52 protein-coding genes and 4 pseudogenes (2 of these 56 cut by a window edge) are annotated in these 57,671 nt (G+C 57.6%); 16 read left to right on the top strand and 40 right to left on the bottom strand.

Annotated elements, in window-relative coordinates:
* The 10 genes from N5J69_RS01105 to N5J69_RS01060 form a co-directional block, all read right to left on the bottom strand.
* Positions 1-473, bottom strand: the 5' portion of a protein-coding gene (locus N5J69_RS01105; RefSeq protein ID WP_279767515.1) for a LysR family transcriptional regulator. 427 nt of this gene lie to the left of the window's left edge; the window shows 473 of its 900 coding nt (coding positions 1-473); it begins with the start codon at positions 471-473; its stop codon lies off the left edge, out of view.
* A gap of 150 nt (positions 474-623) precedes the next feature.
* Entirely contained in the window at positions 624-857 is a 234-nt protein-coding gene (locus N5J69_RS01100) for a hypothetical protein (RefSeq protein ID WP_279767514.1), read from the bottom strand.
* Positions 858-1,561: 704 nt separating this feature from the next.
* On the bottom strand, positions 1,562-2,014 hold the full coding sequence (locus N5J69_RS01095) for a thiol-disulfide oxidoreductase DCC family protein (RefSeq protein WP_279767512.1): 453 nt from the start codon (positions 2,012-2,014) through the stop codon (positions 1,562-1,564).
* Complete coding sequence (locus tag N5J69_RS01090; RefSeq protein WP_279767511.1) at positions 1,983-2,606, bottom strand: glucokinase; 624 nt, start codon at positions 2,604-2,606, stop codon at positions 1,983-1,985. Before N5J69_RS01090 ends, N5J69_RS01095 begins: the two co-directional genes overlap by 32 nt.
* A complete protein-coding gene (locus N5J69_RS01085) occupies positions 2,603-3,040 on the bottom strand; it encodes a PTS sugar transporter subunit IIA (protein ID WP_279767509.1) in 438 nt (145 codons plus the stop codon). The genes N5J69_RS01090 and N5J69_RS01085 overlap by 4 nt, the downstream gene beginning before the upstream one ends.
* A 9-nt stretch (positions 3,041-3,049) precedes the next feature.
* A complete protein-coding gene (locus N5J69_RS01080) occupies positions 3,050-3,319 on the bottom strand; it encodes a hypothetical protein (RefSeq protein ID WP_279767507.1) in 270 nt (89 codons plus the stop codon).
* A gap of 92 nt (positions 3,320-3,411) precedes the next feature.
* The gene (locus tag N5J69_RS01075) at positions 3,412-4,254 is read right to left on the bottom strand and encodes a class II fructose-bisphosphate aldolase (RefSeq protein WP_279767506.1); all 843 of its coding nucleotides are present in this window, start codon (positions 4,252-4,254) and stop codon (positions 3,412-3,414) included.
* Positions 4,241-5,608, bottom strand: a complete 1,368-nt coding sequence (locus tag N5J69_RS01070; protein WP_279767504.1) for a PTS sugar transporter subunit IIC — start codon at positions 5,606-5,608, stop codon at positions 4,241-4,243. Before N5J69_RS01070 ends, N5J69_RS01075 begins: the two co-directional genes overlap by 14 nt.
* Complete coding sequence (locus tag N5J69_RS01065; protein WP_010245062.1) at positions 5,601-5,915, bottom strand: PTS sugar transporter subunit IIB; 315 nt, start codon at positions 5,913-5,915, stop codon at positions 5,601-5,603. The genes N5J69_RS01070 and N5J69_RS01065 overlap by 8 nt, the downstream gene beginning before the upstream one ends.
* A gap of 9 nt (positions 5,916-5,924) precedes the next feature.
* Entirely contained in the window at positions 5,925-6,905 is a 981-nt protein-coding gene (locus N5J69_RS01060) for a 6-phosphofructokinase (RefSeq protein WP_279767502.1), read from the bottom strand.
* Positions 6,906-7,490: 585 nt separating this feature from the next.
* Between N5J69_RS01060 and N5J69_RS01055 the strand changes: the two genes are divergently transcribed.
* On the top strand, positions 7,491-8,399 hold the full coding sequence (locus tag N5J69_RS01055) for a pyridoxal-phosphate dependent enzyme (protein WP_279767501.1): 909 nt from the start codon (positions 7,491-7,493) through the stop codon (positions 8,397-8,399).
* Between the two features lie 47 nt (positions 8,400-8,446).
* Here the strand turns inward: N5J69_RS01055 and N5J69_RS01050 are convergent, their stop codons facing one another.
* From N5J69_RS01050 to N5J69_RS01015, 8 genes are all read right to left on the bottom strand, one after another.
* Positions 8,447-9,031, bottom strand: a complete 585-nt coding sequence (locus tag N5J69_RS01050; protein ID WP_279767500.1) for a YceI family protein — start codon at positions 9,029-9,031, stop codon at positions 8,447-8,449.
* Positions 9,032-9,146: 115 nt separating this feature from the next.
* Positions 9,147-11,417: a pyrroloquinoline quinone biosynthesis protein PqqF gene (pqqF, locus tag N5J69_RS01045; protein WP_279767498.1), complete on the bottom strand. Its 2,271-nt coding sequence runs from the start codon at positions 11,415-11,417 to the stop codon at positions 9,147-9,149.
* Positions 11,417-12,559 (bottom strand): pyrroloquinoline quinone biosynthesis protein PqqE, encoded by a 1,143-nt coding sequence (gene pqqE / locus N5J69_RS01040; protein ID WP_279767495.1) that lies wholly within the window; start codon positions 12,557-12,559, stop codon positions 11,417-11,419. Before pqqE ends, pqqF begins: the two co-directional genes overlap by 1 nt.
* Positions 12,546-12,824 carry a pyrroloquinoline quinone biosynthesis peptide chaperone PqqD gene (gene pqqD / locus N5J69_RS01035; protein ID WP_013357814.1) on the bottom strand — a complete coding sequence of 93 codons (279 nt, stop codon included), beginning with the start codon at positions 12,822-12,824 and terminating at the stop codon, positions 12,546-12,548. Before pqqD ends, pqqE begins: the two co-directional genes overlap by 14 nt.
* A 3-nt stretch (positions 12,825-12,827) precedes the next feature.
* Positions 12,828-13,583, bottom strand: a complete 756-nt coding sequence (pqqC, locus tag N5J69_RS01030) for a pyrroloquinoline-quinone synthase PqqC (RefSeq protein WP_279767492.1) — start codon at positions 13,581-13,583, stop codon at positions 12,828-12,830.
* Between the two features lie 3 nt (positions 13,584-13,586).
* Entirely contained in the window at positions 13,587-14,504 is a 918-nt protein-coding gene (gene pqqB, locus N5J69_RS01025; protein ID WP_279767491.1) for a pyrroloquinoline quinone biosynthesis protein PqqB, read from the bottom strand.
* Between the two features lie 54 nt (positions 14,505-14,558).
* Positions 14,559-14,630, bottom strand: a complete 72-nt coding sequence (pqqA, locus tag N5J69_RS01020) for a pyrroloquinoline quinone precursor peptide PqqA (RefSeq protein WP_010245082.1) — start codon at positions 14,628-14,630, stop codon at positions 14,559-14,561.
* A 142-nt stretch (positions 14,631-14,772) separates the two neighbouring features.
* A complete protein-coding gene (locus tag N5J69_RS01015; protein WP_279767489.1) occupies positions 14,773-15,789 on the bottom strand; it encodes a dipeptidase in 1,017 nt (338 codons plus the stop codon).
* Positions 15,790-15,956: 167 nt separating this feature from the next.
* Here N5J69_RS01015 and leuA point away from each other — a divergent pair, with 167 nt between their 5' ends.
* A complete protein-coding gene (leuA, locus tag N5J69_RS01010) occupies positions 15,957-17,672 on the top strand; it encodes a 2-isopropylmalate synthase (protein WP_279767488.1) in 1,716 nt (571 codons plus the stop codon).
* Here the strand turns inward: leuA and N5J69_RS01005 are convergent.
* From N5J69_RS01005 to N5J69_RS00985, 5 genes and pseudogenes are all read right to left on the bottom strand, one after another.
* Positions 17,593-18,372, bottom strand: coding sequence for a helix-turn-helix transcriptional regulator (locus N5J69_RS01005; protein ID WP_279767487.1), 780 nt, complete (start codon positions 18,370-18,372; stop codon positions 17,593-17,595). The two genes, leuA and N5J69_RS01005, sit on opposite strands and share 80 nt — an antisense overlap.
* Positions 18,369-19,229, bottom strand: a complete 861-nt coding sequence (locus N5J69_RS01000; RefSeq protein WP_279767486.1) for an NAD(P)-dependent oxidoreductase — start codon at positions 19,227-19,229, stop codon at positions 18,369-18,371. Before N5J69_RS01000 ends, N5J69_RS01005 begins: the two co-directional genes overlap by 4 nt.
* 128 nt (positions 19,230-19,357) lie before the next feature.
* Positions 19,358-19,639, bottom strand: a pseudogene (locus N5J69_RS00995) (phage minor tail protein L); the annotation flags it as partial.
* A gap of 52 nt (positions 19,640-19,691) precedes the next feature.
* Positions 19,692-20,369: a PDZ domain-containing protein gene (locus N5J69_RS00990; protein WP_279767483.1), complete on the bottom strand. Its 678-nt coding sequence runs from the start codon at positions 20,367-20,369 to the stop codon at positions 19,692-19,694.
* A gap of 142 nt (positions 20,370-20,511) precedes the next feature.
* Positions 20,512-20,848 (bottom strand): annotated as a pseudogene (locus tag N5J69_RS00985) (phage tail protein).
* Between the two features lie 92 nt (positions 20,849-20,940).
* Between N5J69_RS00985 and N5J69_RS00980 the strand changes: the two are divergent.
* A pseudogene (locus N5J69_RS00980) lies at positions 20,941-21,663 on the top strand (TonB-dependent receptor); the annotation flags it as partial.
* A gap of 116 nt (positions 21,664-21,779) precedes the next feature.
* Here N5J69_RS00980 and N5J69_RS00975 read toward each other — a convergent pair.
* The 3 genes from N5J69_RS00975 to N5J69_RS00965 all read right to left on the bottom strand — a co-directional run bounded on the left by N5J69_RS00975 (position 21,780) and on the right by N5J69_RS00965 (position 23,405).
* Positions 21,780-22,340 carry an isochorismatase family protein gene (locus tag N5J69_RS00975; protein ID WP_279767482.1) on the bottom strand — a complete coding sequence of 187 codons (561 nt, stop codon included), beginning with the start codon at positions 22,338-22,340 and terminating at the stop codon, positions 21,780-21,782.
* 15 nt (positions 22,341-22,355) lie between these two features.
* On the bottom strand, positions 22,356-22,781 hold the full coding sequence (locus N5J69_RS00970; RefSeq protein ID WP_279767479.1) for a MarR family transcriptional regulator: 426 nt from the start codon (positions 22,779-22,781) through the stop codon (positions 22,356-22,358).
* A 66-nt stretch (positions 22,782-22,847) separates the two neighbouring features.
* The gene (locus tag N5J69_RS00965) at positions 22,848-23,405 is read right to left on the bottom strand and encodes a helix-turn-helix domain-containing protein (protein WP_279767477.1); all 558 of its coding nucleotides are present in this window, start codon (positions 23,403-23,405) and stop codon (positions 22,848-22,850) included.
* Positions 23,406-23,526: 121 nt separating this feature from the next.
* On the opposite strand from N5J69_RS00965, the gene N5J69_RS00960 reads away from it, so the two are divergent.
* From N5J69_RS00960 to N5J69_RS00945, 4 genes are all read left to right on the top strand, one after another.
* Complete coding sequence (locus N5J69_RS00960) at positions 23,527-24,699, top strand: benzoate/H(+) symporter BenE family transporter (RefSeq protein WP_279767475.1); 1,173 nt, start codon at positions 23,527-23,529, stop codon at positions 24,697-24,699.
* A 171-nt stretch (positions 24,700-24,870) separates the two neighbouring features.
* On the top strand, positions 24,871-26,271 hold the full coding sequence (locus N5J69_RS00955; RefSeq protein WP_279767474.1) for an SrfA family protein: 1,401 nt from the start codon (positions 24,871-24,873) through the stop codon (positions 26,269-26,271).
* Between the two features lie 2 nt (positions 26,272-26,273).
* Positions 26,274-29,237: a virulence factor SrfB gene (locus tag N5J69_RS00950; protein WP_279767472.1), complete on the top strand. Its 2,964-nt coding sequence runs from the start codon at positions 26,274-26,276 to the stop codon at positions 29,235-29,237.
* Positions 29,234-31,600: a virulence factor SrfC family protein gene (locus N5J69_RS00945; RefSeq protein WP_279767470.1), complete on the top strand. Its 2,367-nt coding sequence runs from the start codon at positions 29,234-29,236 to the stop codon at positions 31,598-31,600. The genes N5J69_RS00950 and N5J69_RS00945 overlap by 4 nt, the downstream gene beginning before the upstream one ends.
* On the opposite strand, the gene N5J69_RS00940 is transcribed toward N5J69_RS00945, so the two are convergent.
* The 3 genes from N5J69_RS00940 to N5J69_RS00930 form a co-directional block, all read right to left on the bottom strand.
* Positions 31,597-31,860, bottom strand: coding sequence for a barstar family protein (locus N5J69_RS00940; RefSeq protein ID WP_279768087.1), 264 nt, complete (start codon positions 31,858-31,860; stop codon positions 31,597-31,599). The two genes, N5J69_RS00945 and N5J69_RS00940, sit on opposite strands and share 4 nt — an antisense overlap.
* Positions 31,861-31,862: 2 nt before the next feature.
* Positions 31,863-32,297: a ribonuclease domain-containing protein gene (locus N5J69_RS00935; protein ID WP_279767468.1), complete on the bottom strand. Its 435-nt coding sequence runs from the start codon at positions 32,295-32,297 to the stop codon at positions 31,863-31,865.
* Positions 32,298-32,383: 86 nt separating this feature from the next.
* Complete coding sequence (locus tag N5J69_RS00930) at positions 32,384-32,725, bottom strand: helix-turn-helix domain-containing protein (protein ID WP_009090299.1); 342 nt, start codon at positions 32,723-32,725, stop codon at positions 32,384-32,386.
* 303 nt (positions 32,726-33,028) lie between these two features.
* Between N5J69_RS00930 and N5J69_RS00925 the strand changes: the two genes are divergently transcribed.
* Complete coding sequence (locus N5J69_RS00925) at positions 33,029-34,183, top strand: efflux RND transporter periplasmic adaptor subunit (RefSeq protein ID WP_279767467.1); 1,155 nt, start codon at positions 33,029-33,031, stop codon at positions 34,181-34,183.
* 12 nt (positions 34,184-34,195) lie between these two features.
* Positions 34,196-37,348, top strand: a complete 3,153-nt coding sequence (gene oqxB / locus N5J69_RS00920; RefSeq protein ID WP_279767466.1) for a multidrug efflux RND transporter permease subunit OqxB — start codon at positions 34,196-34,198, stop codon at positions 37,346-37,348.
* 68 nt (positions 37,349-37,416) lie between these two features.
* Here the strand turns inward: oqxB and N5J69_RS00915 are convergent, their stop codons facing one another.
* From N5J69_RS00915 to N5J69_RS00895, 5 genes and pseudogenes are all read right to left on the bottom strand, one after another.
* Positions 37,417-37,773, bottom strand: a complete 357-nt coding sequence (locus N5J69_RS00915) for a type II toxin-antitoxin system HicB family antitoxin (protein ID WP_279767465.1) — start codon at positions 37,771-37,773, stop codon at positions 37,417-37,419.
* Entirely contained in the window at positions 37,766-38,047 is a 282-nt protein-coding gene (locus N5J69_RS00910; protein WP_279767464.1) for a type II toxin-antitoxin system HicA family toxin, read from the bottom strand. Before N5J69_RS00910 ends, N5J69_RS00915 begins: the two co-directional genes overlap by 8 nt.
* Before the next feature lie 55 nt (positions 38,048-38,102).
* A pseudogene (locus N5J69_RS00905) lies at positions 38,103-38,769 on the bottom strand (integrase core domain-containing protein).
* A gap of 75 nt (positions 38,770-38,844) precedes the next feature.
* Entirely contained in the window at positions 38,845-39,339 is a 495-nt protein-coding gene (locus N5J69_RS00900; RefSeq protein ID WP_279767463.1) for an Rrf2 family transcriptional regulator, read from the bottom strand.
* A gap of 198 nt (positions 39,340-39,537) precedes the next feature.
* On the bottom strand, positions 39,538-40,737 hold the full coding sequence (locus tag N5J69_RS00895) for an MFS transporter (protein ID WP_279767462.1): 1,200 nt from the start codon (positions 40,735-40,737) through the stop codon (positions 39,538-39,540).
* Between the two features lie 188 nt (positions 40,738-40,925).
* Here N5J69_RS00895 and tus point away from each other — a divergent pair, with 188 nt between their 5' ends.
* Positions 40,926-41,855: a DNA replication terminus site-binding protein gene (gene tus, locus N5J69_RS00890; RefSeq protein ID WP_279767460.1), complete on the top strand. Its 930-nt coding sequence runs from the start codon at positions 40,926-40,928 to the stop codon at positions 41,853-41,855.
* A 40-nt stretch (positions 41,856-41,895) separates the two neighbouring features.
* Here the strand turns inward: tus and fumC are convergent, their stop codons facing one another.
* The gene (gene fumC, locus N5J69_RS00885; RefSeq protein ID WP_279767458.1) at positions 41,896-43,293 is read right to left on the bottom strand and encodes a class II fumarate hydratase; all 1,398 of its coding nucleotides are present in this window, start codon (positions 43,291-43,293) and stop codon (positions 41,896-41,898) included.
* A 200-nt stretch (positions 43,294-43,493) separates the two neighbouring features.
* On the opposite strand from fumC, the gene manA reads away from it, so the two are divergent.
* From manA to add, 3 genes are all read left to right on the top strand, one after another.
* Positions 43,494-44,678 (top strand): mannose-6-phosphate isomerase, encoded by a 1,185-nt coding sequence (gene manA / locus N5J69_RS00880; RefSeq protein ID WP_279767456.1) that lies wholly within the window; start codon positions 43,494-43,496, stop codon positions 44,676-44,678.
* Between the two features lie 123 nt (positions 44,679-44,801).
* Positions 44,802-46,301 carry a YdgA family protein gene (locus N5J69_RS00875; RefSeq protein ID WP_279767454.1) on the top strand — a complete coding sequence of 500 codons (1,500 nt, stop codon included), beginning with the start codon at positions 44,802-44,804 and terminating at the stop codon, positions 46,299-46,301.
* Between the two features lie 191 nt (positions 46,302-46,492).
* Positions 46,493-47,488: an adenosine deaminase gene (add, locus tag N5J69_RS00870; RefSeq protein ID WP_279767452.1), complete on the top strand. Its 996-nt coding sequence runs from the start codon at positions 46,493-46,495 to the stop codon at positions 47,486-47,488.
* A gap of 79 nt (positions 47,489-47,567) precedes the next feature.
* Here add and N5J69_RS00865 read toward each other — a convergent pair whose 3' ends face one another.
* From N5J69_RS00865 to N5J69_RS00845, 5 genes are all read right to left on the bottom strand, one after another.
* Positions 47,568-48,614 carry an oxidoreductase gene (locus tag N5J69_RS00865; RefSeq protein WP_279767450.1) on the bottom strand — a complete coding sequence of 349 codons (1,047 nt, stop codon included), beginning with the start codon at positions 48,612-48,614 and terminating at the stop codon, positions 47,568-47,570.
* A 79-nt stretch (positions 48,615-48,693) separates the two neighbouring features.
* The gene (araC, locus tag N5J69_RS00860; RefSeq protein WP_279767448.1) at positions 48,694-49,611 is read right to left on the bottom strand and encodes an arabinose operon transcriptional regulator AraC; all 918 of its coding nucleotides are present in this window, start codon (positions 49,609-49,611) and stop codon (positions 48,694-48,696) included.
* Positions 49,612-49,687: 76 nt separating this feature from the next.
* Complete coding sequence (gene araH, locus N5J69_RS00855; protein WP_279767446.1) at positions 49,688-50,671, bottom strand: L-arabinose ABC transporter permease AraH; 984 nt, start codon at positions 50,669-50,671, stop codon at positions 49,688-49,690.
* Positions 50,672-50,683: 12 nt separating this feature from the next.
* Entirely contained in the window at positions 50,684-52,204 is a 1,521-nt protein-coding gene (gene araG, locus N5J69_RS00850) for an L-arabinose ABC transporter ATP-binding protein AraG (RefSeq protein ID WP_279767444.1), read from the bottom strand.
* A gap of 99 nt (positions 52,205-52,303) precedes the next feature.
* Positions 52,304-53,287: an arabinose ABC transporter substrate-binding protein gene (locus tag N5J69_RS00845; protein WP_279767442.1), complete on the bottom strand. Its 984-nt coding sequence runs from the start codon at positions 53,285-53,287 to the stop codon at positions 52,304-52,306.
* Between the two features lie 365 nt (positions 53,288-53,652).
* On the opposite strand from N5J69_RS00845, the gene N5J69_RS00840 reads away from it, so the two are divergent.
* From N5J69_RS00840 to N5J69_RS00830, 3 genes are all read left to right on the top strand, one after another.
* Positions 53,653-55,356 (top strand): ribulokinase, encoded by a 1,704-nt coding sequence (locus N5J69_RS00840; protein WP_279767440.1) that lies wholly within the window; start codon positions 53,653-53,655, stop codon positions 55,354-55,356.
* Positions 55,357-55,493: 137 nt separating this feature from the next.
* Complete coding sequence (gene araA, locus N5J69_RS00835; protein ID WP_279767439.1) at positions 55,494-56,993, top strand: L-arabinose isomerase; 1,500 nt, start codon at positions 55,494-55,496, stop codon at positions 56,991-56,993.
* A 572-nt stretch (positions 56,994-57,565) separates the two neighbouring features.
* A protein-coding gene (locus N5J69_RS00830; protein ID WP_279767438.1) for a GNAT family N-acetyltransferase crosses the window boundary here: on the top strand, positions 57,566-57,671 show its 5' end (the start). 362 nt of this gene lie beyond the right edge of the window; the window shows 106 of its 468 coding nt (coding positions 1-106); it begins with the start codon at positions 57,566-57,568; its stop codon lies off the right edge, out of view.

Here is a 57,671-nt window from a genome sequence, read left to right as displayed (position 1 = left end):
TCTGGCTGCGAACGGCTGGAAAAACTGATGCCAAAGTCAGCCTGCCCGCCAATCACCGCGTCATAGACGTTAGCCGCACTGCTATCGACCAGTTTGACCCGCACTTTTGGATAGCGCACCTGAAACAGCCGGATGATGTTGGGCATAAAATAGTAGGCGGCGGACGGCACGCAGGCGACGGTAATCAGGCCGGTGCGGGCTAAGCTCACTTCACTGAGATCGGCCATCACCTCTTCAAAATCGGCCAGCAGCTTATCCGAACGCTGAGCAAACGCATGCCCTTTCAGCGTCAGCGTAACGCGGCGTGTGGTCCGCTCAAACAGTTTGATCCCAAGCGTGGTTTCCAGCTTATCGATGCGGCGGCTCAGCGCCGACTGTGAAAGGCAGATCGATTCCGCCGCCAGGCGAAAATTACCGAACTCCACCAGCGCGCGAAACGCATAGAGATCGTTGAGATCGAAATTAACCGGCATAGCCCCTCTTGTGTCACGTTTGGTGATTCAGCCAGCCTTCAGGATACCCGAATTTTACAGCGAAGTTGTTAAAAGAGAGAAAGGGGAGTTAGTTTCATTTTTTAATTTTTTTGAAAAAGGCCCGCCGAAGCGAGCCTGTCCGTGTGAGATTTACTTCTGTGAACCTGTCATAAAATAGAGGGAAAGATCCTTCAAAAGTGAAACGCCACCGTAGCCGCAAAATATAATCACAAAAAATTTTGCAATGTCATAGGGCATAAAACCCAGCCATCCATCCTGAGGAAAAAGATTCACTGAAGTTAACATAGCATTCGCTAACAACACCCCAGGTATAGTACAGGCGTTTTTAGCTTTCTTTTCCCTGCCTCGTACACCGTCTGCCATAGTTATTCCCTGAAATTTCCATTACCGCTGGCAACGCACGTTAGCACGCCTGCGACAACACCGCTTGCTACATCCACAAAAAAGCCGGGTATAGCACCTGCAAAATACCTGATGCGCATGGGTTATTGCTGATAATAGCCCCTGAATCCAGACAGCTGGACGTGTACCCACAAAACCCTGGCTTGCCGCCATCGCCCTGCTGGCTTGCATGGATACTGACACCCGCATAAACGGGATCAAAAGTCCCCTTCGCACCTGTAATCATTTTCAACTGCGCTTTAAATAAATTTTTCCATTTTGTAAACCCTGATGTTAATTCATCCTGAAATAATCATGCGCAGCGCTGTTTTTTATACCACCCCTGAAAAAGAAGATCAAAATAAATCACCCGCCTGATTAATGGTTAAATAAAATGTTTTTTCAATGAAGCAGCAATTGAGCGTGCGCCTGTCAATAATAAGTCAGGGGCGCAAGGAATGTCGCATGCGCGTCATTACCCCTGCAGGTCTGATCAGTAATTTCTGATAACGTCTTTTAACCAAGCATTCATTGCAATTCGATTAAAAAAGACTCGCTATTTTTTATTTTGGTCTGTGCTCTCCCTGCAATAAAAAAATTCCTCCTTAGGTTTATTTACAGGATCAAATGCTGGAATGTGTTTATCGGGTCAGCACTGATTAAGACCAGCCGCCAGCGCACGGTATTTAGCCTTTAGCCGTCTCAGTCGGGTCAACCGGATGCAAAAATCGACCAGGATAATCGGGCTGGATCGCGTGCTGGCTGCTGTAGCGGCCAAACAGCTTATAGCGGTTTAAGGCGATGCGGTCATAGGCAAAATTACTGATTGCATCCGGGAAGTGGCGCAGCACTGCCAGCCCGCGCCAGGGTGCAGGCAGGTGCTGCATCACGCGAAAGACCGCCTGTGCCCGCAGCCAGTGCTGGTTATCGGCAATATAGACAATGGTACTGACATTCTCTTCCGGCAGTCCGGCCCAACGCAGCAGCGCTTTGCCCTGCTCGCTCTGCACCGAGGCAAAACGGACCTGCCGCGCCAGATGATGACGGAGCAGGAACTGAACCCAGCCGTTACACAGTTTACAGACGCCGTCATAGAGCACGGCGCTTTCACCGGTTTGCAGATAAGGGGGTGGTGACATCCTGTAACGCCTCACGCTTCTGATGATGAGCTGAAGTGTAGCGGGTTCTGGCCAGTTGTTGATGCAGCCAGGAGACAACGGCCGCGTGATCCTGACAGCAGGCGTCAACGTCAAACACCGCTCCCAGCGCCATTGGCCTTGCCTGATGCGCCAGCTGGCGCAGCTCCGGCAGATACTCAGCCCCCGGATGGCCCGGCAGCCGCTGCGACAGCCGCGCCTGATAGCGCGCCACCGCCATGTCCGGCGCGATTTTCAGCCACAGTTCCAGCACCTCCGCCACGCCTGCCTGTTTCAGTCCCTGCTCCAGCAGCGTGCGCGGCTGGAACCCGAACCAGGCGTCGATGAGCCAGATCTGACTGGCGGGTGCCTGCCCGACAATATTCCAGATTGCCTGATAAGCCGCACAGCCCAGTTGCCGGTTGCGCTGACGATCGACCGGCGCAAAACAGGACATGAACGGCTCTTTCAGGCTGTCGAGCGTCAGTACCGGCCAGCCAAAGTGCTGTGACAGCGCGTGCGTCAGCGTGCTCTTGCCCGACGCCGGGATGCCGTTAACCAGTACCACGCGTTTCAACGGTGTGTTTTGCGTCATAAAATGTCGATGACCTCCGCTACGCTTCTGGCCTGACGTAATCTGACCAGCGTCTCCTCATCCTCCAGCAGCGAGACAATCGCGCGGATCCCCTCTTCGATATGGGCATTGCTGTCGCGGGCACCAAACATAATCACAATGTCCGCTTTATCACTTCCCTCAAACGCGATCGGCTCAGTGAGCAGAATCAGACTGAAACAGTCACGAATCACCCCCGCTTCCGGTCGCGCATGGGGAATGGCGATCCCCTCCTCAAACACGTAGTAAGCGCCGTGAGCCAGCGTGTTGGCGATCACGGCATCAGGATAGGTGGCATCCAGGTAGCCGCCGCTGACCAGCGGTTGGGCGGCCAGCGCGATAACCTGACGCCAGTCCGTGGCGTTGATCCCAATCTGAATAGCGTTTGCCTCTTGCAATAACTGCTTAATCGTCATCAGCTCTCCTTAAATCGACTGGCGCACCACATTGCGTAGTTCATCGATTTTGACAAACAGCGCATCAATTTCATTGCGGTAACGACGGCTTTTCGCAAACAGGCTTAATGCCCGGTTATATTCCAGCATTAATTGTTTTTGCGTGTCGCCATCACGCGGATTTATCGCCAGCTGTTGCTCCAGTTGCGTTATTTTCTCGCGACTTAATTGCGCCAGATAATCCTGCTGCTGATCGCTGGGGTGCTCCACAGCCGCAGACTTTTTGAGGAATCCAAACATAGGCTCTCCTGCCCCGCATCATGGTGGGGTGGCTAAAACAAAGAGAAAATTAAAGAGACGTCGCACTAAACCGATGATGGCGGCGCTGATCATTACCGGAACAGCTGCATTTTTTCGACCAGTACATTGGTCACCGCATCATTGGCCGGTACCAGGAAATTACGCACGCTGTCATTAACCTTGCCTTTCTCAAAGGTGGATTTGCACTGTGCCACCCACTGCACATTCATTTCGGTGCCGACATTGACCTTCTCGATGCCGCTGCTGACTGCCAGCCGCATATCGTCATCGCTGACGCCGGTGCCGCCGTGCAGCACCAGCGGCGTATGCGTTGCCGCTGTAATATCCGCCAGCCGCTGATGCTGAATATGCGCTTTGCCGCTGTATAGCCCGTGTACGGTGCCGATGGAGATCGCCAGCATGTCCACCCCGGTCTCTTCAACGAAGCGGCGCGCATCCTCTACCGGCGTAAACGCTATGGCCTCCATCTCTACGCATTTACCCTCTTCCGACCCGCCAATCGCACCCAGCTCCGCCTCAACCGAGACATTGCGTGGCCGCGCCATATCAATGACCCGGCGGGTATGCGCAATATTCTCGTCAATGGGCAGGTGTGAGCCGTCATACATAACAGAACTGAATCCGGCATCAATGGCGGTCTGAATCGACGTTAAATCTGAACAATGATCGAGATGCAGACAGGCAGGCACATTCCTGCTTTCTGACAGTGATTTAATGGCATCAACCAGCAGCTTATGACCCAGATAGTTTGCCGTGCCGGTGGAGATCTGAATCATTAACGGGCTGTTGGTTTTCTCTGCCGCTTTAAAATAGGCGGGCAACATCTCCAGACAGTGAAGATTAAACGAACCGACCGCTTTAAAGTCTCGCTGTTTAGCCAGCTGTAACAGTTCGGCGAAATTATAAAGTTTCATGGATTTTTTCCTCCTGAGGTTTAGTTGATTTGCCGTTAACAAACCAGGCAAGCGCGGTAACAAAGACAATAAACAGGGCGACAAACAGCCAGTTATTCTGGAAGGCATGACCGAGCACCAGGCCGGTACTGATGACGTCTGAATCACTGAAGGTCACACCGGTGAAGCCGTAGCTCTCCAGCATCGGCACCAGGATGGCGGGCAGAAAGGTGATAAAGAGTCCGTGGACGAAGCCGCCGATCATTGCGCCGCGCCGTCCGCCCAGGGCATTCCCGAAGACTCCGGCGGTACCGCCCGCGAAGAAGTTGGTCAGCAGGCCAGGCAGGATCATCGCCAGACCAAACATCGGGAAAACCAGCATGCCGACGATGGAGCCAAGCGTGGTGGCGAGAAAGCCAACAATTACCGCGTTCGGGGCATACGGGAACATCACCGGGCAGTCCAGCGCCGGTTTCGCATCCGGCACCACGCGCATGGCGATCCCCCGGAAGGCTGGCACCAGTTCGTTCAGCAGCAGGCGGACACCGCTGTAAAGCACGAAGACCCCGGCGACAAACTGAATCGACTGCATAAAGGCGTACATCAGGTAGTTCATGCCGTTGCTGTATTGGGCAATGAACGCCGGGCCGGCTGCCACGGCGGGGATCAGATACATCGGCACCATCACCAGCGCCATCGACAGATAAGTGTCCTGCAGGAATTTGAAGTTATCGGGTAGCTTAAGGTCTTCGGTGGAGCGCGATCCTTTACCCGCCACTTTAGCGACCGCCGCCGTGACCAGATAACCGAGGGTGCAGAAATGCCCCAGAGCCACGTCGTCCGAGTCGGTGATGCGCCGCACTACCGGCTGCGCCAGTGCGGGCATCACAACCGCCATAATCCCGCCAAAGATACCGCCGGTGAGGATCAGCGGCAGGCCGGTCAGCCCCGCTTTGTAGCCAATCACCGCGCCAATCGTTGCCATCCACAGCAAGGCCTGGCCGGTCAGGAAGATGTACTTAAACGGCGTCAGTCGCGCGATGATGATGTTGACGATAAAAATCACCAGCAGCGTCAGCGCCACCTCAGACCCCAGTTCACGGTTAGCCAGCCCGGCAATGGCGGCCACGTCGGTGATATAACCGCGCATACCAAAGCCGTGGGTAAAAAGGGTATTGAGGAACGTCAGAGTGCCCACAATAATATTGATACCCGCCATCATAATTAAAAAGCCGAGCAGGGTTTTAAAGGTGCCTTCCATCACCTTGCCGGCCGATTTTTTTTGCAGTAGCAGACCAATCAGCGCAATAAAAGCGATCAGAATCGAAGCCTGCCCCAGCAGATCTTTTACCAGGAAATCGATCACACTATTCATGGGCGGCGACCTTTACGTTGCGTTCTTTTAAAAAAGCCAGGATCTTCTGCTCAATTTCCGCTTTATCGGTGAGCCGGTTAAGAATGATGACCCGTTTGATCTGTTCCGGGCTGGCGTCGGCGTTTAAAACATCGGCAAAGGCTTTTTGCGTCAGAATCATGTCTGATTTAAAGGCATTCGCTTCTGAAATGGTGGTGTGATCGATATCGGCCTCAATCTCCAGTTTTTTTAATACCGCTTTTGCGCTCATCTCAATCGCAAAACTGGAGCCTAATCCACAACCACAGACACATAATATTTTCAGCATGGTTTTTCCTCACACTATATTGAGTTGTTTAGCGAGTTTGTAATGATGCCCGTCAATATCGACCAGGCGTTTTTGCATGCTTATTAAATCAATCGGGATCGGTTTATTGCTGCCATTAATAATGACCGCTTTATTTCGCATGCCAGACTGAATACATCGCACCACTTCACTGGCCATAATAGTGCCCTGAAAAATTTCTTCGCAGGTGGGATCACCATTCCGCAGCCCGTAACCAAGAATGGTTTTACGGATGCGCACGCCAATCAGCGGCTCAAGCTGTTTGATTAAGGTGTCGATTGCCCCCTGAAAACCCGGCGAATATTCACGCGTGTAGCCTTCTGAACAGAGGATCACCACGCTGTTCTGCTGTGACAGTCGCTGGGTGATCCGCTGGGCCAGTTGGGGTAACGGGATCTGGCATTCCGGTATTAAAGCCAGATCAGCGTTAGATTTAATCGCCGACTGCAGGGTTAGTTCGCCGCAATATCCGCCGAGAAGTTCCAGCATAAAAACCCGGCCCGGTAAGGCGCGGCCAGTATTACGCAGTTTGGCAACCTCTTTTAATACCTGCTCGCAGGCGGTGGAAAATCCCAGGGTGTAATCGCTGCCAAAGACATCATTATCAATGGTCATGCCAACGCCGAAACAATTCACGCCCGACGCCGACAGGGTGTGGAGAAACTGTAACGACCCGTCGCCGCCCGCCATAATTAATACATCAATGCGGGCGCTTTTCAGCTGGCGTGCAATAGATTCATATTCGCCATGAACCAGTTTCTTTTCAGTGCGTCCCGATTGCATGACCGGAATTGAGGCGATGGAAAAGTCGAGCAGATCGCGCTGGCTGATCACGCGAGGGTTATTTTCCAGCAGGCCCGGAATGCCGCCGTCAAATATCACCATCTCCGCCTGCGCCAGACGCGCAATCTGGAAGACAAAATTATTAATGCCGGTTACATCACCGCCACTGATCACCATACCAATTCGCATTCCCCTCACCTCACTGGCTTATTCTGCTGAAGGTTATTCTTCCGGTAAGCGAGCTTGCTATTTGCAGAGGAGATCACAGTTACGTGCGGTATTTTTCAGGCGGGCGTATTGACAGTGGGAGTCTTCAACCTTTTTTTGTGAAAGGCATCACACTATTTTCAGGCATCACATTCGCAGCGAAATGAGATAAATCAGCGGGTTAGTTCAGAAGGCATCTGAATTTTATTTCAACACCCGTTTGCGCTTAAGTCGTTATTTCGCGCTGTTGCAAATTTGTGACTTTCGCCTCATTTATCTGTGTTTCCAGGCAAAATAGCGGCTATGAATGTGCAGGCATCACGCCCGCCTGCTGATGTTAAGCAGATTTATTTTCTCTGTTGCGAACGCGTAGCATTGTTAGGTATAACGGCGCATTGCAGATGAAAAATGCAGCTGAACGATGATGATTTCTAAGGAGAATGCCACACGCTATCCTGAACGGTGGCACGCTCCAGCGTCGGGCACGGCTTTCCCGCGCGACAACACAGCCGTTCTCACGGACGGTAACCCGGTTTGTCATGACCACTTTTGACCAGGATTAGACGCATGGAAATAGCTATCCGTACCCCTCTCATTCATTCCCTGCCACTGAGTCAGCACAGCGGGTGCAACGTCTGGCTGAAAATGGAATCGGCCCAGCCGACCGGGTCGTTCAAACTCAGAAGCGCAGGCAATATCTGTCGCCACTACGCCGCACAGGGCGCGAAGGGGTTTATCTGCTCCTCTGGCGGCAATGCGGGGATTGCCGTTGCGCACAGCGGGCGCAAACTGGGGCTGCCGGTCACGGTGGTGGTGCCTGAAACCACCTCAGCACGTGCCAGACAGCTTATTGAACAGGAAGGCGCCAGGCTTATCGTCCACGGCAAGGTCTGGCGTGAGGCGAACGACTACGCCCTGTCGCTGGCGTCGCAGGACCATATCTACATCCACCCCTTTGACAATCCGCTGTTGTGGGACGGGATCAGTACGCTGGTGGACGAAGTGATTAGCGAAGGGCTGCGGCCGGATGCGGTGATCCTCTCCGTGGGCGGGGGCAGTCTGCTTTCCGGTATTGCGCAGGGCCTGGAAAAGTATCAGCTCAGCCATATCCCGATTTATGCCGTCGAGACGGAGGGGACCGCTTCGCTTAACGCCGCGCTGAAAGCGGGCACACGGGTCTCTCTCGACCGGGTCAGCGGCATAGCCACCACGCTGGCGGCCAGTCAGGTGTGCGAAAATGCCTTTGACGTGGCGCGTCGCACTGACGTCAGGGGAATGATTGTGACCGACGAAGAAGCGGTGAATGCCTGCCGCCGCTTTCTGGATGATCATCGCGTCCTGACAGAACCCGCCTGTGGCGTTTCGTTATCCCTGCTCTATGACGGGAAAATCAGCGTTAAGCCGGAGGATAACGTGCTGGTTATCGTTTGTGGCGGGGCTTCCGTCACCCTGGGAAGTCTGCAGGGCTGGCTGTAAAAGCGCGGGAGACGTGGCGCAGCCGCAAGGGCTGCGCCTGTCGCCGGTTACTTCGCGTAAGCTTCGGTAGACAGGGTCAGGGTGACCTCGTCGCTGACCGCCGGGACATATTTGTCCAGTTTGAAGTCAGAACGCTTGATGGTGCCGGTGGCATCAAAACCAATCGCCTGCTTCTTCACCATCGGGTGCTCGCCCTGCTTGTTCAGCGTGGCGTGCAGGGTAACCGGTTTGGTGATCCCTTTCAGGGTCAGGTTACCTTCAACGTCAAATTTGTTGTCGCCCTTCGCAACCACTTTAGTGCTGTGGAAGGTTGCCGTCGGGTATTTCGCGGTGTCGAAGTACTCAGCACCTTTGAATTCTTTCGTCAGCGCCGCAACGTGGCTGTCGATTTTGCTGACTGGCAGGGTCACGTCAACGCGTGATGCCTCAGGGTGATCTTTATCAAACACCAGCGTACCGGTTGCATCCGGGATATCCGCAGTAGGATTTGAGAAGCCAAAATGGTTCCAGGCAACAATTACCGACGTATGCTCAGGGTTCAGCTGGTAGTGCATCGCCTCAGCCTGAGACAACGGAGCGTAAAGGGTGGCAGCAGCTAACAGGGGCAGTGCGATACGTTTGAAGTTCTTCACAGTCAATTCCTTAAGCGGACAAAAGTAAAATGAGTGTGGTTCACTTTGCCCGGAATAGACAGTGAAGAGATTTGTCGGTAATTTTCAAATAAATTCAGCAACCTTAAGCCGGTCGCTACGCGTTTCTGCCGGTGAAAAGCACACGCCAGCGGCGACGATCCTGAATCAGCGTGCGGTGCAGCTGATGAAGATCGGTAAGCGTCAGCGCCTCAATCTGCGCCGCATCCGTTTCTGCCAGACCATTTTCACGGCGTAACAGGGCCAGTGGCTGATCCGCTTGCTGGCTTAACAGACGCGCTTTCAGTGCCACCAGATCACACCCCGCCAGCGCCTCGTTCAGTGAACGCAGGAAGTTGCGGCAGTAGCGCAACAGTGACAGCGCACTGTAATCGGGCGACTGCAGCGCAAACAGGACGCCGTCTTCATCGGCACAGCGCATATAGCGGCTGCTCACCACGTAACCTATCGGCTGCTCAACGCGGTAGCGCTGGAAAAAGCGCGGCTCATAAATCTGTGCCAGTGCGCGCAGTGCGGCGAGCTGTTCAGGACGTTGCAGCGGGATAAACAGCAGCAGCGCGTTGTCGGCGCTGGCATGTGGCAGGCGCGTCATGCCGGTCTGCGTGGTCATCCGCGTTGGCGGCGTGGCGGGGTTAACCGGCAGCGACAATGCGCTGAGCCGCCGGGCGATAACGGCGTGAAGCGCCGTGTTGCCGCCTTTCAGCGCGGCCCGCCAGCAATGCGGCGCAAACGTCGCTGCCAGCTGATAAGGCAACTGTTGCAGCAGCGCACGAATCGCAATGCTTTCATCTGAAGAGGGCTGCTCCGCCGCAACGGGCAGCGTCAGCGCAGAGATTATCTGGCTTAGCGCCCGGTCAGTTACCGCCTCATCCGGTGTCAGCCGGAGCGTCAGTTGCCACACGCCCTCCACTTCCTGCCAGCTGCCGTTACCGCCCTGATGACGCAGCGCCGCAAACAATGGACGCAGCCGTCGGCCCAGCGTTTCGCCCGCCTCTGCCGTGAAGGTTGTCCAGAACTCCGGCCGCAGGATTAACGTCACCTGCGGGTCGTCAGGCTGATGATGCGGCAGCGCCACCGCCTGTGCGGGCAGCGGCGCAGACGCAGTGGCGGTATCCAGCGGATAGAAGCTGAACTTCGCCGGAGGCAGCGCGACACGCGGCGCTGGCCTCAACGCGGTCAGCGCCAGACTGAAGCCCTGGGTAAGCAGGTGTCCGGTTGCCGGTTCCGGGGTGCTGATCAGCACTGTGGCGGGGGCGTTAGTGAGTTTCTCCAGCAGCAGCGGCAGATCAGGCAACGTTTCATCCGGTGCAAAGCCGATGGCACGCTGACGCACCTGCTCCATCGGTGACAGCGTCACAAATCGCTGCTGCGCCAGCCGGAAATAGTGCTGATGGTGCTCTCTGTTCGTCTGACGCAGCGCCTCGAAATAGCGATTGATCAGGCCATTTATGGTGTCGGGCTGCCGGGTTTCAACGCCCAGCGCCAGCCAGTGCGCCTCGTCAGACTGATAAATCCACTTCAGCTCCAGCGACTCTGCCAGCCCCTGCTCACGCAGGGTGGCCAGCAGCGAACCGGGTGCCTCATCCAGCAGGAACTCCCGCCACAACGTGACGCCGTCACGACTGTTAAGCAGCCAGGTGCGCCACAGCGCCGGAGAGTCGGTCTCCGCGAGCTGCCAGCCGGTTTCGCTGTTGAGCTGCGGCGGTACGCAATCCTGCTGCCACTGCCCGGCGGGCAGTGCAGCGCTAAACTGGCGTGCCAGCTGTTCCAGCGCATCCAGCGATTGCGGACCCTGCAGCCAGAGCCGCATATTGCTGGCAACATAGTAGCGCTGGTGAAACTGACGCAGCGCCCGTTGCAGGCCGGGGAGATCATCGCCAAACCCTGCGCGGCTGCCAATCATGAAGCGATGAAATTCGGCGGGCGTTGCGGCGTGCAGCAGTGCTGCCTCAATAAGGGATGGCTGATGACGCTGCAGCAGCTGGTACTCCGCGTCAATCACCGTCACTTCCTGGGCAATAGCCCGATTATCAAGAAGCGGAGAGACCAGCATATCCTGCAATCGGGCCAGCCCGTCAGCCAGCTGCGAGGGTGTTACCTCGAAGAAGTACGCGCTGCGCCGGGCCAGCGTGGTGGCATTCACCTTGCCGCCCTGCGTCTGGATCCAGCTCATCAGCCGGCCTTCATCAGGCCAGCCGCTGCTGCCGGTGAACAGCAGATGCTCCAGCAAATGTGCCAGTCCGGGCCAGCGATCCGGCTCGTCGTGGCTCCCTGCCCCCACCTGAATTAAGGCGGCGGCCTGACGGGCATCCGCCTGATGAACCAGTTCAACCGTCAGACCCTGAATCACCAGGCGGCGCGTTTCCATCAGAGGTTCCGTGTTTTGTAGATCAGCTGTGAGTTACTGCGGTTACGGAACTGCAACTGACCAATTTTGATGTCGCTGCAATCCGCCTCACGCCGGGCCTCAAGGATTTTGCCGTGATGCGGTGATTTGCTGCACACCGGATCGGTGTTGTCAGCATTGCCGGTCAGCATGAACGCCTGACAGCGACAGCCGCCGAAATCTTTCTCTTTTTCATCACAGGAGCGGCACGGCTCCGGCATCCAGTCGAAACCGCGATAGCGGTTAAAGCCGAACGAGTTGTACCAGATATCGTCCAGACTCTGCGTCAGCACCGACGGAAACTCCACCGGCAGCTGGCGCGCACTGTGACACGGCAGCGCGGTGCCCTCTGGCGTGACGCTGAGGAAAATAGCGCCCCAGCCGCCCATACAGGGTTTAGGTCGCTCTTCGTAGTAATCCGGCGTGACAAACAGCAGGTTCGTCAGGTTGCCGGTCGTACTCATCCGCTCACGGTAGCGGCTGACCACGGCTTCTGCCCTGGCGATCTGCTCACGCGTCGGCAGCAGGCCTTCACGGTTGAGCTGCGCCCAGCCGTAGAACTGACAGGTCGCCAGTTCAACGTCATCCGCCTCCAGCTCAATGCAAAGGTCGATAATCCTGTCGATCTGATCAATGTTGTGGCGATGCAGCACGAAATTCAGCACCATCGGATAGCCGTGTGCCTTAACCGCTTTCGCCATCTCCAGCTTCTGCTGAAACGCTTTTTTCGACCCTGCCAGCGCCGCATTCAGGGTTTCGTCACTTGCCTGGAAGCTGATCTGGATATGATCCAGACCGGCCTCGGTGAACGCATCCAGCTTCTTCTCAGTCAGGCCAATGCCCGAGGTGATCAGGTTGGTGTAGAAACCGAGATCGCGCGCCGCTTTAATCAGCTCAGGCAGGTCCTTGCGGGTCAGCGGCTCGCCGCCAGAGAAACCGAGCTGGACGCTGCCCATCGCCCGTGCCTGACGAAAAACTTCTATCCACTGCTCAGTGGTCAGCTCTTTCTCCTGCTGCGCGAAATCCAGTGGGTTGGAGCAATAGGGACACTGCAGCGGACAGCGATAGGTCAGCTCGGCCAGCAGCCAGAGCGGCGGATTCACGTCAGGTTTATGCGGGGTCACGGAACTGTATCCACTTCTGTTCATAGGCTGACTGCAGGAACTCTAAAACGTCCGGACCCACGCCGCCCGCTTCCGGGAAACGGCTGTCCAGCGTTGCGATGATCGCGGCAATATCCTGTTTGCCATCCACCAGCTCAAGAATGGCGGCGGCGGTTTCGTTCAGCTTCGCCATGCCTTCAGGATAGAGCACCACATGGGTATCCTGGGCGGCTTCCCACTGCATGCGGTAGCCGCGACGAAACGCGGCAATCGAGTTTTCATTCATCTGTTATACCAGTCGGGTAGTGTGCCACGCCGCCTTGTCTGTGACGGTGTGATAAGGCGGACGTTTCAGCTCGTAGGCCATAGTCATGGCGTCCAGCATGCTCCATAAAATATCGAGTTTAAACTGCAATATTTCCAGCATCCGGTTCTGCGTTTCAGCGGTGGTGAAATAGTCCAGCGCCAGCGCCAGGCCATGTTCCACGTCGCGATTTGCCTGACCCAGGCGACTGCGAAAGTAGAAATAGCCCTCTTCTTTGATCCACGGATAGTGCTGTGGCCAGCTGTCGAGCCGCGACTGGTGGATCTGCGGGGCAAACAGCTCAGTCAGTGAGCTGCAGGCCGCCTCCTGCCAGTTGGCGCGGCGGGCGAAGTTAATGTAGGCATCCACCGCAAAACGCACGCCGGGCAGCACATGCTGCTCGGACAGCAGCTCTTCACGCGTCAGCCCGACCGCCTCGCCCAGCCGCAGCCAGGCCTCAATGCCACCTTCTTCGCCGTTGCTGCCATCGTGATCAAGAATGCGCTGCACCCATTTGCGACGGGTAGCCGGATCGGGGCAGTTAGCCATGATCGCCGCATCTTTCAGCGGAATGGTGGTCTGGTAGTAGAAGCGGTTCGCCACCCAGCCCTGAATCTGCTCACGCGTTGCCTGGCCGTTATGCATCGCAATGTGATACGGGTGATAAATATGGTAGTAAGCGCCTTTGTCGCGCAGGGCCTGTTCAAAAGCCTGCGGCGACAGCGTGTCAGTGATCTGCATGAGTTAGCCCTGAAGGTGGATGGCCATCCCGTCCCAGCTCACCTCTATTCCCTGCTCCGTCAGAAACTGACGCTGGGGTGATTGCTCGTTAAGGATCGGATTGGTGTTGTTAATGTGGATCAGAATTTTGCGCTTCGCCGGGAGCGACGCCAGCAGCGCCATCAGCCCCTGTTCTTCCGCCAGTGCCAGATGGCCCATCGCCCTGCCGGTGTTGGAACCCACGCCGGTCGTCAGCAGCTCATCATCCTGCCACACGGTGCCATCAATCAGCAGGCAGTCCGCTTTTTGCAGCCACGGCAGGATCACCGCATCGGGCTCGCCCAGGCCTGGCGCATAGAGCAGCGTCTGCCCCTTCGCCCGGTTCTCGATAAACAGCGCCACGTTATGTCCGGCAAGCGGCCGGTCACGGTACGGCGAGTAAGGCGGTGCGTTACTGATGATGGGGATAGCGGTGAACTGTAAATCGGTGCAGACATCAACGCTGAACGGTGTCAGTGGCGCAATGGGCCGGTGCTGCAGGCCGCCGTTCCAGTGGCTGAGCATTGGAAAAATCGGGAAGCCGGTACTGAGATCGGCATGCACTTCCGGCGTACACCACACCTGATGCGGACACCCCTCACGCAGGCTCAGCAGCCCGGTGGTGTGATCAATCTGGCTGTCGGTCAGGATAATCCCCCCGATTGCCGTACCGCGCAAAACGCCCTTACGGGTGAGTTCCGGCGTGTGCAGGATCTGCTGGCTGATGTCGGGAGACGCGTTGCACAGCACCCAGTCTTCGCCGTTATCGCTCAGGATAATGGACGATTGCGTACGTGCCTGGGCCTGAATCGTGCCATTACGCACGCCGTGGCAGTTGGCGCAGTTACAGTTCCACTGCGGAAACCCGCCACCCGCGGCTGAACCGAGGATTTTGATAAACATAGAGGAAAACCAGAAGTTGAAAAAAAATGCCCGCTCAGAGGGCGGGCAGAACGATTAACGGTTGGAGATGTAAAGCGTTACTTCCAGACCGAGACGCATATCAACGAAAGTTGGTTTTTTCCACATGAGTTATTTCCTCTTGATTAACAGTAAATGAGCTGTCTGAAATCAGCGTGACGGACGTTTATGAGAGCACCGTCACAATTTCCAGGCAGATGTTGCGCCAATGGCGCGTCGGGATCAAGTCCGGAACGTAAGGAAATTGTTATCACAGTCCGGTCAGATGTAAAACCCGCTGCCAGTTTCCCCATGCCAGCTTCTCTGCCAGTCTCTGATCATAGCCCGCTTCCTGAAAAGCGGCGAGCAATCGCGGCATTCCGCTGACATCACCCAGCGCTGCCGGCGGGGTAATCCCGTCGAAATCAGAGCCAAAGGCCACGTGGTCACTGCCCATTATCTCCAGCAGGTGATCACAATGCTTAACAATTTCTGTCAATGGCGTGTCAGCATCGCGTTTTCCGTCGGCGCGCAGAAAGGCATTGCCGAAATTAATACCGACAAGACCGCCGCTGTCGCGGATTGCCAGCAGCTGGTCATCGGTAAGATTGCGCGGCTGCGGACAGAGAGCGTGCGCGTTGGAATGACTGGCCACCAGCGGCGCTGATGAGAGCCGGGCGGTGTCCCAGAAGGCTTTAGCATTCATGTGTGACACGTCGATCATCATCTTCAGCTCACCCGCCTGCTGAATCAGCTTTTCACCGGCGGCGCTCAGGCCCGGTCCGGTATCGGGCGAGCCGGGAAAGCTGCCGCTGACGCCTTCACCAAAGCGACTGGGCAAATTCCAGAATGGCCCGATGCTGCGCACCCCCGCCTGCCAGAAGGCGTGCAGCTGTTCGCCCTCCTCATCCAGCGCATCGGCACCTTCGATGTGCGCCACCATCGCCAGCACGCCTTCAGCGCAGCAGGCGGCAATCTCACGACTGCTCAGGCAGAGGCGCGCCCGCCCATCTGACGCATCAGCCAGCTGCTTCAGGATGTCGAGCTGTTGCCACATGATTTGCAGCGGCTCATACGGCTCCGCGGCGCGTACCGGAACGGTGCGGGCGATATACGCCTGCGGCGGCACAAAGATCGCAAACAGCCCACCGCCCATTTTGCCCTGCTGAATGCGCGGATAGTCGAGATGACCCGCTTCGATACCCTGATAAAACGCCTGCGCGGGCGCATTGCGATGATGCAGCCAGAGGTTAAGCAACAGATCGTTGTGTCCGTCAAAAATCAGCATACGCGTTTACCCAAAAAAACAGGCGACCATGCTAACCCCGCCCGGCGAATTCATCAAACCGGTCCGCACGCAGGGTGTTGTCACTTTTGCGCGTCAGGTTGTCACGCCTGCGTGCGCGGAGCCGGAGACGGCTCGGCAGACTGGTAAAAAAACCACAGGAGAATCCTATGCTGACCCGGCCCGCTGAAAAATATCGCCCCTCCCCGCTGCTGACGCTGCCCGACCGCCAGTGGCCTTCGCGCCAGCTGACGCAGGCCCCGCGCTGGCTCTCCACTGACTTGCGTGACGGCAATCAGGCGCTGGCAGAACCGATGGATCGGGAGCGGAAAATGGCATTCTGGGATCTGCTGCTGCGCTGCGGGTTCCGCGAGATTGAGGTCGCCTTTCCCTCGGCGTCGCAGACAGATTTTGATTTCGTCCGCGACCTGATTGAGCAGCAGCGCATCCCGGATGAGGTAACGATACAGGTGCTGACTCAGGCGCGTGACGATCTGATTGCCCGCACCTTTTTGGCGCTGCAGGGTGCGCTACGCGCCATCGTGCATCTCTACAACGCCACCGCACCGCTGTTTCGCGAGCGGGTGTTTAAACAGAGCAAAGCGGAAATTGTGGCGCTGGCGACAGCGGGCGCACGGCAGATCCGCGCCGGGTGTGAAGCACAGCCGGAGACCCACTGGACGTTTGAATATTCGCCCGAGACCTTCTGTTTTACCGAGCCGGAATTTGTACTGGAAATTTGCGAGGCGGTGGCGGATGTCTGGCAACCTGACGCTAAGCGCCCCATGATCATTAACCTGCCCGCCACGGTAGAGGTAAACACCCCCAATGTTTATGCCGATCAGATTGAGTATTTCTGCCGCCACTTCAGCCGTCGTGACGCTGTCTGCATCAGCGTGCATCCGCACAACGACCGCGGCACCGGTGTCGCCTGCGCAGAACTGGCCCTGCTGGCGGGTGCCGACCGGGTCGAGGGTTGCCTGTTTGGCAATGGCGAACGCACCGGCAATGTGGACCTGGTGACGCTGGCGCTGAATCTTTATACCCAGGGCGTTTCCCCCCAGCTCGATTTCAGCCAGATGCATGAGGTGGTTGAGGTCGTAACCCGCTGCAACCAGCTGCCGGTTCATCCACGCCATCCCTACGCGGGCGAACTGATCTTCACCGCCTTTTCCGGTTCTCATCAGGATGCGATTAAAAAAGGATTCGCCCTCCGTGCCCGACAGCAGGAAACGCTGTGGCAGATGCCCTACCTGCCACTGGACCCGGCTGACATTGGCTGTAGCTATGAAGCGGTGATCCGCGTGAACAGTCAGTCGGGAAAAAGCGGTGCCGCCTGGCTGCTGGAGCAGAACCACGGCTTGCACATGCCGCGTGCGTTACAGCAGGATTTCAGCCGCTGTGTTCAGCAGGAGACCGACCGGCACGGCGGCGAGATGACCCACCACGCGCTATGGCAGCTTTTTTGCCGCCAGTATGGGGTGACGCAGCCCGGGGTGGCGTTACAGCAGGCGGACAGCCAGAGTGACAGCGGCGGGCAGACACAGATCAGCGCCAGCGTAGTCGTCCAGGACCGTTCGCTGACACTGCGCGGCAGCGGTAACGGCTGGCTGTCGGCGGCGGTCAGCGCCCTGCGCAGCGCATTTGACCTGCATCTGACCATTGAGGACTATCACGAGCATACTCTGGGACGACGCAGTGACAGCCGCTCGGTAGCCTATATCTGCTGCGTGGATGCCAGGGGGGTGCGGGCCTGGGGAGTGAGCATCGACAGTGACACAGCGCGTGCCGCGTTGCAGGCGCTGCTCAGCGCGGCAGGCCAGTTTCTGCAGGCGGAAAGTAATCCGTTGGCGAAACGCCCAGCAGGCGACGAAACATCGCACTGAACGCGCTGGGGCTTTCATAGCCCAGCTCCAGCGCCACCCGCAGCACGGAGTCGCCCTGCGCCAGTCGCGTCAGGGCGATAGCCAGGCGGGCGCGCCGCACCCAGTCGCTGAACTGCAGGCCGGTTTCACGCATAAAATGGCGGGCCAGCGTGCGTCCCGACACATTGAGCCGGGCACTGGCACGCTGCAGCGTCCAGCTTTCGCCGGGCGTCTGCTGAATCTGCTCGCACAGCGCCTTTAGCCGGGGATTGTCTGGCGTTGGCAGCGCAAAAGGCAGCACATCCATGCCGCGAATCTCATCCAGAATCAGCTCTATCACGCGCTCAGCCCGGCTGCCAGCGCTGTAACGCGCTGGCAGGCTCAGCGCCGCAACAATCAGCTCGCGCAGCAGCGGGGAGATCTGTACCACCTGGCAACTGGCGGGCAGATCGGCACGCGCCAGCGGATCGATAAACAGCGTGCGCGCCGCTACGCTGCCGGTAATCTGTAGCGCATGGCGGGTAAACGCGGGCAGCCAGACGCCGCGACTCGGCGGCACAACCCAGCTGCCATACTCCGTTTCCACCCGCACCACGCCGCTCAGTGTGTGAATAAGCTGGGCGCAGGTGTGATGATGCCAGGGTTCGCTGGCACCGTGCAGATAATCGTGCGCCAGCGGCACCAGCGGACGCGTGCTGAAGTCAACGGGCTGCTGACTCATTGCGCCTTCAGGTAGCGGTAGATCACCGCCAGATCCTCTTCACCGTGTCCGGCGTCCACCGCCTGCTGCCAGAGTTGTGCAATGTTTTCCAGCGCTGGCAGTGGCGTCTCTGACGCCTCCAGCGCCAGGCGGGCATCTTTCAGCGCCCAGATCAGATGCATCTGCGGCGTGTAGTCGTCGCTGGCGATCATCCCGAGCTTCATCTTCGCATATGGCGCGGCCAGCGGACCGCCCTCCAGCACCTGCCAGAGATCGTCGGTGGAAAAGCCGAACTCTTCTGCCAGCCGGGTGCTCTCTGCCAGGCTTTGCATCATACCAATGAGCCAGCTGTTGATGACCAGCTTCATCCGGCTGCTTTTGCCCGCCTCACCCAGCCACTTTGTGCCTTTGCTGATGGCGGCAAACACCGCTTCAGCTGCCTGGGCACGGCGCTGATCGCCGCTGGCCAGTACCAGAATCTGTGCGTTTTCTGCGGGTGCTTTGGTGCCGGAAACCGGCGCGTCAATGAACAGCAGATCCGGTCGTTCCGCTGCGAAAAAGGCGATCAGCGCGTCGGTTTTTTCCACGCCGATGGTGCCCATCTGGCATAGCGTCGCACCCTGCTTAAACGCCGCTTTAGCCTGATGCAGCACCTGCTCAGTGGTATCACCATCGGCGAGCATGGCGATCACCACATCCGCCTCACGTACTGCCTCTTCCGGCGAGTCTGCCAGCTGCAATCCGGCCGCCAGCAGGTCCTCACCGCGTGCGCGGGTACGGTTCCAGCCGTGTACGTGAAAACCTTTTTTCAGCAGGTTGGCGGCAAATGCGTGCCCCATTGCGCCTAATCCCAGAACTGCCACTTCAGGTTGTTTCATGCTGACTCCTCTGGTTTATCTGTCTGCATCCGACTGCATCGGATGATTTATCACTGAAAAGATGGATTCCAGCCTGGCGGTAAACAGAGAAAAAATCCAGCGTGAAACGGTGTACTGCTGCACCCCGAAGCCTTACCCATGTCGTCAAAATTTAGGCAGAGCGCGGTTACATAGTTGCCCACGTTGCCGACAAAAAGCTTTGGCGTCGGCAGTGAACCGGTGCTGCTCATTTCCATGCCGGTCAGCTCATACGGGTGCGGATCGTACTCATTGCCCTGCCAGATGATGGATGGCAGGTTATACGCATGGAAGCGCTGCACGGTATCCAGCCCGAAGGCTGTACCGTCAATCTCAATCAGCTGGACCAGACTCCCCAGCTCCACCGTTTGAATGTCCTGGTTGAAGCACATATTTGACCCATAAAAAAACCCGCCGAAGCGGGCTTGAGGAGTATTACTTTCTCTAAAAGTTGAGAGAAGTCGTCATTTCGGAATTAGACCTGATTATCGTTAAATCTGCCTTATCGCCCGATGCATACTTTTCCAGCAACGTTGTCATATCATTGTGATTTCTAATTTTTTGACCACCCATCGAAGAAATAATATCTCCTACGCGAAGGCCTGATTTATCAGCAATGCCATTTGGTGTGATTTCTTTAATGACCATACCTGATGAGTAAGAACTGTTTTCAACAATTTTCCCGCTTCTGTCTGACATACCCATTACAGCACCGATTTTTATCGGGGAAAATCTTGAGACATAATCCCCTACAAACTTATTGAAAGCTAAAACGGAATCGACCTGATTAGGTACACAGCCAAACATATTGGCGCAACTTACAGTTATGTTCAGGGTGCTGAATCCATTTGGTTGCGGGTTTTTAGCTACCTGACAAGCTGTAGATGCACTATTCGGTAAAGAATTATAAGTTTCAATGTAGTCAGCGCTATAATTCTGTATTTTCATTCCGCAGTTTTGTGTAACCCACTGCCTCGCAGCAGACCATGCCGCATCGCATTGTTTTTGTGAAGCACATACAGGAACTGTTTTGTTCATCTGATCTTGTTGCGATTTACGCTGCTCACCAGAAACACACCCAGAAAGTAAAATAAGACTTAATAGAAAAATTAGCGTTTTCACATCCCTATCCCCATTAGTAAAAGTGTGATGAATGCTAATGGGGATCCGATGCAAAAGAAAGCTAGAAACCCGCCATTGAGCGGGCTAGTTGATAAAATTGGTTTAGAGTTTATCAAATCGATCTTTTATGATACTCCTCTACCTATGGCGCAAAGGCCTCTTCGAAGGTAAAGCTGATCTCGATAAACCCGTCGTTAATGAACTTCGGATTAATCGAATCGGCTTTCACGCGTAAAGTTTTTTTTCGCCCCAGGGTTTCGTCCACCAGAATGAGGTGGCGACGTGGGTTTTCAGGAACGCACAGAAGCCATAACGTCCACCTGACCGTTACCGCTCAGTGACCAGCTCTCAGCGGCATCGTTGATCCCTTTCCCGGCCACCTGTTTGTAACCATCACCGTACTGCGCCTGAATGGTGGAAACGCTGAGCTGCTCACTTGCCTGAATGCGCGTTGCCCAGGTAAATGTATCTGTCGACATAGTCAGCTCCGACCGCTACAGAGAATGCCACCCGGTGAAATTTCCTTTTTCAGCCTGTCCATTATTGTCTGCTGAACGATAGATTTGAGCTTGGCGCGACCGGTGATGGCACGCACGCCGGGGATGTGAACTACACCGTCTCCGCCTCCCGCTTTACCACCCACGGCTATCGCGATCACAGTTCTGCGCAGAAGAACCTCGGCAACGCCCGGCTTGGCGTGCGTATCGATGATGTCAGCACCCTGACGCTGCTGTTTAACAGCGTGCACATCGACGCTCAGGATCCCGGCGGCTTAACCGTGGCGCAGTGGCGTGACAATCCGCGCCAGGTGGTCAGCAACGTTACGCTCTACAACACCCGTAAAACGGTGGATCAGACCCAGGGCGGCCTGCGTTATCAGCGCCAGATGAGTCAAAGCGATGACCTCAGCGTAATGCTCTATGCAGAAGTGCGCGAAACCACGCAGTTCCAGTCCATTCCCGCCGCCGTTCAGCGTAATCCCTCTCATCCGGGAGGCGTGATTGACCTCACCCGCCACTATCAGGGCGTCGATACGCGCTGGACCCATCGCGACACGCTGCTGTCAATTCCGGTGGCGGTGACTGGTGGCCTCGACTACGAAACCATGACCGAGCGCCGCAGGGGCTATGAAAACTACACCGTCAGCAACGGCGTGACGCAGCCGGGCGAACAGGGCAATCTGCGCCGCAACGAGCGCAACCTGATGTGGACGCTCGATCCTTATGTGCAGACCAACTGGCAGCTCACCGATAAATTGTCGCTGGACGCAGGCGTGCGGTTCAGCACCGTCAATACTTCGAATCGGCACCGGGCCGTAATTACAGCGTCGGTGTGACGCTGGGTTACGCCTTCCGCTAAAACCATCCGGGCCACCATTGCGGTGGCCCGCATCGTACCGTTACACGCTAATCAGGCACGCGATTTCAGCAGCGCCACAATATCTTCACAGCGGCCGGTTTCACCCAGGCGCGGGAAGATGAGCGTGATGCTGTTGTTATGGGTATCGCTGTTGAGATCGGTCATCGCATCGGTCGCTAACGTGACGTTGTAACCCAGCTCATACGCCTGACGTGCGGTAGACTCCACCCCGATGCTGGTCGCAATCCCGCAAATCACCACCTGAGTGATGCCGCGCTGTTGCAGTTGTTCATGCAGCGCCGTGGCATGAAACGCGCCCCAGGTTTTCTTGGTGATCGTCAGGTCATTCTGCTGCGGCGTCATTGCCGGCACCAGCGTGGCCCAGTCGGCAGGCAGGTCACCGCTGTGACGCACCTGCTCGTTGCGGCCAGGTGCCCCACCGGCAACGTTCACCAGCACCACCGGCAGATCCTGTGCGCGAAATGCTTCAGCCAGACCGGCACAGCGTTCGATCACCGGCTGCGGCTCGTGGACCAGCGGCAGCGCTACGATGCCATGTTGCAGGTCAATAACAATCAGCGCAGTTTTTGGATCGAGTGTGGTTACAGCCATGTTGAATCCTCAGATTTAATCGTCAGTAAGTCGTTGCAGCAGAGGGAGAACGTCGGTCAGCTGCTGCTGTTCTGCCGGGCTGAGCCGTGCGTCCAGCGTCCGCACCAGCCAGTCATCGCGCATTGCACGACTCGACGTAATCACCGCCAGGCTCGACGCGGTCGGCAGATAGCGGGTTTTACGGCCGTCATGGGGATCGGGCTCACCCGAGATAAGTTCTGCCGCCACTAATCCGGCGACGGTCGTGCCCATTGACTGGGTGCGTACACCCTCGGCGGCGGCCAGCTGCGTCACCGTCATCGCCCCATCCCGTACCAGATGCCCCAGCACCGCAACCTGTGACCAGGTGAGTTCACCAGGGGGTGCCGACTCGCGCAAACGGCGGCCCAGCTTGCCCACCAGCATCCGCAGCGTGGCAGCCGATTCAGTCAGATCGCTCATTTCCCGTCTCCATTGATAAGCGAAAGTATAAAGATACGAAGGTAAACTGTGTAGTTTGCTGCGGTATCAATTTGTAACGCCCGGCCGCTGCAGGTAGTGAATCAGGCTGTGAAAGCGCAGCGGCGTGCTGAGCGGGTTCCGGTAGCTGTGCGGCACGTCGGCACGGAACTGAAACGCCTCGCCGGTGAGCAGACGTCGCCAGCGATCAGCGACGCCCAGCAGCAGTTCGCCTTCAATAACGACCACCTGCTCCACGCAGCCCGCTTCATGGGGTGTTGAATGACTCTGCGCACCCGGTGCCAGCTCCACCGCCAGCAAATCAACGCGCAGTTGCGGATCGTAAGGCAGTATAGAGCGCACCGACATATCAAAATCGGGCTGACTGAATCGCGATGGGGTGCCGGACGGCAGCGCGGTGCCGTCGATAAAAAAGGAAAAGGGAACGTTGAAGCCGGTGGCAATCTTCCACAGCGTTGCCACCGTTGGGCTCGATTCACCCCGCTCAATCTGCCCCAGCATCGCTTTACTGACGCCGGTTCGCTCCGCCGTCAGCGTCAGACTCCAGCCATTGGCCTGACGCAACTGTCTGAGCGCGCCGCTCAGGTGTTGCTGAAAATCTGCCATTTTTTCTCCTGAATACTCGTCATCAGAGGAATGACGTTATGCCAGCAGTGTAACACTTGTGCGTTATAGCGCACTATGTAACCATGTGCGCTATAACGCACACCTGATAATGAGCCTGCCCATGACGAGAGCGGAACACCCCCGTTTTACCCTGCCGATGCTGATCTCCGGTTTTGTTGCCGTACTGGTGGGTTACAGTAGCAGCGGCGCGATTATCTATCAGATGTTTCAGGCGGCCGGTGCCTCGCCAGCACAAATCGGTGGCTGGCTGTCGGTGCTGGGCATCGCGCAGGGGATCGCCTCAATTGCGCTGTCACTGCGCTACCGCATGCCGGTGCTGGCCGCCTGGTCCACACCCGGTGCCGCGCTGCTGACGACCAGTTTTCACGGCATTTCGCTGAACGAGGCGGTGGGCGTCTTTGTTTTCGCTAACCTGCTGATTGTTGTCTGCGGCGTCACCGGCCTGTTTGCCCGGCTGATGAACCATATTCCCGCCTCGCTGGCAGCGGCAATGCTGGCGGGTATTCTGCTACGCTTCGGGCTGCAGACCTTCGCCGATTTGCAAAGCAACTTTGTGCTTTGTGGCAGCATGTGCCTCGCCTGGCTGCTGGCCCGTCGCTGGCTGGCACGCTATGCCATTCTGGTGACCCTGCTGGTGGGTATTGCGGTTGCGCTGGCCCAGGATCTCATCCACTTTCCGCCGCAGTCGATCAGGCTGGCACTGCCGGAACCCGTGATGCCGCACTTCACCCTGACCACGCTGCTGGGGATTGGCATACCCTACTTCCTGGTGACAATGGCGTCGCAGAATGCCCCCGGCATCGCGACGCTGCAGGCACACGGTTACCGGCCACCGGTCTCTGCTCTGATGAGCTGGACCGGCATAACGGCGCTGCTGCTGTCGCCATTGGGTGGATTCTCAGTCTGTGTGGCAGCAATTACGGCGGCCATCTGCATGAGCGATGAGGTCGACGCCAGTCCTCAGCAACGCTGGCGTGCGTCGGTGGTAGCCGGGCTGTTCTATCTGCTGGCGGGCGCGTCCGGTGCGCTGATCGCCGTGCTGTTCAGCGCACTGCCTGCGGTGCTGATTGAGGCGCTGGCGGGTCTGGCGCTGCTGGCTACGCTGGGGGGCAGCCTGCATCGCGCACTGGATGTACCCGCTGAACGCGACAGCGCGTTAATCACTTTTTTGATCACCGCCTCGGGCGTGTCGTTACTGGGTATGGGTGCGGCCTTCTGGGGACTGGCGGGCGGGGTTATCGCTCACCTGCTGCTGGTGCATAAAAACGCCTGATGGCGTGATACCCGCTGAAATATCGGTTATTTTTCCGCCCGCCGGTGAAAAAAACACTGGATTTACCTCCTTTTCTGCCGTTTGATTTGTCATTGCCCCGCGTAAGATCAACCTAATCGTCGATAACACGCGATTTTCTGCCTCAGACAACGACCGATAAGGGCCCAACAGGTGGCAAAAACTTTTCTGCGCAGCGGTAATTTAGATGCAGTTCTGGCGTTAGGTGAAAATGGCCAGCCGGTCTACGCCTCAGCACTGCAAATTCGTGAAACCCTGCGCCTGCGCCGTCAGAGCGCACTGGCAGATTGCCTGGCCATTCCTCAGGCCAATGAACGGGGCGATCGCCTCGACTGGTATGCCCCGTTTAGCGGTCGGGTGAAATCCTGGCTGGGCGCGAGCGATCATGAGCGTCGGGCGGCGCTGCAACAGCTCACCGCCTGCCAGCAGGATATGCAGGATCTCAGTACGCGCGCGCGCGCGGCAGAGAATCCGTCGATGCGGCTGTTTGGTGCGCTACTCAGCAAAACCCTGCAATTCCCCGATCAGCAATATGTCTATCTGGTTGATGGCAAGCCGGTCATTACCTTCTGGGGTTTTGTCGATGCTCAGGCGCGCAGCCGCGATGATGCGCTGGCCTGTCTGCGTGACACGCTGGAAGAAAATCTGCCGGACACGCTGGTTGAACCGCTGCCTGAACTGCCTGCCGCGCCTGCGGTCGCCGCACCGGTGATCGTTGCCGAACCTGAAGCTGAACCCGACGCGGCTCCTCTGCCGGTTGCGGAACCCGTTGAACCACAGCCGGTTACCCCGGTGGCGGCCCGCCGCCGTTTCCGCGTCTGGTATTTATTACCGCCAGTGGCGATTGCCGCTGCGGTGATGGTGACCGTGATGCTGCATCGTCCGACGCCTGTTGCCACACCGGTGGCCTCCACGAAGCCGGTTGCTGCACCTGCTGCTGTTTCCGCTCCCGCTGCGGTTTCCACCCCGACCGCCACTCAGCCTCAGACGCCGGTTGCAGCCACACCCACTGCTACTGCGACGCCTGCTGTTGCGCCTCCTGCTGAAACGGCCACGGCGGAGAATCAATCCGCTTCGCTGCCGCAGAAACCGGCCAGCGTCGCCACCCCTGACGCCGCACCGGCTGCCTCATCTGCTACCCTTGCCACTGTGGTGACACCGACAGTGCCAGCCAAAGCCGATGACCTGATAGTGACGCCGGACGCCGTGCGCGAAGGTCAGGTACAGGTGATTGATGGCCGCTGGCGTGTCACTGTTGACCAGATGCCAACGCCAACCGGTAAGCCACCTGTGATGCGCTTCCAGTTCAAAAATGGCAAAGGCAGCGTGCAGGTCACGCAGGGGAATACCAGCTGTAAAGCCGATGTCAGCGCCGCCATGACCAGTGCCGGGAATCTGGTCATTGAAAGCCGCTACACGGCGAAGTGCCAGAATAATTCGCGCTACCGTATGCCGCTGCTGGTCTGCCACGCGAGTATCGGTGCCGCCGTATGTGAAGCGCAGTATGCTGAAGACCGGGTTTTCCCGATGACGATTAAGCGTGAGAGTAAATAACGATGCTGGCTCCCCTGATCGATGACAAACAAAAAATTTCGCTGATTGAAAACAGCGGCGTGCAGTTTCTGGATTTCGGCCTGCAGCTCTCAGCCACTCAGGCGCGCCGTCAGTTTGTGCGCCAGACCGCTAACGGTCCCCTGCTGCGCCTGAATGTCGACGGCAACAGCGGCAAATTCATGCTCTTCCCGGAAGATGGCGGCGCGGCGGAAGTGTTGCGACCGGAATCGGATATCGCGCTGGCCGACTCACTCACTCTGCTGTCAGCCTGCTGGCTGCCGCTGCCGATGCTGCGCTGCGCCAGCGGCCGTCGTTTTATCGGCGGCCCTGAAAACTGGGCACGGATGCGGCTGGTTGCCCTGCCCGCGCCCGATGCGGCAGGCAATACCCATCGCGTCACGCTGGCGTTTGATACCCGCTGCGTGGCGGAACAGGATGGCGGCGAACAGCTCGGCCTGAGCCCCGCTGATGCACAGAACGGCGTGACCTTTGCACTCGCCTGGCACAACTATGAGCTGGGGGATTTCCTTGACCTGACCTGGGTTGACGGCTGGCTGCGCGAATCCTTTACCGACCGCGTTTCCGATCGCCGCGAACAGGCTATTAATCAGGCGCTGCGCGAGTTTGAGTATCAGGCGCACTACCTTAATCTGCTGGAGCTGCTGGGCGAACAGCTGGACCTCAGCGACATCCACATCCAGGCCGCCACGCTGCAGACCCCGGCGGTCAACGTCGATATCATCCTGGATGTCGGCAACTCCCATACCTGCGGCATTCTGGTAGAAGATCACCCGGAAGAGAGCAACGGGCTGAAGCAGACCTATGAGCTTCAGTTGCGCGATCTCTCCCAGCCGCATCAGGTTTACAACGAGCTGTTTGACAGCCGTCTGGAGTTTGCCGAAACCCGCTTTGGCAAAGCGAACTTCTCGCTGGAAAGCGGCCGTGAGCAGGCCTTTATGTGGCCCTCTCTGACACGCGTCGGACGCGAAGCGAGCCGTCTGGCTCTGCAGCGTGTGGGGCTGGAAGGCAGCACCGGCCTTTCCAGTCCGCGCCGTTACCTGTGGGATGAAGCACGTTATCAGCCAGGCTGGCGTTTTAACACGCCGGGCGATCAGGCTGAACCGCTGGCCTATGCCGCGCCCTTTACCACCCTGCTGAACGACGAAGGCCAGCCGCTCTCTTCGCTGGCTCCGGACGATCGCCTGCCGGTTTTTTCACCGCACTACAGCCGCAGTTCGCTGATGACATTTATGCTGTGTGAGCTGCTGGCGCAGGCGCTGATGCAGATGAACAGTGCCGCACAGCGTCAGCGGATGCCGCAGAGCCACGCGCCGCGTCAGCTGCGCCATGTGATCCTGACGCTGCCGTCGGCGATGCCGAAGCCGGAGCGTGAGATTTTCCGCCGCCGGATGCAGGAAGCGCTGGCGCTGGTCTGGAAAGCCGAAGGCTGGCTGACCGAAGACGATGATCTTTCACCTTCTTTGCCGCGTCAGAACCCAAAACCGCTGCCGGATGTGCAGATGGAGTGGGATGAGGCCACCTGTGGTCAGATGGTCTGGCTGTTCAATGAAACCCAGGTCAACTTTGCCGGACGCGCGGAGGACTTTTTCAGCAGCATGGCCCGCCCGGATCGCCCGCGCGAGGCTGACGAGCTGCCGGGCAAAAGCCTGCGTATCGCCTCCATTGATATCGGCGGCGGCACCACTGACCTCGCCATCACGCAATATCGTCTGGATGATGGTCAGGGCAACAACGTCAAAATCACGCCGCGTCTGCTGTTCCGTGAAGGTTTTAAAGTCGCGGGCGACGATATCCTGCTGGATGTAATTCAGCTGTGGATTTTACCGGCGCTGCAACAGCACCTGCAAAAAGCGGGTCTGACCCTGGCAGAACCCCTGATGAACAAGCTGTTCGGTCACGACAGCCGCATGGACGGTCAGGCAACGCTGCGTCAGCAGGTTACCTTACAGCTGTTTATTCCGCTGGCGCAGGCGGTGCTGGAGCGCTACGAGAACTGGGACCCGCTGGAGAGCCACGCCGAGATCAACGCGCTGTTTGGCGAGCTGGTCGGGCAACCACCGGGTGACGCAGTGCTGGCGTTTGTTAACGGCGAGATCCAGCGTGAACTGGGCGGCAACAGCCGCTTTGACCTGCTGCAGGTGCCGCTGGTGGTGAGCCTGTCGCAGCTGCATGGTGAGTTTATGCAGCACCGCATGGCGATTATCCCGGCGCTGCGATCAATGTGTGAAGTGGTCTCGCTCTATCAGTGTGACGTGCTGCTGCTGACCGGTCGTCCGTCGCGCTTCCCCGGCATTCAGGCGCTGGTGCGCCATCTGCAACCGCTGCCGGGCAGCCGTATTCTGTCGCTGGAAGGCTATCACACCAGCGACTGGTATCCGTTTAACAAACATGGTCGCATCGACAACCCGAAATCCACTGCGGCGGTCGGCGCAATGCTCTGCCTGCTGGCGCTGGATCTGCGTCTGAGCAGTTTCTGGTTCCGCGCAGGCGATTTTGAACCCTATTCGACGATTCGCTATCTGGGCATGCTCGATGAAAATCAGGCGCTGGCGGACGAGAACCTCTGCTATAGCGAAATTGATCTCGACGATCCCGGCTATGCGCTGGATAAAAAAAGCAGTTTCCGTATTCGCGGCAACGTCTGTCTTGGCTTCCGTCAGCTGGATAATGAGCGCTGGCCCGCCTCGCCGCTCTACAGCCTGACGCTGAACGACGCCACGCTGGCGCGTAAAGTCGCCGGTGAGAGCGTGCTGCGCATCCGTCTGGCGGTGAAAGCCGGTCCCGACGCCTCCGGCCCGGAAAGTCTGGTGCTGAGCGATGCGCGGCTGGACGATGGCACTCGCGTGCCGCTTGAGCAGTTAAGTCTGAAGCTGAATACCCTGTCGGCATCCGGCAATGCCAATGCGCAATACTGGATTGACAGCGGGAGCGTGTGTAAACGATGAAAGCGTTAAAACCCCGCCAGCCCCAAACGCTGGCAAAACGTCTTACCCTGTTGCAGGACGCCCTGAATAACAGCCTGGCCTGGGTTGAGACCACCCGCGAGCAGTCGCCGCGTCTGGCGCTGGAAGCCGAAACCCTGACGCTGCAGCTGCGTCAGGCACGCGTGCAGACCCAGGCACTGGCGCAGCAGGTGGCGCGCCCGGTGACGCTGGCGCTGTTTGGTCAGTCGCAGGCGGGCAAAGCCTGGCTGCTGAACGAAATGGTGGCCGATGCCCAGGGTCAGTTAGTGACCCGCATGGGCGATAAACTGCTGAGCTGGTTTCAGCATATCAATCCCGGCAACCTCGATTTTGCTACCGCCACCCGATTCAGCCACCAGCGCGAGCCGCTGTCAGGCGAGTGGCCGGTTGAACTGACGCTGCTGAGTGAAGCGGAGCTGGTGCGACTGATGGTCGCCTGTGCCAGAACGTCCACGCCCGACACCCTGCAGATCGACAGCACACTGCAGCGTCTGCAGCGTCATCGTCTCGCCACGCCGCTGGCCGGTCTGGAAGGTGATGCGCTGGTAACACTCTGGTCCTGGTGCCGCCGCCGTCCGCATCACGATGCGCGGCTCGATCGCCATTTCTGGCCGCAGGCCGTTGAGCTGGCACCCTGGCTTAGCGTTGATGATCGGGTGCAGCTCTTTTCGTTGCTGTGGCCTGCTCAGCCCGCCCTGAATGAGATGCTGCGCACCCTGCTGCACCTGCGGCATCAGCTGCGTAACAGCAGTCGGGTGCTCGCGCCCCTGAGTCTGCTGACCGATGCGTCACTGCTGCCTGCCGAGCAGCTGATTGTGCCGGCCAGTGAGCAGGATCAGCAGCAGCCAGTGGAAGTCTGTCCGATGAACGGCAATCGCATCGGCAAAGCGCAGAACGTGCCGCTGGGATTACTGGCGCTGCTGACGCTGGAAGTGCTGGTACCGCTGAGTTCCACACCGCGTACCGCGCTTTATGATGATGCCGATATGCTGGACCTGCCCGCGCCGGGCCAGTCCAGTGATTCGGCGGTTCAGGAAGATCGTCAGCGCCTGCAGCAGCAGGATCCCCTACGTGCGCTGCTGCTGGAACAGAAACGCGCTCTGCTGCCCGGCTTCTATGCCGCACGGCAGGCGATTGACCTGCTGCTGGTCTGCACCGCCGCCAGCCAGCGTCAGGATGCGGACCTCGCCAGCGAAACGCTGCGCGAATGGCAGCGTCATCAGCCCACCCAGGAATCCGCAGAGAAACCGCGCCTGATCTGGGCAATCACCCCCTTCGATGCCCGCCATCAGCAGGTCAACGTAGATGAAGCGGTGCAGCGTCAGATGGGGCAGCCGGGTCAGCACTGGGGATCGATGCTGGCCCTGGATCGTGCGGGTGTCGACCGCATGGCGAGCTGGTTGCAGGATGAGATGCAGCCGGAAGCCCGCCGCGACATGCTGCTGGCTCAGCTGGCGCAGATTCAGCACACCGTGGTGGAGCGACGTCTGCTACCCTGGACCGAAGCGGGTGCCAGCCCGGAACAGGCGGCACGCAAACAGAATATCGCCGACACGTTGCTGAAGTGTCTGCAGCATCGCACCGGCCTGCATGGCGAGCTGCTGGAGCGCCTGCAGCCGCCGCGTGAAGCGCTGCGCCAGCTGTGGCTCAATCAGTCGGCCCTGTCAGGCAGCAAACCGGCCACGATTCAGGCACCGGAAAATCAGTTTGGTATCGGGTTTGAATTTGACCTGTTCAGCGAAAGCCCGGCTGAAGCGCCGGTGCAGCCGCGTCAGAGTCTGCAAAGCACCCAGCAGTATCCGCGTCAGGTGCTGCTGCTGTGGCTGGATCATCTGCGCCAGCTGCCGGAGAACCGCAGTCTGCTGACGTTGCTGAACGTGGACAAGCCGACAATGGAGTGGCTGGTTGAAGAGCTGATTACGGCCGGATTCCGCACTGACATCGCGCAAAAACTCCAGCAGGCGCTGCATGAGCCGGATACGCAGAGTGTCAGCCATGAGTCTCGCGCCGATCGTCAGGTGACGCGTGCAATGACGGTGCTGGGGGATTTTGTTGCCTGGCTCGGCTTTTTGCAGCGGCCTGAAACCGAACGGCCTGCCAGCCGGGTTAACCGGGGTCAGGTGATTTTCTCGCGTCCTCCGGCACCCAGCGTCAGCTTCAGTGCCGGTCAGCGCCTGACGAAACTCTCTGCGGCACCGGCCAACCACACCGCCTACTACATCTACGACTGGCTGGTCGGGCTGAATCAGGTGATCATTGAAAACAATGGTTACACCGGTGGCGGCGACCTGCCGCTGGCGGCCCGCGAAGCGCTGATTGCGCTGCTGAAGCCGCTGCGGGCTTAATCCACGATCAGGCGCAGTTCGCCCTCCAGCGACTGCGCCGCCTCTTCCAGCAGCGCCAGCACCGGCGCTAAATCGGCCTGATGCTCAGCATAGTGCGCTAACCGCACCACAGCAGGCAGCGCCATCCCCCCCGTCAGCCAGTCCCATAACGCATCAAGATTATGTCCGAAACCCGGCGGGCAGCCACTCTGCTCAGCAAACTGCTGATAAAAAGCCGCACGGGTAGTGAGCTGGCGCAGGTCAAAGGTCAGGTTAAGCATCATCAGGGCACCTGTCTGAAGCTGCGGTAGTGATCGGTAGAGAGAAACACCAGCCCGTCGGAGGAGTACACCAGCCGATCGGCGTCGCGATGACCACAGCGATAATTCACATCCGCCTCATACCACTGACGGCCCGCACGGGCTGGCAGACGCTTTTCACGGTTGGTAAAACGATCGCCGCCGATGGCTTTGCCCGGCAACACCTCGCACAGATTGCCTTTGGCCGGATTCCAGCCACGCTTACGGGCTTCACTTTTCGTAAGGTAATAGTCCGGCAATTGCTGATGCTGCAGTACCCAGCGCGCCACGGTGTGGGCATCGGTCAGCGTCGCGATATCCGCCTGAGCAGGGGCTGAAACGGTATTCAGATAAGGTTTAAGGCCGTAGAAACAGGCCGCGAGGACAAAGAAAAGTCCAATCCAGAGTTTTTTTGACATGATGGCATCCGTGACGACAGGACGCAGATGATACCAGTTTTGCGCACGGAGAAAAGCGCGGGCCAGACAAGCTGGCCCTGGCGAGGTTATGCGGCGTGCGAATCCCCACTGTGACGACGCCATGCACCCGGCGCGACACCATACTGACGCTTGAAGCTGCGGTTAAAAGATTGCTGGGAGTCGAAACCTAACGAGATCGCTACATTGAGAATCGGTTCATCAGTGCTGGTCAGGCGATCGGCTGATTTCTTCAGCTTCTTAACCCGGATGTATTCACCCAGTGGGTAGCCGGTATGCTCTTTGAACATACGCTGCAGGTGCCATTTAGAGTAACCGGCGCGTTCTGAAACAGTATCCAGATCCAGACGTGCTTCAATGTTGTTATCAATCCAGTCGATTAAATCATGAATAAAGGCGTCACTCATCATTCCAGTCTCTCCCGTCGCTGTAGCGAAAAGTATTAGTATCAGTTGCAGTTACACTTAAGGGTGGCTGACTATGCCATTTAATGCAAGTTTTATGAATACATTAAATGCCGCACCTTTTATAGGGTTTTAGGCGTTGTTGGTCAGGCTTTCATCGCTCTGCCCTAAACCGCACATAAAGTGTATCTGTTATTCTTGCAGTTGCCCGCGACGCAAGCCTACACTCCCTGCGATTAATTGCAATATTAAAAGTTGCAAATATTGGCCTGCAGGTCGTCTATTTATATCTATCGCGGAATAACAACAATGATTACGAACCGGGTTCGTCAGGGTTTAACCCTCTTAGGGATGGTGCTGCTCATCACGCAACTGAGCGGCTGCGATAAGGGTGTGGCACAAAACGCCCCGCCGCCACCGCCTGAAGTGAGTGCCGCGCCGGTGCTGATCAAGCCGGTCAGTCAGTGGGACAATTTTAATGGCCGGGTTGAAGCGGTGCAGAGCGTGCAGCTGCGGCCGCGCGTCTCGGGCTACATCGACGCCGTTAACTATCGCGAAGGCGATGAGGTCAGAAAAGGTCAGGTGCTGTTTACCATCGATGACCGGAGCTACCGTGCAGCGCTGGAGCAGGCTAAAGCGGAGCTGGCCAGGGCGCGCAGTCAGGCAAGTCTGGCCCGCAGTGAATCGGGCCGCAGCGAGAAGCTGATTGGCACGCAGGCCATTTCCCGCGAGGTGTGGGAACAGCGTCGCTCTGCCGCCAGCCAGGCGCAGGCGGATGTGCTGGCAGCCGAAGCGGCGGTCGACATGGCGCAGCTGAACCTCGACTTTACCCGCGTCACCGCGCCGATTGATGGCCGCGCCAGCCGGGCGATGATCACCGCCGGTAACCTCGTCACTGCGGGCGACAGCGCCAGCGTGCTGACCACGCTGGTGTCACAGCAGCAGATGTATGTTTATTTTGATGTCGATGAGAACACCTTCCTCAGCTATCAGGCAATGGCGCGTCAGGGCCAGCAGCGTCATGCGCTGCCCGCTGAGATAGGGCTGGTCGGCGAACAGGGTTTTCCGCATCAGGGTAAGATCGACTTCCTGGATAACCAGCTGACCGCCAGTACCGGCACCATTCGTATGCGCGCCCTGCTCGACAATCAACAGCGTCAGTTCACCCCCGGCCTGTTTGCCCGCGTTCGTCTGCCCGGCAGCGCGCAGTTCGAGGCGGTGCTGATTGATGACAAAGCGGTGTTAACCGATCAGGACCGCAAATACGTCTATGTGGTGGATGGTGAAGGCAAAGCGCAGCGGCGTGATATCCAGCCCGGCGCGATGGTGGATGGCCTGCGTATCGTGAAGTCGGGTCTGCAATCAGGCGATAAAGTGATCGTCGCCGGTCTGCAAAAAGTATTTATGCCCGGCATGCCGGTCACTGCTCAGCAGGTCGCCATGCGTGCGGCAGCCGCTCAATAATCCGAGGCCGCTATGGACTTTTCCCGCTTTTTTATCGACCGGCCCATTTTTGCTGCGGTGCTGTCGATTCTGATTTTTGTCACCGGCATGATTGCCATTCCGCTGCTGCCGATCAGTGAATATCCCGACGTCGTGCCACCCAGCGTGCAGGTACGTGCCGAGTACCCAGGCGCTAACCCGAAAGTGATTGCAGATTCCGTGGCGACGCCGCTGGAAGAGGCGATCAACGGCGTCGAAAACATGATGTACATGAAGTCAGTTGCCGGTTCGGATGGCGTGCTGGTGACCACCGTGACCTTCCGTCCCGGCACCGATCCCGATCAGGCGCAGGTGCAGGTGCAGAACCGCGTGGCGCAGGCGGAAGCCCGTCTGCCGGAAGATGTACGTCGGCTGGGGGTAACCACCCAGAAGATGTCACCGACCCTGACGCTGGTCGTTCACATGTTTTCACCCAACAACACCTACGATTCGCTCTATCTGCGTAACTACGCCACCCTCAAAGTTAAAGATGAGCTGGCCCGCCTGCCGGGTGTCGGCCAGATCCAGATCTTCGGCGCAGGTGAATATGCGATGCGCGTCTGGCTGGATCCCAACAAAGTCGCGGCGCGTGGCCTGACGGCCTCGGACGTGGTGACGGCGATGCAGGAGCAGAACGTGCAGGTCTCTGCCGGTCAGCTGGGTGCCGAACCGCTGAAAAAGCAGAGCGACTTCCTGCTGTCCATCAACACGCAGGGACGGCTGGAGAGCGAGCAACAGTTTGGCGATATCATCCTGAAAACCTCAGAAGATGGTTCGCTGGTGCGGCTGCGCGATGTGGCGCGTATTGAGATGGGATCGGGCAGCTATGCCCTGCGCTCCCAGCTGAACAACAAAGATGCGGTCGGTATCGGCATCTTCCAGGCACCGGGTGCCAACGCCATCGATCTTTCCAATGCGGTGCGCGCCAAAATGGATGAGCTGGCGACCCGCTTCCCCAACGACGTGAAATGGGCTGCACCTTACGATCCGACCGTGTTTGTTCGCGACTCGATCAAAGCAGTGGTGCAGACGCTGCTGGAAGCGGTGATTCTGGTGGTGCTGGTCGTCATTCTGTTCCTGCAGACCTGGCGCGCCTCCATCATTCCCCTGCTGGCGGTGCCGGTGTCAGTGGTCGGTACGTTTAGCGTGCTCTATCTGCTCGGCTTCTCGCTCAACACCCTGAGCCTGTTCGGTCTGGTGCTGGCGATTGGTATCGTGGTGGATGACGCGATTGTGGTGGTGGAGAACGTTGAACGTAACATTGAGATGGGCCTGTCGCCGCGCGCTGCAGCCCATCAGGCGATGCGGGAAGTCTCCGGGCCCATCATCGCGATTGCGCTGGTGCTGTGTGCGGTGTTTGTGCCGATGGCGTTTCTGTCTGGCGTGACCGGGCAGTTCTACAAGCAGTTCGCCACGACCATCGCGATCTCCACGGTGATCTCTGCCATTAACTCGCTGACGCTCTCTCCGGCGCTGGCGGCCATGCTGCTGAAAGGCCATGACGCGCCGAAAGATCGACTGACGCGGATCATCGATGCGCTGTTTGGCTGGCTGTTCCGTCCGTTTAACCGCTTCTTCCAGCGCAGTGCGCATGGCTATGAATCGCTGGTAGGACGCACGCTGCGTCGCCGTGGCGCGGTATTTGGCGTCTATATCCTGCTACTGGCCGGTGCCGGTTTTATGTTCCATACCGTGCCGGGCGGCTTTATTCCGACGCAGGATAAACTCTACCTGATTGGCGGCGTGAAGATGCCGGAAGGCTCCTCACTGGCACGCACCGATGAAGTGATTCGTAAGATGAGCGAAATCGGTATGCAGACCGACGGCGTCGCCTACGCGGTGGCGTTCCCCGGCCTGAATGCACTCCAGTTCACCAACACCCCGAACAGTGGCACAGTGTTCTTTGGCCTGAAGGCATTTAGTGAGCGTAAGCATACGGCGGCGGAGATTAACGCGGAAATCAACGCGAAAATCGCGCAAATCCAGCAGGGCTTTGGCTTCTCGATTATGCCACCGCCGATTCTGGGGCTGGGCCAGGGCTCAGGCTATTCGCTTTATGTGCAGGATCGGGCGGGTCTGGGCTATGGTGCGCTGCAGACCGCGATTAATACGCTGTCGGGCAGCATCATGCAGACGCCAGGGATGCACTTCCCTATCTCCTCATATCAGGCCAACGTTCCGCAGCTTGATGTGCAGGTTGACCGGGATAAAGCCAAAGCCCAGGGCGTGTCGCTGACTGCGCTGTTCAGCACGCTGCAGACCTATCTTGGCTCATCGTATGTGAATGACTTCAACCGCTTTGGCCGTACCTGGCGCGTCATGGCGCAGGCGGATGGGGATTTCCGCGACAGCGTTGAAGATATCGCTAACCTGCGTACCCGCAACGATCGCGGTGAGATGGTGCCGATTGGCAGCATGGTTAACATCTCCACCACCTACGGCCCCGACCCGGTGATCCGCTATAACGGCTATCCGGCCGCCGATTTGATTGGCGATGCCGACCCGCGCGTGCTCTCTTCGGCGCAGGCGATGCGTCAGCTGGAAGCGATGTCCGGTCAGCTGTTGCCTAACGGCATGAACATCGAGTGGACCGATCTGAGTTATCAGCAGTCAACCCAGGGCAATACCGCGCTGATTGTCTTCCCGATGGCCGTTCTGCTGGCGTTCCTGGTGCTGGCCGCGCTGTATGAGAGCTGGACGCTGCCGCTGGCGGTGATCCTGATTGTCCCTATGACGATGCTTTCAGCGCTGTTTGGTGTCTGGCTGACCGGCGGTGATAACAACGTCTTCGTGCAGGTGGGACTGGTTGTGCTGATGGGGCTGGCCTGTAAGAACGCGATTCTGATTGTCGAGTTCGCACGCGAGCTGGAGATTCAGGGCAAAGGGATTGTGGAAGCGGCGCTGGAAGCCTGTCGCCTGCGTCTGCGCCCGATTGTGATGACCTCCATCGCCTTTATCGCCGGTACCGTGCCGCTGATTCTGGGGGAAGGCGCGGGTGCAGAGGTGCGGGGCGTAACCGGTATTACGGTCTTCTCTGGCATGCTCGGCGTGACGCTGTTCGGCCTGTTCCTGACGCCGGTGTTCTACGTCGCCCTGCGCAAGCTGGTGTCACGGCGGTCTGGTAATACGGAGTCAGTTACGGCGTAAACCGTAAACGTTAACAGGGGCGATCGGATGATCGCCCCTTTTTTTGTCTGCGATTGGCAGCATGCCGATTAACACTGCTTTAATTTTTCACTCAGCGTTTCAATGATAAAGGTATTCAGCGAGGTTTCATTTTGGGCCGCAGCCTGTGACAGCCGCACGCCCAGCGATTCAGGATAGCGCAGCGTGAAGGTCTTGATCTTTTCCTGCTCTGCATAAGGATTAATGCCAGAGGCAGCGCAATCCTCCAGGTATTCGCGCAGCGAAATCTCACCTTCTTTGTGCAGGCCTTGCACGCTGTCAGAGACAAAATCACAGTAGCCTGACAGGCCAGTAAAGCGTCCTCGGAAGAGGTTGATTTCGGGAACGTAGGTGATGACTGCGGGTTGTCCGGCGACAATGATTGATGAATTTGAACGATTATTCATAGGGATCGACTCCAATACTTTCCAGCCATTCACGCAGATTAACAACAGCACCTTTATCGGTATCTGGCGAGGGATGCGGGCGATGAAACTGCGCAATTTTTCCTCTAAGAAGAAAACGTACCCGTGAACCACTACCCTCTTTAATCTCTCCGCCCAGCGCCCTGATTAGTGACTCGATTGCCAGCCATTTCAGTCCGGACGGCGGCGGCATATGAAAAATCTGCTCCAGCGTTTCACGCTGTTTTTTCCTTAAGTTCCTGACGGCGTCGTTCATCCTGATCTCCGCGACTTCATCCAGTGAAGTCATTTTATTCTGATGCTGCAAGAGGTCAAGATGGAATTAACAGAAGCACGCATCTGAATGGCAGGTTTGTAGAGAAGTGACTAGTCCTGGCATAGGTTGACACGTTATGCCGTGAAAACGCCTGATGCACTGCATCAGGCGTTTTGTATTTCAGCGACAGATGCGGACGCTGACCGTTGTAGATTTTTACCGACTCCGCCACCATTTTTCCTGCCTGAACGATGTCCGCCGGGCGCGTTATCAGCAGCTCGTTTTTCAGTGTTCCGTTCACCCTCTCCGCAAGGGCGTTCTGGTAACAGTCATAGCCATCCGTCATTGAGCAGATAAGCCCGTGCTTTTCATGCACCGACTGGTACAGCGCTGAGCAGTACTGTATTCCCCTGTCGGAGTGATGGATCAGCGGCGTCCTGCCATGCCGGTTTCTCAGCGCCATCTGCAGCGCCTTCACCACGTGCTTTGTATGGAGACTTTCCTGCACGTGATAACCCACTATTCCACGTGTGCTGCGCTGAAGAGTGCCAGTCCAGCTGGCCATACTTACGCAGCCAGTTCAGAACGGTGGAGCACCCCTGGATACCGAAGCGCTCCTGAGCCTGGCGATATGTCATCTCACCTTTTTCAACCTGCTCAACGACGGCCAGTTTAAAGGACAGAGAGTAGTCGCGTTGTGTACGTTTAACATACTGTTTCATCACATTCTCCTGTAAATCGCGGGAAAATGTGCAACGCTATTCAGGACGGGTCACAGGCATAAAAAAAGCCGCTCATCAGCGGCTTTTTTTGCAGAGCTCTTCACTCTCTTCGGGTTCAGGTTGCGGTACGGCGGTGCAGTTACTGGTGTCGCGTTTCTTCAGCTCATTCAGCGCGTCGGCGACGGTGCGTTTTGCCAGCACATCCAGCGACGCCTGCTCGGCTTCATCGGCGATGGATTTGAAGTACCAGCAGAGATTGGCACTGACCAGACAGCGTGGCGCGACGTCAGGACGCGCTGCCCAGATTTTTTTGTCTTCAATCACAGAGACATAAATATCCCGCAGGGTAATGTCCGCAGCAGGACGGCCGAGATGAATCGAACCGGTACGGCCCAGCGTAGAGACGATGATGCCGTCACGGGTCAGCGGGACCATTAATTTTCGGATGAAACTGGGATTCGCTTCCAGCCCGTAGGCCAGAATCGCGCTGGTAGAGCGTTTACCCATTTGCTCCGCCATCGCTACGCTCAGAACCATTTGCAAAGCTGTCGGGAAGCGGTAATCAAGCATTTCTTTATCCTGAGTTGCGGTGCATCTTATTGTTTTATTGCCGCATAAGTGAACAATCAATGAGCAATAAATATAACAAACACTGTTGCTTTTTTGAAGCAAACCGGCAATGACAAGGCACGTATTCACCAAAGGCTGAGGCCTGACAGCACAAGGTGCTTACCCTGCGCCGTCAGCTGAACACAGAGCCCCGTGCGGTCATGCAGTGGTGACCCGCACCGCCGGTAATCGCTGCTTAAGCGCAATAACCAGTACCACGTTAAAGATTGCCAACGCGCAAAGCAACCCCAGCGTCGCCGATGCGCCCATCTTTTCAAACACATACCCACCAATCAGCGGCGTCAGAGCCTGTCCCATTAACGCCGGGCGGGCCATTTTCCCCACCACAATTGCGTAAGACTCTGGTTTGACCATCGCCAGCGGTAAAGTTCCACGCACGATGGCCCTTAAGCCATTTCCTGCGCCATACAGCACCATACTCAGCAGTGCCATCTGCGGAAACAGTGCCAGCAGCAGCAGGCCCAGTGCCACCAGCCCGACGGAGAAAAAGGTGGTGCGGATGGGATGACTGCGTTTGAAAACAATATCGACGATGCGGGAGCCGACCTGACACGGCCCGAGCACCGCGCTGATCGCCAGCGCCGACGTCAGCGTATGACCACTCGCCTGTAACAGTGCGATAAGCTGCACGGAAATCGCCGTCATGATGACCGACGCCAGGGTGAAAATGGCGCACAGCAGCCAGAACAGCACGGGTTCTATCTCCGGCGTGGCAGACGGTTTGACCGCCCTTTTCGCCGGCGGCTTAGCGTGGCTGGCCGGTAAAGCAAACAGATAGGCAGGCAGCACACAGACCACCATTATGGCTGCAATAATCAGTGACGCCTCACGCCAGCCGAATCCGTGAATCAGCAAGGCTGTTCCCGGCCAGACCAGCGTGGTGCAGAAGCCTGAAATCAGCGTGATACCGGTGATTGCGGAACGCGCCTGACCGCCATAGCAGGTGCCGAGTGTGGCAAACAGAGCATCATAAAGCCCCATCGCCATACCAATGCCGATAATCACCCACGCAAACAGAAACAGCGGCAGCGAGTGGCTGTAAGCCATCATCACCAGCCCTACCGCCATCACCAGGCCGTTCAGCGCCAGCAGCAGGTGGCCACCGGTACGGGCGATAATCCTGCCAGCCAGCGGTGAGAGCAGGCCCGACACCAGTATTCCCGTCGAGAGCGCGCCATAGATCCACTGCTGCGACCAGCCTGTCTCTGCTGCAATCGGGTTCGCCATAACCGCCATCAGATAAAACGACCCTCCCCATGACAGGATCTGCACCCAGCCCAGGGTAAAAATAGCGGCGATACCGGGTTTGTTGTTCTGACTCACGGACACTCTCTTCATTAGCAGGCGAACCGTTTTTATAACATGTTCTGCGACAGGCCAGAACGTATGATGCCCTTTTCGCTGCTTCGCCAGGCAGACCGCACGGTTTGAAATAAATGTTTATTTAGTATGTTGTAACTACGAAGCACTTGCAACCCGGCGAGGCTTCTGCCACATTATGGACGTTGTAACTATGGAGGCACAACATGACGCGCTATGACTTAGTGGCAGATATGCATCAATGTGTAAACGACCTGGAACGGGCGCTGGGAGAGCTTCGGCAGCAGATTGAAGCGCAGCCGCTGCTGATCGCCCGTGTCTTTAGCCTGCCGCCCGTGGTGAAAGGCCGCGAGCACGATGCGATCACTCAGATCGCCGTCGGGCAGCATCTGGGTGACAGCGCATTAAAGATGGCGCTGGACCACTACTGTCGTCTGTTTATGCAGCATCAGTCTGAACAGCTGAGCACCAAGGCTGCCGTGCGCTTACCTGGCGCGATCTGCATTGAATGTGATGAACAACGTGAAGCAGAGATCGGCGCGCTGGTCGGTGTCATTAACCAACTGAAGGCCCGGCTGGAGCAGCTGATTACGGTGGACTCGGGTCTGCCGAGCGAAGCGCGGTTTGAGTTCGTTCACCAGCACCTGCGCGGTCTGATAACGCTGAATGCCTATCGCACAATCACCCTGCTCAGCGCCCCCGACAGCCTGCGCTTCGGCTGGGCCAACAAGCACATTATCAAGAATCTCAAGCGCGAAGAGGTAGTTGCGCAGCTTGAAAAAAGCCTGAAAGCGGGACGTGCGCAGGCCCCCTGGTCCCGCGAACAGTGGGCGGAAAAAGTGCAGGAGGAGCTGGCAAGCGTGCGCGCCCTGCCCGCGTCGGCGCGACTGAAAATCAAACGCCCGGTAAAAGTGCAGCCGGTGGCACGCGTCTGGCGTGCGGAAGAAAAAAAACAGACCCAGCTGGCCTGCCCTTCACCGATTCTGGTTATCTGTCGCGATCGCAGCCAGGTTCCGGTGCTGGGCGAGCTGCTTAATTACGACGCCGATAACATTACGCATCGCCATAAGCCTGCCGCGGAACCGCTGAATCTGCTGATACCCCGACTGCATCTGTGGGTCGATTGCCCGATTTAAAAAAAAGGCCAGCATCCGCTGGCCTCTGGTCTCTCACATCTTACGACTTCATGCTGCCGACCATCTCCTCCGGACGGACCCAGGCATCAAACTCCTCTTCCGTAAGATAACCCAGTTTCAGCGCCGAACCTTTCAGCGTGAGCCCCTCTTTGTGCGCCTTCTTGGCAATTTCAGCCGCTTTGTCATAGCCGATATGGGTATTCAGCGCCGTCACCAGCATCAGTGATTCGTTAAGCAGCTGGTCAATGCGTTCGCGCACCGGCTCAATGCCCACCGCACAGTGATGGTTAAAGCTGTCCATGCCATCTGCCAGCAGGCGAATCGACTGCAGGAAGTTGTGGATGACCATCGGACGGAAGACGTTCAGCTCAAAGTTACCGGACGCGCCGCCCATGTTGATCGCCACGTCGTTACCCATCACCTGACAGCAAAGCATGGTCATCGCTTCGCACTGCGTCGGGTTCACCTTGCCCGGCATGATGGAGCTGCCGGGTTCATTTTCGGGAATGGCGATTTCGCCAATGCCGCAGCGCGGGCCGGATGAGAGCCAGCGCACGTCGTTGGCAATTTTCATCAGCGAGGCGGCCAGGCCTTTCAGCGCGCCATGCGCATGCACCAGCGCATCACAGGTAGCCAGCGCTTCAAACTTGTTTGGCGCGGTGACAAAGGGCTGCTGCGTCAGATCGGCCAGCGCCTTCGCCACGCGCACAGCATATTCCGGGTGCGTATTCAGGCCGGTGCCGACGGCGGTGCCGCCCAGCGCCAGTTCTGCTACGTGCGGAATGCTCTGTTCGATATGCTTCAGGTTGTGCTCCAGCATCGCCACCCAGCCAGAGATCTCCTGGCCCAGCGTCAGCGGTGTGGCATCCTGCAGGTGGGTACGACCAATCTTGACGATATCCTTAAAGGCGTCGGACTTCTGGCTCAGCGTCTTTTTCAGTACCTGAATCTGTGGGATCAGCTGTTCACGCAAGGCGATCACGGCGGCAACGTGCATCGCCGTCGGGAAAACATCGTTGGAGCTCTGGCTTTTGTTCACATCATCGTTGGGATGCACCAGGCGCGACATACCGCGCTCCCCGCCGAGGATTTCACTGGCGCGGTTCGCCAGCACTTCATTCATGTTCATATTGGTCTGGGTGCCGGAGCCGGTCTGCCAGATCGCCAGCGGGAACTCATCCGCATGCTGGTCTGCCAGCACTTCATCGGCGGCGCTGACAATCGCCTCTGCGCGATCAGCGGGCAGCAGGCCCAGGTCGCGGTTGACGCTGGCCGCAGCGCGCTTGGTCAGCGCCAGCGCATGCACCAGTGCGGTCGGCATTTTTTCGGTTGAGATGCGGAAGTGTTCCAGTGAGCGCTGCGTCTGCGCGCCCCACAGTTTGTCTGCCGGTACATCGATGGGGCCCATTGAATCTTTCTCAATGCGGTTGGCTGCCATGAATACGTCTCCTTCACCTGTTTTTTTAAAAGAATGACCGCCCTCTCCGTCATCGCAGTCGATAAACCGGCGGCCAGGATACTCATACACAATAATTTAACATTATCAGAGCTTAGCGTCCTTTTGCGCTGGATATGTTTTTTTACCGGCGGTTTCTGCTTTAATAATCGCAATAACGTCCCGTCACAAAGGGTTTTATGATGCAAAAAATGAACAATTCGCTGCAAACATACGCGTGGGGCAGTAAAACCGCATTGACTGAGCTTTATGGGATCGCGAATCCGGAGGGGCTGCCGATGGCGGAACTCTGGATGGGTGCGCACCCAAAAAGCCCCTCAACCGTCATGGACCAGGGCAGCGAACGTTCTTTGCGTGATGTGATTGACGCCGCGCCAGCCGCCATGCTGGGCGACGCGGTAGCGCAGCGGTTTGGTGAACTGCCGTTCCTGTTCAAGGTATTGTGTGCCGATCAGCCGCTGTCGATTCAGGTTCATCCCAGCAAACGCGCCGCTGAAGCAGGCTTTGCCCGTGAGAATGCGGCGGGCATTCCGCTCAGCGCGGCTGAACGCAATTATAAAGATGCGAACCACAAGCCGGAGCTGGTCTATGCGCTGACCCCCTTCCAGGCGATGAACGGCTTTCGCACCCTGACGCAGATGGTCTCCCTGCTGGAGCCGGTCGCGGGTGCCCATCCGCAGATAGCTCATTTTTTGCAACATCCCGGTCAGGAGGCGCTGGCTGCACTGTTCTCTACCCTGCTCTCACTGACGGGCGAGGCGAAATCGCTGGCGCTGGACGTGCTGAAATCCGTGTCTGATGCGCAACAGGGCGAGCCGTGGCAGACCATCCGCACGATTGCGGCTGAGTATCCTGACGACAGCGGCCTGTTTTCACCGCTGCTGCTGAATGTCATCACCCTGCAACCCGGTGAGGCGATGTTCCTTTATGCTGAAACCCCGCACGCCTATCTGAACGGTGTCGCGCTGGAGGTGATGGCAAACTCCGATAACGTCCTGCGGGCCGGTTTAACCCCGAAATACATTGATATCGACGAGCTGATGGCCAACCTGAAATTTGAGGAGAAGCCTGCCAGTGCGCTGCTGACCGCGCCGGAAAAACAGGGCGATGCGCTGCGCTTCCCGATTCCGGTAGACGATTTTGCCTTCGCTATTCATAGCCTCAACGCAGAGCCGCACTCGCTGGCGCAGCAGAGCGCCGCCGTGCTGTTCTGCATTGAAGGCCAGGCGGTCATTGCCAAAGACGATGAGCAACTGACGCTGAAACCGGGCGAATCCTGCTTTATCGCCGCCAGCGAATCGCCGGTGACGGTCGCCGGTACGGGCCGACTGGCACGGGTATTTAACAACTTAGGGCAGAGCGGCTGACGAAACCTCTGTTAACTGCTATTATTTCAACCTATTAGCTTTTAAACGCCTGCGGGCGTTTTTCTTCGGTCGCCGGGATAAACCTGCGGCATAAGCGGACTCAAGGATAAGGACGAATCAGCAATGAAAAAGACCAAAGTTGCCCTAGGTGTCATCATCGCACTGGGCGTAGTCTGGACAGGCGCGGCGTGGTTCACCGGCAAGCAAATTGAAAGCCACAGGGATGAGCTGGTGCAGAACGCCAATGCCCGGCTGAACGCTTACGCCCCTAACAGCCGACTGAAGATCAGCTATCAGGATTATCAGCGCGGCGTGTTCAGCAGCAAAGTGAACCTGGTAGTTCAGGCCAGCTCACAGACCGAAGACAACCCGCTGCTGAAGCCCGGACAGAGCATCATTCTGAACGAAACCATCGATCACGGTCCTTTCCCGTTTGCGCAGCTGAAGCATTTTAATCTGATCCCGAGCATGGCCTCCGTGCATACCGAGCTGGCTAACACCGATGCGGTGAAGAAGCTGTTTGAGCTGACCGGCAACAAATCGCTGATTAACGCCGATACCCGCATCGGCTACAGCGGTGCCACTGATACCGCGCTGCGCGTGCTGCCTGTCGATTATCAGAATGCGCAAACCGGCGAGCGTTTTGCCACGAATGGCGGCACCTTCAACGTCAGCGCCGACAACAAAGGCGATAGCGTGTCGCTGGACAGCGACGTTGATAGCCTCGCGCTTACCAGTAAAAATGAGATGGGCCAGCCGGTGCTGTTCACGGTCAATGGTCTGAAGCTGAGCGGTCATTCGCATCTCAGCCCGGAAGGCGTGCGTATCGGCGATCAGTCAGTCGATATTGAGAAGGTGAATGCCAGCATCAATGGTCAGGACGCCCTGACGCTGCACAAAATGAAAGGCACCTCCTCTTTCGACAACAGCGCCGGTAAAATTGGCGGCGATATTGATTACAAAGTGGAAGGCATTCAGCTGCAGAAGCAGGACTTTGGTCAGGCCGCGCTGAAGATGAAGCTGTCACAGTTCGATGCGCAGGCGGTGAAAGCGTTCTCAGACCGTCACAACGCGCAGATGCAGGCGTTGCTGAGCCAGCCTGGCGTTGCGGAAGACCCTATCCGCTATCAGGCGGCCGTACATCAGATTCTGATGGCCAATCTGCCGATGCTGCTGAAAGGCTCGCCTTCCATCAGCATCGCTCCGCTGAGCTGGAAAAATGATAAAGGCGAAAGCACCTTCAATCTGACGGCCAGCTTCAACGACCCTTCTGCCGTGACCGGTGAAGCCCAGACCCTGAGCGGCATGGTGGATCGGGTACTGAAAAGCCTCGACAGCAAGCTGACCATTAATATGCCAATGGCGACGGAAACCATGCACAAAGTGGGCCTGGCTGAGGGTTATCAGGCTGATGACGCGCAGAAGCTGGCGGACCAGCAGGTGAAAGGTCTGGCGGCGATGGGCCAGATGTTCCGTCTGACCCAGCAGCAGGATAACAACATCGTCACCAGCCTGCAGTACGCCAACGGTCAGGTAAATATGAATGGCGACAAGATGACACTGGAGCAGTTTATGTCCCGCTACATGCTGGGTATGCCGACCAGCGAAGGGATGCCACAGTAAATTCCGGTGATAGTCAGAGAGGCGACCTGTGGGTCGCCTTTTTTATGCCTGTGCGCAGTCAGCCGTGCTTTTCACGCCGGTTATGCGTAATTAATCAGCATCCGGCGCTGCTGTTGCGCAAATAACTGGCGCTGTTGCGCAAGATATTTTTATAATGCTCTGCACTTCACCGACAATTCAGCGAGTGCGCCATGATCGATTCTAAAATTCCTCTGACAGATATTCACCGCCACCTTGATGGCAACATTCGTGCACAGACTATTCTCGATTTAGGTCGCCAGTTTAATCTCGCCCTGCCCGCCTCAACGCTGGAAACGCTGCGTCCGCATGTGCAGGTTGGGGAAAACGAACCTGATCTGGTGAGCTTTCTGCAGAAACTTGACTGGGGCGTGAAAGTGCTGGGCGACCTGGAGGCCTGCCGCCGCATCGCGCAGGAGAACGTGGAAGATGCCGCCCGCGCCGGTATTCACTATGCTGAACTGCGTTTTTCGCCGGGTTACATGGCGATGACCCACAACCTGCCGATTGCCGGTGTGGTTGAAGCGGTTATTGACGGCGTACGCGCAGGCCGTCAGCAGCACGATATCGACGTGCGTCTGATTGGCATCATGAGCCGTACCTTTGGCGAAGAGGCCTGCCTCAGCGAACTGGAAGGTCTACTGGCCCATCGCGATCACATCACGGCGGTCGATCTGGCGGGTGATGAGCTGGGCTTCCCGGGCAGCGTGTTCCTGAGCCACTTTACCCAGGCTCGCGATGCCGGCTTCCGCGTTACCGTCCATGCGGGCGAAGCAGCCGGTCCGGAGAGCATCTGGCAGGCGATTCGTGAGCTGGGTGCAGAACGTATCGGTCATGGTGTGAAAGCGATTGAAGATCGCGCGCTGATGGATTTCCTCGCAGAGCACCATATCGGCATTGAGTCCTGCCTGACCTCCAACATCCAGACCAGCACCGTGCCTTCACTGGCGCAGCATCCCCTGAAGACCTTCCTTGAGCACGGTATTCTGGCGACCATCAACACCGATGACCCGGCGGTTCAGGGCATTGAGCTGGCGCATGAATATCATCACGCCGCACCGGCTGCCGGTCTGAGTGCCGCGCAGATCCGTCAGGCGCAGGAGAACGGACTGACGATTGCGTTTCTCAGCGAGGCGGAGAAAGCGGCTATCCGCGCTCGCGTGCAGTAACGCTTTTACATCAGCCATAAAAACGGGCCGGATAACCGGCCCGTTTCGCTGTTAGCTTACTGCATTAAGCCGTCACCCATCAGACGCGTTTCAGCGACATCGTCTGCCGTTTCTCGGCAGATTGCAGACCCAGTTCGATCAGCTCCATCACCTGAATCGCCTCTTCCGCCGTCACCGGATTATTACCGCGTCCGGCGATGGCATCGCGGACCCCCGCGTAATATGCGGGATAGTTGCCCGGCTGGGTCAGCTGCGTGGTCTCCGTCAGGGAGTCACCCTCAACCCGCGTCAGCGTACCATCGCGCATGTCATAGCCCCAGTCTTCCTGCGGCGGGAAATCGCCCGACTTCAGGCGATCTTCCTGCGGATCCAGACCATATTTAACGTAGCTGCCGCCCGTGCCGTGGACGGTATAACGGGCAGATTCTGCGGCTACCAGCATGCTGGCGTGCAGCACGACGCGGCGCTGCGGATAAATCAGCGTGGCGTGGAAATAGTCGGTAGTCTGCGCGCCCGGACGCATCTCGGCCAGATCCACGTTGATGGCGACCGGCGGACCAAACAGCTGCAATGCCTGATCCAGCAGATGCGGTCCCAGGTCATACCAGATTCCGCTGCCTGCGCCTTTCATTTCGCGCCAGCGATTGCGCACTTCCAGACGGAAGCGATCAAAGTGCGACTCGAAGTAGCGCACTTCACCCAGCGTGCCAGCCTCAATCAGGGATTTCAGCGTCAGGAAATCACTGTCCCAGCGGCGGTTGTGGAACACCGAGAGCAGCAGCCCTTTGGTTTTCGCCAGCGCATCCAGCTCGCGGGCCTGTGACAACGTCACGGTGAACGGTTTATCAACCACCACATGTTTACCGGCATTCAGCGCGGCTTTGGCCAGCGGGAAGTGCGTATCGTTGGGGGTAGGAATAACAATCAGTTGCAGAGTCGGATCGTCCAGCAGCGCCTGAGGATCGGCCACGACCTGCGCGGCGGGCCAGTCGGCATGGACTTTGCTGGCGTCGCTACTGGAAATGGCAGCCAGTTCGACGTCCGGCGTCCCTGCAATCAGCGGGGCATGAAACGTTTTACTGGCAAAACCGTAGCCGATCAGACCAACACGTAATTTATCGCTCATTTGGATTCCTCTTAGTCGCTAACCTGATTGATTTAAGACTATTAACCAGGTGAGGACAAGGAGGAATTCCCCGAAAAAACTAAGAGATAGCACTTCGCGCCAGGGGCCAGGCCGTCTGTGCCGCCAGGCTGTCGTGCGCGTCCTGATTGCGGCGGCGGAAGTCGCTGGGGCTGACGCCAACCCGCTTACGAAACACCCGTGAGAAATAGAGCTGGTCGTCATAGCCCACTTCGCGCCCTACCGAGGCGATGGGCTCCTGAGTGGTCTGCAGCAGGAGTTTCGCACGGATCACCCGCTGATCTTCACGCCAGCGCAGCAGATTCACGCCCATCTGTTCGCGGAACAGATGCGCCAGTCGCGACGGCGACAGACAGACGTGGCGCGCCACCTCTTCAATCTTGACCTCGCTGGCGAGATGGTTGGTCACATACTGGCAGGCTTCAATCACGCGTGGATCGCGGATTAACTGATGGCTGCGGGGATCTTCTTCAACGGCGCGCAGCAGCAGGCGCTCCAGCAGGTTCATCGCCAGCTCTTCCGCAAAGCGACGGCCCGAGTTATGGGTCTGTTCGATACTGGCAAACAGGCGATCAAACTCGCCCCGCAGCGTTTCCGGCAGCAGCAGGCGTCCCACGCCCTCCTGCTCATCCTGCCAGCGCAGCCAATCCTGCCAGTAGGCACGCGGACGGAAATAGACCCAGCGGTGGAACCACTGCGGGCTGTCCGGCGCACGACCATAATAGTGGGCGGTTTTTGGCTGAAACAGCAGCATTTCGCCAGGCTCGCAGTCAAACGCCCGCTCGCCATCAAACACCCGCCCTTTTCCTTTGATGGTGAGATTCAGAATGTAACCTTTCATGCCGTGCGGGCGATCGATAAAGAAATCGAGCGGGCCATCGGCGGTGATGGGCGTCAGCCCTGCCACCAGCCAGGCATTGAATGAATAGCCCGGCAACAAAGGGTTCTGCTGCCCGGCCGGTAATTCGCGGTGATACATAGCGTCCTCACTCAGTCTGTTATTGTTCGGATAGCCCGCAGAAGCGTCTGCCTCTGCGGGCCAACGGCTCGATCAGTCAGGCTTTTTTCTGTTTGTAACGGTCAAAAATCACCGCAGCTAACAGTATCAGACCGCGCACGACATACTGTGAGAATGGCGAGATATTCAATAAATTCATCGCATTCTCCACGGTGCCCAGGATTAACACCCCGGCTACCACGTAGGAAATCTTGCCGATGCCGCCCTTCAGCGAAACGCCACCCAGTACACAGGCAGAAATCACCACCAGCTCATAGCCGATGGAGGTCATTGGCTGACCGCTGGTCATACGTGACGCCAGGATGATGCCCGCCGCCGCTGAAACCAGGCCGGAAAGAATGAAAATAATGATGCGGGTACGCACAACGGGCACACCGGCCAGACGCGCCGCCTCTTCATTGCCGCCTATCGCCAGCGTATTGCGGCCAAAAGTGGTTTTGTTGAGCAGGAAACCGAAGATCAGCATGGTGGCAATGGTCAGCCAGATAGGTGCGGGCACCCCCAGCCAGTTGGCAAAGCCCAGCTCAAAGAACCGCTCATCTTCGATACCAACCGCCTTACCGTCAGAGAAGATATAGGCCAGGCCGCGTACAATCTGCATGGTCGCCAGCGTGGTGATCAGGGCGTTAATCCTGAGGCGGGCAATCACAAAGCCGTTGATAAAGCCGGTGATCATGCCCAGCACCAGACCGGCTGCTACGCCAATCCACAGGCTTTCGGTCATGTTGATGACCACGGCGGTCACGACACCCGCACAGGCGATGACCGACGCAACCGACAGGTCAAAATCACCGGATGCCAGACAGAACAGCATGCCGCAGGCGACCATGCCGGACATCGACATCGCCAGCCCTAAGCCTTTCATATTGATAAACGAGCCGAAGTTCGGCACAAAAATCGCACAGACAATAAACAGCAGGGCAAAGACTACCAGCATGCCGAAGTTGTCCCAGATGCGACCTAACTGCAGGCCGCCGCGTGATGCGGGCTGCGGCGTATTTGAGGTCGTGGATGAAGCCATGATGATCTCCTGTCAGGCCACGGCGGCCGCTTGAGTGGTTTTGGGCATCGCCAGGCTCAGCGTCTGCTGCTCCGTGGCGTCGTCGTGCAGCAGTTCACCGGCAATGGCACCTTCACGCATCACCACGATGCGATCGGCCAGGCCCATCACTTCCGGTAAATCGCTGGAGGCGAACAGCACCGCAATGCCCTGGTTCGCCAGCTGATAAATCAGGTTATAAATTTCATGTTTGGCCCCCACATCAATGCCGCGTGTTGGCTCATCAAGCAGGATCACTTTCATCTCTTCTGACAGCCAGCGTCCCAGAATCGCCTTCTGCTGGTTCCCGCCAGAAAGGTTCATGATCAGCTGATCGGCGCTGGGCGTTTTGATGTTCAGCGAGCGTATGTGGCTGTCGGCGTTTTTGTTTTCCCAGCCATTTTTGATCAGGCAGCCCGCGGTCAGGTTGTGACGACGGGCACTGATGTTGATGTTGTCGCGCACCGAATGCACCGGAATAATTCCTTCGGCTTTGCGATCTTCCGGGCAGAGCATGATGCCCGCACGGATGGCGTCGATGGGCTCCCGCAGCGGCAACGGTTTGCCGTCGAGGATCACCTGACCGCCGCGCAGACGCGTGCCGCCAAACAACCCTTTCAGCAGCTCGCTGCGTCCGGCACCGACCAGACCAAACAGCCCGACGATTTCACCGGCGTGGACTTTCAGCGAAATCGGCGTCCGCACGCCCTTCGCTTCAACCTTGTCCAGCTCCAGCCGCACCTCGCCTTTGGCACGCGGCGAATAGCCATAGATATCACCGAGGTTACGTCCCACCATCGCCTGCACCAGGTCGTCGTGATGGGTGTTAGCCATGTCAGTAAAGGTCCGCACGTAGCGGCCATCCTTGAAGACGGTGATGGCATCGCTGAGGGCGAAAATCTCTTCCATACGGTGTGAAACGTAGAGCACCACCCGGCCCTCCTCGCGGAGCTGACGTATGACGCGGAACAGGTTGTCGATTTCACGTGCCGACAGGGAGCTGGTTGGCTCATCAAAGGCAATAATGCGTGCGTTACGCGCCAGCGCTTTGGCTATCTCGACCATCTGCCACTGTCCCAGCGACAGGTATTTCAGCGGCATGTCCGGGTCGATATCCATGCCCAGATTTTTCAGCTGCAGGCCCGCCTCAAAGCGCATCAGCTTACGGTTGACCAGCCCATGTTTGTGCGGGATCTGACCAAGGTAGATGTTCTCTGCCACGCTCATTTCCGGTACCAGATGCAGTTCCTGGTAAATAATGGCAACGCCCGCGTCCAGCGCATCCGTGGTGCGCTGAAAACTCATGGGTTTGCCTTTGATGCGAATCTCACCGCCGCTCGGCTGATAACTGCCGCTGAGTATTTTTAACAGCGTCGATTTGCCTGCGCCGTTCTCGCCCATCAACGCATGGACTTCACCGCCACGGCAGTCGAAGGAGATATCCTGCAACGCTTTCACGCCAGGGAACGTTTTACTGATGCCATGAAACGACAGAAATGCTGAATCAGTGTTCATGCTGGTCCTCACTCTTTCGCGCCACCAGCCGGTTACAGCGGGCGGCGCGAAAACGGCTATTAAGGATGCCGGGCTGCGGACAGCCCGACAGGCTCAGGCTTACATCAGTCCTTTTTTCGCCAGTTCAGTTTTGAAGTTGTCACGGGTGATCAGCACCACATCGGTAACTTCGGTGAATTTCGGTGGCTCTTCACCTTTGCTGACCCAGTTGTAGAGCATCTGGCTGCTTTTGTAGCCATGGATATCCGGGCTTGGCAGCAGCGAACCGTAGAAACCTGTCGCCTTGTCTTTCGACAGCTCACTGATGGCATCAACGCCGTTGATGCCGATGCCGATAACGTCAGCCGCTTTGAAGCCCTGACCTTCGGTCGCACGCACGCCGCCCAGCACGGTGTTGTCGTTCATGCCGACAACCAGCCAGTGTTTAACTTCAGGATGCTGAACCAGCAGGGAGTTACCGGCGTCAAACGCGCCAGGGATATCGTTGGATTTGGTGGGCACCTGGTAGATCTGCGCGGCCGGGAAGCCCGCCGCTTTAATGGCGTCCATTGAGCCGCCGGTACGGCGACGCGCGGTATCAAGTTCGTTTGCGGTAATCGCCATCACGCCGGTGGTTTTCACATCCCAGCCGCGTTTCTGCATCTCTTTATAGAGCTCCTGGCCCTGGCGCTCACCAATCTTGGTGGCGGCCATCATCACCAGCGGCACCGTGTCCATAGGTTTGCCTTTGGCGGTGACAAACTGATCGTCAACTGCGATGACTTTCAGACCGTAGCCGCGGGCTTTGGCCATGATGGCGGAGCCCAGTTTCGGATCGGGCGTACAGATAACAAACCCTTTCGCGCCGTTCGCCGCCAGGCTATCGATGGCGTTCAGGGTTTTTTCACCGTCCGGCACGGCAATTTTGATGACCTCAAAGCCCAGATCTTTGCCCGCTTTGTCGGCGAATTTCCATTCAGTCTGGAACCAGGGTTCCTCTGGTTGTTTGACTAAAAAACCCAGCTTCATGGTCTCGGCGATAGCGGATTGTGACATAACCGCTGCCAGGCCGATGGCCGCGAATGCTTTAGTGAATTTATGCATGATGCTCTCCGGTACCAGGTTATTTTTCGCTGCTAATAACGAATCGGTGTAAACGCTACCAGTTTGTTTTGTTTTGTGGGTACAGCCATAAATCAGTGCGTTAGGCTGGCAGGTGCTGACAGACTGTCCAGACGCTGGGCTAGTTTTAGCGGTATTAGCGAAGAAAAATGTAGAGCGGTATCACATCTTAAAATCACGACAAAATGATCCATATATTCAGCAAATTTAACCGGACCTTAACTTTTGCAATGGATCACAAAATCACTGTCGATGACAGAAAAGTGCATATTGTCAGCCAGCGATGACTAACTGTTCCGGCGCGCCGAACCCAGGATACAGGAGTTAACTAACTACAGGAGATTCCGATGCGTGCTGGAGCCATCACCCTTGGGCTGGACTTTGGTAGTGATTCGGTGCGTGCGCTGGCCGTGGATTGTCATAGCGGCAACGAGCTGCAGAGTGCGGTATGCAGCTATCCGCGCTGGCAACAGGGCTTATACAGCGACCCGCACACCAACCGTTTTCGTCACCATCCACAGGATTACATCGACGCGATGGAGCAGGCGCTGCTCGGCGTACTGAATGCACTGAGTGAAGATCAGCGCAACGCGGTGGTCGGCATTGGCGTTGACAGCACCGGCTCTACGCCCGCGCCCATCGATCGCGACGGCAACGTGCTGGCGCTGCGTCCTGAATTCGCTGAAAACCCCAACGCGATGTTTGTGCTGTGGAAAGATCATACGGCTATAGAAGAAGCAGAAGAGATTAATCAGCTGTGCCACAGCGGCCGCTTTCAGGATTACAGCCGCTATATCGGCGGAATTTATTCCTCTGAGTGGTTCTGGGCGAAGATTCTGCACGTGTCGCGTGAAGATGCAGCCGTGCGTGATGCCGCCGTCTCCTGGGTCGAGCTGTGCGACTGGGTGCCTGCCCTGTTAAGCGGCACCACGGCACCTGACAAATTGCGCCGTGGTCGCTGTGCGGCCGGGCACAAAGCGCTGTGGCACAACGACTGGAACGGCCTGCCCGATGTCGATTTCCTCAATGCACTCGACCCGCTGTTAACGCAACAGCTGGACTCGCCGTTATTCACTGAGACCTGGACTGCCGATCTGCCGGTTGGCACGCTCAGTCCCGAGTGGGCGCAGCGTCTGGGCCTGACGCAGACCGTGACGCTGTCCGGCGGTGCTTTTGACTGCCATATGGGCGCGGTCGGTGGCGGAGCAAAACCTTACACGCTGGTGAAAGTGATTGGCACCTCGACCTGCGACATCCTGATTGCGGATGCGGAGAAAGTCGGCGATCGCGACATCAAGGGCATTTGTGGTCAGGTGGATGGCAGCGTCATGCCTGGCGCTATCGGGCTGGAGGCGGGTCAGTCTGCCTTTGGTGATATCTACGCCTGGTTCAGCCGTCTGCTGGGCTGGCCGTTACAGCTGGCGGCGCAGCAGCATCCGGCGCTGAAGCCCCAGCTGGCTGAGATGCAAAAGAACCTCATCAAAGATCTCACCGAGGCCTGGGCCGCTAATCCGCAGCTCGACCATCTGCCGGTGGTGCTGGACTGGTTCAACGGTCGCCGCACCCCGAATGCCAATCAGCGGCTGAAAGGGGTCATTACCGATCTGAATCTGGGCACCGATGCCCCCGCACTGTTTGGCGGACTGGTCGCCGCCACTGCATTTGGCGCACGCGCCATTATGGAGTGTTTCGAGCAGCAGCAGATCCCGGTCGCGAGCATTCTGACGCTCGGCGGTATTGCACGGAAATCCCCGGCAATCATGCAGGCCTGCTGCGATGTGATGAACCGGCCACTGGATATCGTCGCCTCTGACGAGTGCTGTGCCCTGGGGGCGGCTATTTTCGCCGCCGTCGCCGCCGGGGTTTACGCCAGCGTTCCCGATGCACAGCAGGTCATGGCCAGCCCGATTGCCGTGACGCTGCAACCCGATCCGGCGCGTGTCGCCCGCTATCAGCAACTTTATCAACGCTATCAACAATGGTGCGTGACGGCAGAACCGCAATACGCCGCTCGCCCCGCTTCCGCTACGAGCCTATCTCGCCAGGCGTAATTGTTGCAGGCAGTCCGGACTCGGACAGCGCGAAACAAGCAGGCGCACACGGAGTGCGTGAGGATTGTGAGCACTGCCGGGTCCGGACGGACAAAAAACATAGCCTATTGGGTAGGCTCAAAGTAAAGGAGTGGTTTATGGAACAGTCAAACAACTACAGCGTGTGGTTTGTCATTGGCACGCAGCACCTCTACGGGGCGGAAACGTTACGCCAGGTTGAACAGAATGCACGTCAGGTCGTCGAGGGGCTGAACCAGGCCGGTTTACCGCTGCGTCTGGAGCTGAAACCGCTGGTGAAGTCACCGGATGAAGCGCTGGCCCTGTGCCGTGATGCCAACTACGACAAAGAGTGTGTCGGTATCATCACCTGGCTGCACACCTTCTCGCCGGCCAAAATGTGGATTGGCGGCCTGAGCGTGCTGAATAAGCCGCTGCTGCAATTCCATACCCAGTTCAATGCTGAGATCCCGTGGGACAGCATGGACATGGACTTTATGAACCTGAACCAGACGGCGCACGGCGGCCGTGAATTCGGTTTCATCGGCGCGCGTATGGGCCTGCAGCACAGCGTGGTAACCGGTCACTGGAAAGATAGCGCCAGCCAGCAGCGTCTTGGCAACTGGATGCGTGCGGCACTGGCGAAACAGGCCAGCCAGCAGCTGAAAGTGGCCCGGTTTGGCGACAACATGCGTGAAGTGGCCGTGACCGAAGGCGATAAAGTCGCCGCACAGATTCAGTTCGGCTATTCAGTGAATGGCTGGGGCATCGGCGATCTGGTTGAGGTGATCAATGGCGTCAGCGATGGCGACGTGAATGCGCTCATCGACGAATATGAAAGCCTTTACCGCTTTACGGATGTTGCTGCCTCCGGCGGTGAAAAACGTCAGAACGTGCTGGATGCCGCCCGCATCGAGCTGGGTCTGAAGCGTTTTCTGGAAGCGGAAGGCTGCCACGCCTTTACCACTAACTTCCAGACGCTGCATGGCATGACGCAGCTGCCCGGTCTGGCCGTTCAGCGTCTGATGGGTCAGGGTTATGGCTTCGCAGGCGAAGGTGACTGGAAAACCGCAGCGCTGCTGCGCATTTTCAAAGTGCTGGCTGGCGACCGCAAAGGTGGCACCTCATTCATGGAGGATTACACCTATCACTTCTCACCCGGCAACGATCTGGTGCTGGGCTCGCACATGCTGGAGGTCTGCCCGTCCATCGCCATTGAAGAGAAACCCTTAATCGATGTGCAGTTCCTGGGCATTGGTGATAAAGCCGATCCGGCACGCATGATCTTCTCAACGCCAGCGGGTCGTGCAGTTAACGCCAGCGTGATTGATATGGGCGATCGGTTCCGTCTGCTGGTGAACGTGGTGGATGCTATCGAACAGCCGAAACCCCTGCCGAAGCTGCCGGTTGCCCGCGCCCTGTGGAAAGCCCAGCCGTCACTGGCAACGGCCTCCGAAGCGTGGATTCTCGGTGGCGGCGCACACCATACCGTATTCAGTCAGGCGCTGACGCTCGACGATATGTACCTGTACGGTGAGATGAACGATATTGAGGTGCTGGTGATTGATGAGCACACCAGCCTTCCCGCGTTTAAAGATGCGCTGCGCTGGAATGAAGCGTACTACCGTCTGAAACGTTAATTCGTGATTATTGGCGCCTTACGACTCTGTGAAAAGAGAGATGCAAAGGCGTAAAGGCGCCGTTTGTCAGAGAATAAGTGCTCTTCAGTCGGGAATGGCGGGCGTTGCGTAAAGTCGCCGTAAATACATCCCTGCAGGCTCGGCCGCCGGACGACTCCCCTCATCCATGAGGCTCGCCCGCAAGCGGGCCAACGCTTCGCGTTGTTCAAAAACGCTCCCGGCGTTTTTGTCCATGCGGCGGATGCTTTACTCCACTTCCCGTCATCCCCTCCTTCCTCACAATTCCGCACGGATTTCCTACAGCAATGATCAAGCCCAGCCGGGAAGGAAGGGTATGCCTGAAGAGCAAAGCGTCCGTGCCAGGGATGGCGCGGCCGGTCCGCATGGATGCGGGAATCCTTTGCGATCAGGCATACCTTTCCTGACCCTGCACCCAAATCCAACAGCGATTGTTTCCCTGTTTTACAAGACAGCAACCGGCTCTTTGCTTTAACTCAACCCTTTCATGATATTGCACTTTCCCCCGCCAGCCTGTATTGCTAAGTGCCCGACAAAACAAAGGTGCCAGCGCCATGCACATTGCCGACCTGAACCAGCATCCCGGCTACGCCTCACAAACCGCACAACTGCTGCACACTGAATGGTCACATCTTCCTGCATGGTCACATCAGCCCACCA

Origin of the sequence: Pantoea sp. GD03673 (genome assembly GCF_029844725.1) — a bacterium.
Lineage (GTDB): Bacteria > Pseudomonadota > Gammaproteobacteria > Enterobacterales > Enterobacteriaceae > Pantoea.
Note: the sequence above shows the minus strand (reverse complement) of the source record. Positions and strands in the feature narration are given on the sequence as shown.

Coding starts and splice junctions, on each gene's coding strand:
- N5J69_RS01100 (WP_279767514.1), bottom strand. CDS start 857: ATGGCAGACGGTGTACGAGGCAGGGAAAAGAAAGCTAAAAACGCCTGT.
- N5J69_RS01095 (WP_279767512.1), bottom strand. CDS start 2,014: ATGTCACCACCCCCTTATCTGCAAACCGGTGAAAGCGCCGTGCTCTAT.
- N5J69_RS01090 (WP_279767511.1), bottom strand. CDS start 2,606: ATGACGCAAAACACACCGTTGAAACGCGTGGTACTGGTTAACGGCATC.
- N5J69_RS01085 (WP_279767509.1), bottom strand. CDS start 3,040: ATGACGATTAAGCAGTTATTGCAAGAGGCAAACGCTATTCAGATTGGG.
- N5J69_RS01080 (WP_279767507.1), bottom strand. CDS start 3,319: ATGTTTGGATTCCTCAAAAAGTCTGCGGCTGTGGAGCACCCCAGCGAT.
- N5J69_RS01075 (WP_279767506.1), bottom strand. CDS start 4,254: ATGAAACTTTATAATTTCGCCGAACTGTTACAGCTGGCTAAACAGCGA.
- N5J69_RS01070 (WP_279767504.1), bottom strand. CDS start 5,608: ATGAATAGTGTGATCGATTTCCTGGTAAAAGATCTGCTGGGGCAGGCT.
- N5J69_RS01065 (WP_010245062.1), bottom strand. CDS start 5,915: ATGCTGAAAATATTATGTGTCTGTGGTTGTGGATTAGGCTCCAGTTTT.
- N5J69_RS01060 (WP_279767502.1), bottom strand. CDS start 6,905: ATGCGAATTGGTATGGTGATCAGTGGCGGTGATGTAACCGGCATTAAT.
- N5J69_RS01055 (WP_279767501.1), top strand. CDS start 7,491: ATGGAAATAGCTATCCGTACCCCTCTCATTCATTCCCTGCCACTGAGT.
- pqqF (WP_279767498.1), bottom strand. CDS start 11,417: ATGGAAACGCGCCGCCTGGTGATTCAGGGTCTGACGGTTGAACTGGTT.
- pqqD (WP_013357814.1), bottom strand. CDS start 12,824: ATGAATGAAAACTCGATTGCCGCGTTTCGTCGCGGCTACCGCATGCAG.
- pqqC (WP_279767492.1), bottom strand. CDS start 13,583: ATGCAGATCACTGACACGCTGTCGCCGCAGGCTTTTGAACAGGCCCTG.
- pqqB (WP_279767491.1), bottom strand. CDS start 14,504: ATGTTTATCAAAATCCTCGGTTCAGCCGCGGGTGGCGGGTTTCCGCAG.
- N5J69_RS01015 (WP_279767489.1), bottom strand. CDS start 15,789: ATGCTGATTTTTGACGGACACAACGATCTGTTGCTTAACCTCTGGCTG.
- leuA (WP_279767488.1), top strand. CDS start 15,957: ATGCTGACCCGGCCCGCTGAAAAATATCGCCCCTCCCCGCTGCTGACG.
- N5J69_RS01005 (WP_279767487.1), bottom strand. CDS start 18,372: ATGAGTCAGCAGCCCGTTGACTTCAGCACGCGTCCGCTGGTGCCGCTG.
- N5J69_RS01000 (WP_279767486.1), bottom strand. CDS start 19,229: ATGAAACAACCTGAAGTGGCAGTTCTGGGATTAGGCGCAATGGGGCAC.
- N5J69_RS00975 (WP_279767482.1), bottom strand. CDS start 22,340: ATGGCTGTAACCACACTCGATCCAAAAACTGCGCTGATTGTTATTGAC.
- N5J69_RS00970 (WP_279767479.1), bottom strand. CDS start 22,781: ATGAGCGATCTGACTGAATCGGCTGCCACGCTGCGGATGCTGGTGGGC.
- N5J69_RS00965 (WP_279767477.1), bottom strand. CDS start 23,405: ATGGCAGATTTTCAGCAACACCTGAGCGGCGCGCTCAGACAGTTGCGT.
- N5J69_RS00960 (WP_279767475.1), top strand. CDS start 23,527: ATGACGAGAGCGGAACACCCCCGTTTTACCCTGCCGATGCTGATCTCC.
- N5J69_RS00950 (WP_279767472.1), top strand. CDS start 26,274: ATGCTGGCTCCCCTGATCGATGACAAACAAAAAATTTCGCTGATTGAA.
- N5J69_RS00945 (WP_279767470.1), top strand. CDS start 29,234: ATGAAAGCGTTAAAACCCCGCCAGCCCCAAACGCTGGCAAAACGTCTT.
- N5J69_RS00940 (WP_279768087.1), bottom strand. CDS start 31,860: ATGCTTAACCTGACCTTTGACCTGCGCCAGCTCACTACCCGTGCGGCT.
- N5J69_RS00935 (WP_279767468.1), bottom strand. CDS start 32,297: ATGTCAAAAAAACTCTGGATTGGACTTTTCTTTGTCCTCGCGGCCTGT.
- N5J69_RS00930 (WP_009090299.1), bottom strand. CDS start 32,725: ATGATGAGTGACGCCTTTATTCATGATTTAATCGACTGGATTGATAAC.
- N5J69_RS00925 (WP_279767467.1), top strand. CDS start 33,029: ATGATTACGAACCGGGTTCGTCAGGGTTTAACCCTCTTAGGGATGGTG.
- oqxB (WP_279767466.1), top strand. CDS start 34,196: ATGGACTTTTCCCGCTTTTTTATCGACCGGCCCATTTTTGCTGCGGTG.
- N5J69_RS00915 (WP_279767465.1), bottom strand. CDS start 37,773: ATGAATAATCGTTCAAATTCATCAATCATTGTCGCCGGACAACCCGCA.
- N5J69_RS00910 (WP_279767464.1), bottom strand. CDS start 38,047: ATGAACGACGCCGTCAGGAACTTAAGGAAAAAACAGCGTGAAACGCTG.
- N5J69_RS00900 (WP_279767463.1), bottom strand. CDS start 39,339: ATGCTTGATTACCGCTTCCCGACAGCTTTGCAAATGGTTCTGAGCGTA.
- N5J69_RS00895 (WP_279767462.1), bottom strand. CDS start 40,737: ATGAAGAGAGTGTCCGTGAGTCAGAACAACAAACCCGGTATCGCCGCT.
- tus (WP_279767460.1), top strand. CDS start 40,926: ATGACGCGCTATGACTTAGTGGCAGATATGCATCAATGTGTAAACGAC.
- fumC (WP_279767458.1), bottom strand. CDS start 43,293: ATGGCAGCCAACCGCATTGAGAAAGATTCAATGGGCCCCATCGATGTA.
- manA (WP_279767456.1), top strand. CDS start 43,494: ATGCAAAAAATGAACAATTCGCTGCAAACATACGCGTGGGGCAGTAAA.
- N5J69_RS00875 (WP_279767454.1), top strand. CDS start 44,802: ATGAAAAAGACCAAAGTTGCCCTAGGTGTCATCATCGCACTGGGCGTA.
- add (WP_279767452.1), top strand. CDS start 46,493: ATGATCGATTCTAAAATTCCTCTGACAGATATTCACCGCCACCTTGAT.
- N5J69_RS00865 (WP_279767450.1), bottom strand. CDS start 48,614: ATGAGCGATAAATTACGTGTTGGTCTGATCGGCTACGGTTTTGCCAGT.
- araC (WP_279767448.1), bottom strand. CDS start 49,611: ATGTATCACCGCGAATTACCGGCCGGGCAGCAGAACCCTTTGTTGCCG.
- araH (WP_279767446.1), bottom strand. CDS start 50,671: ATGGCTTCATCCACGACCTCAAATACGCCGCAGCCCGCATCACGCGGC.
- araG (WP_279767444.1), bottom strand. CDS start 52,204: ATGAACACTGATTCAGCATTTCTGTCGTTTCATGGCATCAGTAAAACG.
- N5J69_RS00845 (WP_279767442.1), bottom strand. CDS start 53,287: ATGCATAAATTCACTAAAGCATTCGCGGCCATCGGCCTGGCAGCGGTT.
- N5J69_RS00840 (WP_279767440.1), top strand. CDS start 53,653: ATGCGTGCTGGAGCCATCACCCTTGGGCTGGACTTTGGTAGTGATTCG.
- araA (WP_279767439.1), top strand. CDS start 55,494: ATGGAACAGTCAAACAACTACAGCGTGTGGTTTGTCATTGGCACGCAG.